This window comes from Alteriqipengyuania sp. (assembly GCF_964222115.1).
Classification (GTDB): domain Bacteria; phylum Pseudomonadota; class Alphaproteobacteria; order Sphingomonadales; family Sphingomonadaceae; genus Alteriqipengyuania.
Genome location: NZ_CAXQBM010000008.1, coordinates 1 through 55735, shown reverse-complemented (window position 1 = coordinate 55735; position 55735 = coordinate 1). Strand labels below are relative to the sequence as shown.

General features: G+C 62.9%; 57 protein-coding genes, 1 tRNA gene and 1 pseudogene. 17 read left to right on the top strand and 42 right to left on the bottom strand.

The features are described 5' to 3' along the window. Positions 1-1234 (bottom strand): serine hydroxymethyltransferase (gene glyA / locus ACEQXE_RS00910; RefSeq protein WP_370177006.1); only part of this gene is annotated, 1234 nt, incomplete at its 3' end. Positions 1235-1238: 4 nt separating this feature from the next. After that, on the bottom strand, positions 1239-1703 hold the full coding sequence (gene rpiB, locus ACEQXE_RS00905) for a ribose 5-phosphate isomerase B (RefSeq protein WP_370177011.1): 465 nt from the start codon (positions 1701-1703) through the stop codon (positions 1239-1241). A 114-nt stretch (positions 1704-1817) separates the two neighbouring features. On the opposite strand from rpiB, the gene ACEQXE_RS00900 reads away from it, so the two are divergent. Next, on the top strand, positions 1818-3059 hold the full coding sequence (locus ACEQXE_RS00900; RefSeq protein WP_370177005.1) for an EAL domain-containing protein: 1242 nt from the start codon (positions 1818-1820) through the stop codon (positions 3057-3059). A 24-nt stretch (positions 3060-3083) separates the two neighbouring features. Here the strand turns inward: ACEQXE_RS00900 and rpoD are convergent, their stop codons facing one another. The 5 genes from rpoD to ACEQXE_RS00875 all read right to left on the bottom strand — a co-directional run bounded on the left by rpoD (position 3084) and on the right by ACEQXE_RS00875 (position 8595). After that, the gene (gene rpoD, locus ACEQXE_RS00895; protein ID WP_370177004.1) at positions 3084-5093 is read right to left on the bottom strand and encodes an RNA polymerase sigma factor RpoD; all 2010 of its coding nucleotides are present in this window, start codon (positions 5091-5093) and stop codon (positions 3084-3086) included. A gap of 3 nt (positions 5094-5096) precedes the next feature. Then, positions 5097-7010 carry a DNA primase gene (gene dnaG, locus ACEQXE_RS00890; RefSeq protein WP_370177003.1) on the bottom strand — a complete coding sequence of 638 codons (1914 nt, stop codon included), beginning with the start codon at positions 7008-7010 and terminating at the stop codon, positions 5097-5099. Between the two features lie 12 nt (positions 7011-7022). Continuing rightward, the gene (locus ACEQXE_RS00885) at positions 7023-7319 is read right to left on the bottom strand and encodes a GIY-YIG nuclease family protein (protein ID WP_370177010.1); all 297 of its coding nucleotides are present in this window, start codon (positions 7317-7319) and stop codon (positions 7023-7025) included. A gap of 125 nt (positions 7320-7444) precedes the next feature. After that, positions 7445-8146, bottom strand: coding sequence for a hypothetical protein (locus ACEQXE_RS00880; RefSeq protein ID WP_370177002.1), 702 nt, complete (start codon positions 8144-8146; stop codon positions 7445-7447). Beyond that, the gene (locus ACEQXE_RS00875) at positions 8143-8595 is read right to left on the bottom strand and encodes a GatB/YqeY domain-containing protein (protein WP_370177001.1); all 453 of its coding nucleotides are present in this window, start codon (positions 8593-8595) and stop codon (positions 8143-8145) included. Before ACEQXE_RS00875 ends, ACEQXE_RS00880 begins: the two co-directional genes overlap by 4 nt. 160 nt (positions 8596-8755) lie before the next feature. Between ACEQXE_RS00875 and carA the strand changes: the two genes are divergently transcribed. From carA to greA, 5 genes are all read left to right on the top strand, one after another. Further along, complete coding sequence (gene carA, locus ACEQXE_RS00870) at positions 8756-9934, top strand: glutamine-hydrolyzing carbamoyl-phosphate synthase small subunit (protein WP_370177000.1); 1179 nt, start codon at positions 8756-8758, stop codon at positions 9932-9934. A 71-nt stretch (positions 9935-10005) separates the two neighbouring features. Further along, the gene (locus ACEQXE_RS00865) at positions 10006-10245 is read left to right on the top strand and encodes a hypothetical protein (protein ID WP_370176999.1); all 240 of its coding nucleotides are present in this window, start codon (positions 10006-10008) and stop codon (positions 10243-10245) included. Positions 10246-10601: 356 nt separating this feature from the next. Next, positions 10602-10841, top strand: a complete 240-nt coding sequence (locus ACEQXE_RS00860) for a hypothetical protein (RefSeq protein ID WP_370176998.1) — start codon at positions 10602-10604, stop codon at positions 10839-10841. Next, positions 10841-14161 carry a carbamoyl-phosphate synthase large subunit gene (gene carB, locus ACEQXE_RS00855; RefSeq protein WP_370176997.1) on the top strand — a complete coding sequence of 1107 codons (3321 nt, stop codon included), beginning with the start codon at positions 10841-10843 and terminating at the stop codon, positions 14159-14161. The genes ACEQXE_RS00860 and carB overlap by 1 nt, the downstream gene beginning before the upstream one ends. A 119-nt stretch (positions 14162-14280) precedes the next feature. Then, positions 14281-14748, top strand: a complete 468-nt coding sequence (greA, locus tag ACEQXE_RS00850) for a transcription elongation factor GreA (RefSeq protein WP_370176996.1) — start codon at positions 14281-14283, stop codon at positions 14746-14748. A gap of 145 nt (positions 14749-14893) precedes the next feature. Here greA and ACEQXE_RS00845 read toward each other — a convergent pair whose 3' ends face one another. The 6 genes from ACEQXE_RS00845 to ACEQXE_RS00820 all read right to left on the bottom strand — a co-directional run bounded on the left by ACEQXE_RS00845 (position 14894) and on the right by ACEQXE_RS00820 (position 17587). Further along, the gene (locus ACEQXE_RS00845; protein ID WP_370176995.1) at positions 14894-15373 is read right to left on the bottom strand and encodes a GNAT family N-acetyltransferase; all 480 of its coding nucleotides are present in this window, start codon (positions 15371-15373) and stop codon (positions 14894-14896) included. 7 nt (positions 15374-15380) lie between these two features. Continuing rightward, complete coding sequence (locus tag ACEQXE_RS00840) at positions 15381-15626, bottom strand: DUF4170 domain-containing protein (RefSeq protein WP_370176994.1); 246 nt, start codon at positions 15624-15626, stop codon at positions 15381-15383. 94 nt (positions 15627-15720) lie between these two features. Then, entirely contained in the window at positions 15721-16200 is a 480-nt protein-coding gene (locus ACEQXE_RS00835; RefSeq protein ID WP_370176993.1) for a hypothetical protein, read from the bottom strand. Positions 16201-16281: 81 nt separating this feature from the next. Continuing rightward, a complete protein-coding gene (locus tag ACEQXE_RS00830) occupies positions 16282-16593 on the bottom strand; it encodes a hypothetical protein (protein WP_370176992.1) in 312 nt (103 codons plus the stop codon). Next, positions 16590-16913 (bottom strand): phage holin family protein, encoded by a 324-nt coding sequence (locus ACEQXE_RS00825; RefSeq protein WP_370176991.1) that lies wholly within the window; start codon positions 16911-16913, stop codon positions 16590-16592. Before ACEQXE_RS00825 ends, ACEQXE_RS00830 begins: the two co-directional genes overlap by 4 nt. 125 nt (positions 16914-17038) lie before the next feature. Next, positions 17039-17587, bottom strand: a complete 549-nt coding sequence (locus ACEQXE_RS00820; RefSeq protein WP_370176990.1) for a hypothetical protein — start codon at positions 17585-17587, stop codon at positions 17039-17041. 165 nt (positions 17588-17752) lie between these two features. Here ACEQXE_RS00820 and eno point away from each other — a divergent pair, with 165 nt between their 5' ends. Then, positions 17753-19039 carry a phosphopyruvate hydratase gene (eno, locus tag ACEQXE_RS00815; protein WP_370176989.1) on the top strand — a complete coding sequence of 429 codons (1287 nt, stop codon included), beginning with the start codon at positions 17753-17755 and terminating at the stop codon, positions 19037-19039. An 83-nt stretch (positions 19040-19122) separates the two neighbouring features. Here eno and ACEQXE_RS00810 read toward each other — a convergent pair whose 3' ends face one another. The 9 genes from ACEQXE_RS00810 to ACEQXE_RS00770 form a co-directional block, all read right to left on the bottom strand. Further along, positions 19123-19389 (bottom strand): hypothetical protein, encoded by a 267-nt coding sequence (locus ACEQXE_RS00810; RefSeq protein WP_370176988.1) that lies wholly within the window; start codon positions 19387-19389, stop codon positions 19123-19125. Between the two features lie 54 nt (positions 19390-19443). Then, complete coding sequence (ribH, locus tag ACEQXE_RS00805) at positions 19444-19866, bottom strand: 6,7-dimethyl-8-ribityllumazine synthase (protein ID WP_370176987.1); 423 nt, start codon at positions 19864-19866, stop codon at positions 19444-19446. 6 nt (positions 19867-19872) lie between these two features. Beyond that, a complete protein-coding gene (gene ribB / locus ACEQXE_RS00800) occupies positions 19873-21072 on the bottom strand; it encodes a 3,4-dihydroxy-2-butanone-4-phosphate synthase (protein ID WP_370176986.1) in 1200 nt (399 codons plus the stop codon). A gap of 174 nt (positions 21073-21246) precedes the next feature. Next, positions 21247-21322 (bottom strand) — tRNA-Lys (locus ACEQXE_RS00795). Between the two features lie 119 nt (positions 21323-21441). Next, the gene (gene rodA / locus ACEQXE_RS00790; RefSeq protein ID WP_370176985.1) at positions 21442-22566 is read right to left on the bottom strand and encodes a rod shape-determining protein RodA; all 1125 of its coding nucleotides are present in this window, start codon (positions 22564-22566) and stop codon (positions 21442-21444) included. After that, positions 22563-24719, bottom strand: a complete 2157-nt coding sequence (gene mrdA / locus ACEQXE_RS00785) for a penicillin-binding protein 2 (RefSeq protein WP_370176984.1) — start codon at positions 24717-24719, stop codon at positions 22563-22565. The genes rodA and mrdA overlap by 4 nt, the downstream gene beginning before the upstream one ends. Next, positions 24719-25276 (bottom strand): rod shape-determining protein MreD, encoded by a 558-nt coding sequence (gene mreD, locus ACEQXE_RS00780; RefSeq protein ID WP_370176983.1) that lies wholly within the window; start codon positions 25274-25276, stop codon positions 24719-24721. Before mreD ends, mrdA begins: the two co-directional genes overlap by 1 nt. Beyond that, positions 25273-26238 (bottom strand): rod shape-determining protein MreC, encoded by a 966-nt coding sequence (gene mreC / locus ACEQXE_RS00775; protein ID WP_370177009.1) that lies wholly within the window; start codon positions 26236-26238, stop codon positions 25273-25275. Before mreC ends, mreD begins: the two co-directional genes overlap by 4 nt. A gap of 42 nt (positions 26239-26280) precedes the next feature. After that, positions 26281-27324, bottom strand: coding sequence for a rod shape-determining protein (locus ACEQXE_RS00770; RefSeq protein ID WP_010413645.1), 1044 nt, complete (start codon positions 27322-27324; stop codon positions 26281-26283). Positions 27325-27515: 191 nt separating this feature from the next. Here ACEQXE_RS00770 and mutL point away from each other — a divergent pair, with 191 nt between their 5' ends. Beyond that, positions 27516-29348: a DNA mismatch repair endonuclease MutL gene (gene mutL / locus ACEQXE_RS00765; RefSeq protein WP_370176982.1), complete on the top strand. Its 1833-nt coding sequence runs from the start codon at positions 27516-27518 to the stop codon at positions 29346-29348. Beyond that, positions 29348-29860: a hypothetical protein gene (locus ACEQXE_RS00760; RefSeq protein WP_370176981.1), complete on the top strand. Its 513-nt coding sequence runs from the start codon at positions 29348-29350 to the stop codon at positions 29858-29860. Before mutL ends, ACEQXE_RS00760 begins: the two co-directional genes overlap by 1 nt. A gap of 4 nt (positions 29861-29864) precedes the next feature. Here the strand turns inward: ACEQXE_RS00760 and ACEQXE_RS00755 are convergent, their stop codons facing one another. From ACEQXE_RS00755 to pth, 7 genes are all read right to left on the bottom strand, one after another. Continuing rightward, complete coding sequence (locus ACEQXE_RS00755) at positions 29865-30329, bottom strand: MaoC family dehydratase (protein WP_370176980.1); 465 nt, start codon at positions 30327-30329, stop codon at positions 29865-29867. 19 nt (positions 30330-30348) lie between these two features. After that, the gene (locus tag ACEQXE_RS00750; RefSeq protein WP_370176979.1) at positions 30349-31086 is read right to left on the bottom strand and encodes a MauE/DoxX family redox-associated membrane protein; all 738 of its coding nucleotides are present in this window, start codon (positions 31084-31086) and stop codon (positions 30349-30351) included. A gap of 31 nt (positions 31087-31117) precedes the next feature. Continuing rightward, on the bottom strand, positions 31118-31918 hold the full coding sequence (locus ACEQXE_RS00745; protein ID WP_370176978.1) for a DUF1206 domain-containing protein: 801 nt from the start codon (positions 31916-31918) through the stop codon (positions 31118-31120). 69 nt (positions 31919-31987) lie between these two features. Then, positions 31988-33088 carry a redox-regulated ATPase YchF gene (ychF, locus tag ACEQXE_RS00740; protein WP_370176977.1) on the bottom strand — a complete coding sequence of 367 codons (1101 nt, stop codon included), beginning with the start codon at positions 33086-33088 and terminating at the stop codon, positions 31988-31990. A gap of 28 nt (positions 33089-33116) precedes the next feature. Next, on the bottom strand, positions 33117-33479 hold the full coding sequence (locus ACEQXE_RS00735) for a DUF4087 domain-containing protein (RefSeq protein ID WP_370176976.1): 363 nt from the start codon (positions 33477-33479) through the stop codon (positions 33117-33119). Further along, entirely contained in the window at positions 33469-34467 is a 999-nt protein-coding gene (locus ACEQXE_RS00730) for an SDR family oxidoreductase (RefSeq protein WP_370176975.1), read from the bottom strand. The genes ACEQXE_RS00735 and ACEQXE_RS00730 overlap by 11 nt, the downstream gene beginning before the upstream one ends. 28 nt (positions 34468-34495) lie before the next feature. Then, positions 34496-35080, bottom strand: coding sequence for an aminoacyl-tRNA hydrolase (gene pth, locus ACEQXE_RS00725; protein ID WP_370176974.1), 585 nt, complete (start codon positions 35078-35080; stop codon positions 34496-34498). A gap of 100 nt (positions 35081-35180) precedes the next feature. Here pth and ACEQXE_RS00720 point away from each other — a divergent pair, with 100 nt between their 5' ends. Beyond that, positions 35181-35750 carry a ferric reductase-like transmembrane domain-containing protein gene (locus ACEQXE_RS00720; protein WP_370176973.1) on the top strand — a complete coding sequence of 190 codons (570 nt, stop codon included), beginning with the start codon at positions 35181-35183 and terminating at the stop codon, positions 35748-35750. Between the two features lie 61 nt (positions 35751-35811). Here ACEQXE_RS00720 and ACEQXE_RS00715 read toward each other — a convergent pair whose 3' ends face one another. The 6 genes from ACEQXE_RS00715 to ACEQXE_RS00690 form a co-directional block, all read right to left on the bottom strand. Then, positions 35812-36489: a 50S ribosomal protein L25/general stress protein Ctc gene (locus ACEQXE_RS00715; protein ID WP_370176972.1), complete on the bottom strand. Its 678-nt coding sequence runs from the start codon at positions 36487-36489 to the stop codon at positions 35812-35814. 125 nt (positions 36490-36614) lie between these two features. Beyond that, entirely contained in the window at positions 36615-37514 is a 900-nt protein-coding gene (locus ACEQXE_RS00710; RefSeq protein ID WP_370176971.1) for a TraB/GumN family protein, read from the bottom strand. A 10-nt stretch (positions 37515-37524) separates the two neighbouring features. Further along, the gene (locus ACEQXE_RS00705) at positions 37525-38367 is read right to left on the bottom strand and encodes a TraB/GumN family protein (RefSeq protein ID WP_370176970.1); all 843 of its coding nucleotides are present in this window, start codon (positions 38365-38367) and stop codon (positions 37525-37527) included. 161 nt (positions 38368-38528) lie between these two features. Beyond that, entirely contained in the window at positions 38529-38954 is a 426-nt protein-coding gene (locus tag ACEQXE_RS00700; protein ID WP_370176969.1) for a hypothetical protein, read from the bottom strand. Beyond that, complete coding sequence (locus tag ACEQXE_RS00695) at positions 38944-39135, bottom strand: helix-turn-helix transcriptional regulator (RefSeq protein WP_370176968.1); 192 nt, start codon at positions 39133-39135, stop codon at positions 38944-38946. The genes ACEQXE_RS00700 and ACEQXE_RS00695 overlap by 11 nt, the downstream gene beginning before the upstream one ends. Next, complete coding sequence (locus ACEQXE_RS00690; protein WP_370176967.1) at positions 39132-39254, bottom strand: hypothetical protein; 123 nt, start codon at positions 39252-39254, stop codon at positions 39132-39134. The genes ACEQXE_RS00695 and ACEQXE_RS00690 overlap by 4 nt, the downstream gene beginning before the upstream one ends. A 161-nt stretch (positions 39255-39415) precedes the next feature. Here ACEQXE_RS00690 and ACEQXE_RS00685 point away from each other — a divergent pair, with 161 nt between their 5' ends. The 3 genes from ACEQXE_RS00685 (at position 39416) to ppdK (ending at position 45529) form a co-directional block, all read left to right on the top strand. Beyond that, positions 39416-40315, top strand: coding sequence for a glycine--tRNA ligase subunit alpha (locus tag ACEQXE_RS00685; protein ID WP_370177008.1), 900 nt, complete (start codon positions 39416-39418; stop codon positions 40313-40315). A 71-nt stretch (positions 40316-40386) separates the two neighbouring features. Further along, positions 40387-42801, top strand: a complete 2415-nt coding sequence (gene glyS, locus ACEQXE_RS00680) for a glycine--tRNA ligase subunit beta (protein ID WP_370177007.1) — start codon at positions 40387-40389, stop codon at positions 42799-42801. 58 nt (positions 42802-42859) lie between these two features. Continuing rightward, positions 42860-45529 carry a pyruvate, phosphate dikinase gene (ppdK, locus tag ACEQXE_RS00675; RefSeq protein ID WP_370176966.1) on the top strand — a complete coding sequence of 890 codons (2670 nt, stop codon included), beginning with the start codon at positions 42860-42862 and terminating at the stop codon, positions 45527-45529. On the opposite strand, the gene ACEQXE_RS00670 is transcribed toward ppdK, so the two are convergent. Then, positions 45526-46290, bottom strand: a complete 765-nt coding sequence (locus tag ACEQXE_RS00670; RefSeq protein WP_370176965.1) for a methyltransferase domain-containing protein — start codon at positions 46288-46290, stop codon at positions 45526-45528. The genes ppdK and ACEQXE_RS00670 overlap by 4 nt on opposite strands. 42 nt (positions 46291-46332) lie before the next feature. On the opposite strand from ACEQXE_RS00670, the gene ACEQXE_RS00665 reads away from it, so the two are divergent. The 4 genes from ACEQXE_RS00665 to ACEQXE_RS00650 all read left to right on the top strand — a co-directional run bounded on the left by ACEQXE_RS00665 (position 46333) and on the right by ACEQXE_RS00650 (position 50120). Continuing rightward, positions 46333-47130, top strand: a complete 798-nt coding sequence (locus ACEQXE_RS00665) for a ComF family protein (RefSeq protein WP_370176964.1) — start codon at positions 46333-46335, stop codon at positions 47128-47130. A gap of 295 nt (positions 47131-47425) precedes the next feature. Then, on the top strand, positions 47426-47806 hold the full coding sequence (gene hisI, locus ACEQXE_RS00660; protein WP_370176963.1) for a phosphoribosyl-AMP cyclohydrolase: 381 nt from the start codon (positions 47426-47428) through the stop codon (positions 47804-47806). A gap of 30 nt (positions 47807-47836) precedes the next feature. Continuing rightward, on the top strand, positions 47837-48277 hold the full coding sequence (locus ACEQXE_RS00655) for a MerR family DNA-binding transcriptional regulator (RefSeq protein WP_370176962.1): 441 nt from the start codon (positions 47837-47839) through the stop codon (positions 48275-48277). Between the two features lie 37 nt (positions 48278-48314). Further along, the gene (locus tag ACEQXE_RS00650) at positions 48315-50120 is read left to right on the top strand and encodes an acyl-CoA dehydrogenase C-terminal domain-containing protein (protein ID WP_370176961.1); all 1806 of its coding nucleotides are present in this window, start codon (positions 48315-48317) and stop codon (positions 50118-50120) included. A gap of 44 nt (positions 50121-50164) precedes the next feature. Here ACEQXE_RS00650 and ACEQXE_RS00645 read toward each other — a convergent pair whose 3' ends face one another. From ACEQXE_RS00645 to ACEQXE_RS00620, 6 genes and pseudogenes are all read right to left on the bottom strand, one after another. Next, positions 50165-51481, bottom strand: a complete 1317-nt coding sequence (locus ACEQXE_RS00645) for an OmpA family protein (RefSeq protein ID WP_370183175.1) — start codon at positions 51479-51481, stop codon at positions 50165-50167. A gap of 111 nt (positions 51482-51592) precedes the next feature. Then, positions 51593-52414 carry an aspartyl/asparaginyl beta-hydroxylase domain-containing protein gene (locus tag ACEQXE_RS00640; RefSeq protein WP_370176959.1) on the bottom strand — a complete coding sequence of 274 codons (822 nt, stop codon included), beginning with the start codon at positions 52412-52414 and terminating at the stop codon, positions 51593-51595. Between the two features lie 71 nt (positions 52415-52485). After that, positions 52486-53406, bottom strand: a complete 921-nt coding sequence (gene cysK / locus ACEQXE_RS00635; protein WP_370176958.1) for a cysteine synthase A — start codon at positions 53404-53406, stop codon at positions 52486-52488. Next, positions 53403-54722: an MFS transporter gene (locus ACEQXE_RS00630; RefSeq protein ID WP_370176957.1), complete on the bottom strand. Its 1320-nt coding sequence runs from the start codon at positions 54720-54722 to the stop codon at positions 53403-53405. Before ACEQXE_RS00630 ends, cysK begins: the two co-directional genes overlap by 4 nt. A gap of 68 nt (positions 54723-54790) precedes the next feature. Beyond that, the gene (locus ACEQXE_RS00625; RefSeq protein ID WP_370176956.1) at positions 54791-55123 is read right to left on the bottom strand and encodes a PilZ domain-containing protein; all 333 of its coding nucleotides are present in this window, start codon (positions 55121-55123) and stop codon (positions 54791-54793) included. A 135-nt stretch (positions 55124-55258) separates the two neighbouring features. Beyond that, positions 55259-55735, bottom strand: a pseudogene (locus ACEQXE_RS00620) (tyrosine--tRNA ligase); the annotation flags it as partial.

The window sequence follows — 55735 nt, the reverse complement described above, 5'->3', positions numbered from 1 at the left end:
GCCCGTTCTTGGCAAGCCCTTCGACCACGCGGGCGATCAGTTCGCCGATCTTGGTGAACTCCGCCGTACCGAACCCGCGCGTGGTGCCCGCCGGACTCCCGAGACGCAGTCCACTGGTAACGAAGGGGCTGCGCGTGTCGAACGGAATGCCGTTTTTGTTGCAGGTGAGGTAGGCGCGATCGAGGCCCTTTTCCGCATCCTTGCCGGTCACGTCCTTCCCAGACAGGTCAACCAGCATCGAATGATTGTCCGTCCCGCCCGAAACGATCCGCAGGCCGTTGTCATCGAGGCTGGCGGCGAGGGCACGCGCATTCTCGACCACGCGGGTGGCGTAGTCGGCAAAGTCGGGACGCAGTGCCTCGCGGAAGGCAACCGCCTTCGCCGCGACGATGTGCATCAGCGGGCCGCCCTGAAGGCCGGGAAACACCGCCATGTTGAGCGGCTTGGTGTACTTCTCGTCATTCCACAGGATCACGCCGGAACGCGGCCCTCTCAACGACTTATGCGTTGTAGTTGTCACGATGTCGCAATGCGGGAAGGGCGAGGGGTGGGCACCGCCTGCCACCAAGCCAGAGATATGGCTCATGTCGCACAGCAGGATCGCGCCCACTTCGTCGGCAATCTTGCGGAATGCCGCAAAGTCCCACACGCGCGAATAGGCGGTGCCGCCGCAGATAATCAGCTTGGGCTTGTGTTCGCGCGCCGTGGCCGCGACCGCGTCCATGTCGATCAGCTCATCATTCTGTCGGACACCATAGGCGACCGGATTGAACCACTTGCCGCTCATGTTGACCGGCGATCCGTGGGTGAGGTGCCCGCCCGAATTGAGATCGAGCCCCATGAAGGTGTCGCCCGGCTGCAGCAACGCAAGGAACACAGCCTGGTTCATCTGCGATCCGCTGTTGGGCTGCACATTGGCGAATTCGCAGCCGAACAGCTCCTTCGCGCGGTCGATAGCCAGCGTCTCGATCACGTCGGCATATTCGCAGCCGCCATAGTAGCGTTTGCCGGGATAGCCCTCTGCATACTTGTTGGTGAAGACGCTGCCCGCAGCCTCCAGCACTGCGCTCGACGCGATATTCTCGGACGCGATCAGCTCGATCTTGTTGCGCTGGCGGCCCAGTTCGCTGTCGATTGCGGCGGCGATTTCGGGGTCCGCATCGGCCAGGCTGTCGTGCCAGAAGCGGGCCATCGGGTCGCGAGTCTGTGCTTCGGGTGCAGTCATCGTTGCCATCGGTCTATGCGCTTTCGGTGACGGGTGGGTGAGAGAGCTTGTCGATACGGCGCTGGTGGCGTGACTGTGAGTCATTGGCGCCCGCGAAGTCGGTATCGAGAAAGGCGGTGACGCAGGCCCTTGCCTGCTCAATCCCGATCAGGCGCGCGCCCATGGCAATGACATTCGCATCATTATGTTCGCGGCTCAGCTGTGCGGAAAGCACTTCGGAAACCAGTGCGCAGCGCACATCGGGGTGTCGGTTGGCCGAGATCGAGATGCCGATCCCGCTGCCGCACAGCGCGATCCCGCGCTCTGCCGTGCCATCGGCGACCACAGCCGCCAGTTTGTACCCGTAATCGGGGTAATCCACGCTGTCGGGCGAGTTCGGGCCGAGGTCCGCGACCTCGTGCCCAAGCTCGACGAGCCACTCGTGCAGCGCCGCCTTCATCTCGAGCGCGGCATGGTCTGAAGCTATCGCGATACGCATGGGCGGGGCATAGTCGACGTGCAGCCGGATCGCCAGCCGCAATCCCCAGTTCTAGTCGACCGAAATGGTACGTGCTTTACCAGATGTTGAAACGTCCACCTCTAGGCTCTTGTGATGCATCAAGAACTTGCCCTCGCCGTGCCGCTCAGCCCGGAATCTCCGATCCAATTCGAAGCCATCGAAAACGACAGCATTACGCGCATCTTGCGGGCGACGCGCAAGCACCTGGGTACCGAGATTGCCTTCGTCGGGCGGTATGTCGAAGGCGATCAGCGCGAACTGATGCATGTCGATACCGATCTAGATCTGCCGATGGGCGCAGGATTTCGTGAGCCGAAAGAGAACAGCTTCTGCTGGCACATTCTCGAAGGCCGCTTGCCCAGCCTCATTCAGGATGCGGCCGATTACCCCTTGGCCAAGACCCTGCCGGTCACCAACATGCTGCCGGTCGGCTGCCACCTTAACGTGCCCCTGCGGCTATCCGACGGCAGTGTTTTTGGCAGTTTCTGCTGCGTAAGTCGTCAGCCAAACCGCACGATTACCGAGCGCGACATTGATGTACTCAAGGCCTTCGGTCAGTTGGCGGCAGAGTTGATCGAAGGTTCGCTGGCACAGGACGAGGAAAACAGCTCGATCTCGAAATCGATCGATGACGTGATCAGTGCCAACGCGGTTTCCGTCGTCATGCAGCCGATTCACCATATCGAGAATGGCGCGGTTGCGGGCTTCGAGTGTCTCACCCGCTTTGCCGATACAAAGGCGCGCGGGCCGGATGTATGGTTCAACAATGCGCGGAGCGTGGGCAAGGGCGTCATGCTGGAAACGCTTGCCGTTGCGCGCGCGCTGGAGGCCGCGAGAAGGCTTCCTGAAGAGGTCTACATTTCGGTCAATGCGTCGCCCGAGACTATCCTGTCCGGATCGCTTGAGGAATTGCTCGCATCATTCGTGGGTCCGCGGATCGTGCTCGAGGTCACCGAACACGAGCGGGTCATCGATTACGCAGCGCTTGGTGCCGCACTGCGAAAAATCTCGCCTTATGCAAGGATTGCCATCGATGATGTAGGCGCCGGCTATGCGGGCTTGCGCCATCTCGTCGATCTCGCTCCTGACATCCTCAAGCTCGACATAAGTCTGACGACAAATATAGACACCGATATTGCCCGTCAGGCGATGGCCACGGCCATTGTCCACTTCGCCGACGCAATTGGCAGCGAGGTGGTGGCGGAAGGAATAGAAACCGAAGACCAGCTCCGCACGCTGCGTTCGTTAGGCGTGGGCTACGGGCAGGGCTATCACTATGCCAAGCCGATGCCCCTCATCGCCGCGAGCCAGTACCTGCTCAAATCCCGGTTCTGAGCGCAGGGCTCAGCCCACGAATATCTACTGATCCAGGAAACTACGCATCTTCCGCGAGCGGCTCGGGTGCTTGAGCTTGCGCAGCGCCTTTGCTTCGATCTGCCGGATACGTTCGCGCGTCACGCTGAACTGCTGGCCGACTTCCTCCAGCGTGTGATCGGTGTTCATCCCGATGCCGAAGCGCATGCGCAGCACGCGTTCCTCGCGCGGAGTAAGTGACGCCAGCACGCGCGTGACGGTTTCCTTGAGGTTGCTCTGGATCGCGGCATCCACCGGGATGATCGCGTTCTTGTCCTCGATGAAGTCGCCCAGGTGCGAATCTTCCTCGTCGCCAATCGGCGTTTCGAGACTGATCGGCTCCTTGGCGATCTTCATCACCTTGCGCACCTTTTCGAGCGGCATCGAAAGCCGCTCGGCCATTTCCTCGGGCGTCGGCTCGCGGCCCTGCTCGTGCAGGAACTGGCGCGAAGTGCGGACCAGCTTGTTGATCGTCTCGATCATGTGGACCGGGATGCGAATCGTGCGGGCCTGGTCGGCGATCGAGCGGGTGATCGCCTGCCGGATCCACCACGTCGCGTAGGTGGAGAACTTGTAGCCGCGGCGATACTCGAACTTGTCGACCGCCTTCATCAGGCCGATGTTCCCTTCCTGGATTAGGTCGAGGAACTGCAGGCCGCGGTTGGTGTATTTCTTGGCAATGGAAATCACGAGGCGCAGGTTCGCCTCCACCATTTCCTTCTTGGCAATGCGCGCCTCGCGCTCGGCCTTCTGGACCATGTTCACGATGCGGCGGAATTCGGGCAGCGCCATGCCGGTCTGGCTGGCAATATCGCCGATTTCCTGACGGATACGCTCGATCGAGTCGGCTTCCTTCTCGGCGAAGGCGGCCCACTTCTTGTCCTTCGTCCGGCTCGACAGCCAGTCATCGTCCAACTCGTTGCCGATATAGGCATCGAGGAAGTCGATCCGCTTGATCTTGTGACGTTCGGCAAGCCGCAGCATCTGGCCACCGAGCGCAGTCAGGCGACGGTTGAAGGCGTAGAGGTTGTCGACCAGGAATTCGATCTTGGTCGCGTGGAACTGCACGCTTTCGACTTCCGCCGTCAGCTGTTCGCGCAAGCCCTCGTATTTCTTTTCCTTGGCGGGGGGAAAGGCCTCGCCGCGGCCGAGCACGTCGACGCGTTCGGCCTGCAGTTTCTCGAACTTGCCGAACAGGTCGGTAATCCGCGCGAACCGTTCCAGCGCATCGGGCTTGAGCGCGGCTTCCATCTGCGCGAGAGACATGGTGTTGTCGTCGTCGTCGTCATCGTCGCGGCGCTTGGTTTCGCCGTCACCGTCTTCGTCGCCGTCCTCATCCGAATTCTCGTCGTCATCGACATCGTCGTCGTCGCGGATGGTCGGTCCGGCGGTTTCTTCGGAAATCTCGCCGCTATCGTCCTCGTTCTCCTCCTCCATCTTGTCGACGGGAGGTTCCTTGGAAAGCATCGCATCGAGATCGAGGATCTCGCGCAGCTGCATCTCGCCTTCGTTCAGCGCGTCGGACCACTGGATGATGGCATGGAAGGTGATCGGGCTCTCGCACAGCCCGATGATCATCGTGTCGCGACCGGCCTCGATGCGTTTCGCGATGGCGATTTCGCCCTCGCGGCTGAGCAGCTCCACCGCGCCCATTTCGCGCAGGTACATGCGCACAGGATCGTCGGTCCGGTCGCCCACGGGCTTCTTGGCCGCAGCCGCAGCGGGCTTGGCGTCCTTCTTGTTGCCCGAATCGGCGGAGATCTCCTCCACCTCGTCCTTCTCAGCCTCGACCTCGTCGTCCGATTCGACGATCTGGACACCCATTTCCGAAATCGCGGACTGGATATCCTCGATCTGGTCGGAACTCATCTCGCCTTGCGGCAGCGCCTCGTTCAGCTCGTCATACGTGACATAGCCGCGCTTCTTCGCCTTGGTGATGAGCTTCTTGATCGATGCCTCGTTGAGGTCGATCAGGGGAGCATCGTCGGTGTCTTTGGTCTTTGCGTCGGACGCCATGGGCTAATGAAAATCCGTTTCCTGGCCGATACGTTCCCCACTTTCCCGCGTGGACGCATCGAAATCTGTGTTTCGAACCGGTTTCGCTCGCGCAATCCGGTCCTTCGCAATTTCCGAAATGTGGTCGTCGAGCCGCTTGATACGCTTCAACAAGCGCTGCTGCTCGGCAATGGCACCTTCGGGGTCAATCTGAAAACGCTCGGTAGCCGCTTTGAGCGCAGCCGCAAGTGCCGGTCTTTCAACCAGCATACCAAGTGCATCGGCCAGATCCTCGCGCGCGGTCGCTGCATCGGTGGCTTCTCCAAGGAAGCCGAGAGCAGAGTGTTCAGCGGACCGGGAGCCCCAGCGCCGGTCGAATATGGCGCTTTCGCTCCGGACTTCAAGCGTTTCGGACCATTCGAGGAAAGGTTCGATCAACAACTGGCTTTCGCGATCGGCCTGGCCCAGTTCGTGGAGCGCCGGTTTGTGGTCTGCAATCAGCTGAGGAAAGGCCACCAGGTGGCGAATGATTTCCGCGAGCAGGGCGGGGCGCGATCCACCGTTGGAGAAGGTTTCCAGGCGCTGGACCAGTGCCCGCGGGACCGGCTCGATCCGCTCCCGGCGCCAATCCTTGCGGGGCTGGAACGGCGCGCTTTCGCGGCTTCTCTCGCGTGGGGGAAAGGCAAAGGCGGAAAACCTGTCGAGCAGGTCGCGCCGGTAGAGCGAGCGGACGTCGGGCTCCTCGATCGTCTCGACATGCGCCAGCAATCGCGCCTTGAGCCCCGCCTTGGCCTCGGGTGTATCGAGCGGGGCGGCACGCGCCTCAAGCGACCACAGCGCTTCCATCAAAGGCTGCGCTTTTTCCAGCACCTGTTCGAAAGCGGCAACACCTTGGGCCTTGATGAGATCGTCCGGGTCGAGCCCGGCGGGCAGCCAAGCGATTTTAAGCGAGTGGCCGGGCCGCAGCAGCGGCAGGGCGCGTTCGATCGCGCGGCGCACGGCGCGCTGGCCAGCGGCATCGCCGTCGAAGCACAGCGTGGGGCAGGGCACGTGGCGCCACAGCTCGGCAATGTGGTTCTCGGTCAGTGCAGTTCCGAGCGGGGCCACGCCTTCTGCGATCCCCGCATTGGCGAGCGCAATCACGTCCATGTAGCCTTCGACGACTACGATCCGCTCGCTCTTGCGTGCCGCCGGGCCCGCGCGGTGGACATTGTAGAGCGTGCGCCCCTTGTCGAACAAAGGCGTCTCGGGCGAGTTGAGGTACTTGGGTGCGCCTTCCTTCGGCGTCAGGATGCGCCCGCCGAACGCGATCACCCGGCCACGCACGTCGTGGATCGGCAGCATCAGCCGGTCGCGGAAGCGGTCGTACGGGTCCTTCCCGTCGATCGCGATGCGAAGCCCACCCTCGACCAGAAATTGCGGCGGCAACGATGCAAGCGCCTTTGGGATGGCCTGCCTCTCGTCGGGCGCGTAGCCGAAGCCGAATTCGCGCATGATTGCTGATGAAAAGCCGCGCTTGGCGAGGTAGTCGCGCGCCACCTGTCCGCGCTGGCTCGCCAGTTCGGACACGAAGAATTCCTGCGCCGCGCCCATCGCATCGTGAAGGCCGGCGCGTTTCTGTGCCCGTTGCGCCTCGCGCGGATCGGGTGCGGGCATGTCCATCCCGGCCTCGGCTGCCAGCTCCTTCACCGCGTCCATGAACTGGAGACCCCGCTGGTCGGTCATCCAGCGGATCACATCGCCATGCGCACCGCACCCAAAGCAGTGGTAGAAGCCCTTCGCATCGTTGACTGTGAAGCTGGGCGTCTTTTCGTCATGGAACGGGCAACACGCCTTCCACTCGTGCCCCGCGCGCTGCAGCTTGGTCGTGCGCATGATGACGCTGGAAAGCGTCACGCGGGTGCGCAGCTGATCGAGCCATTGTGGGGAAAGCGCCATGGTGAGCCCACACTAGCCGTTCGTATCGTGCGAAGTCGAGACACGCTCGTGCGGAGGGCGGGCATAATGGGAAAGGCGGTTCCAATCGCCCGCAATCAAGGCAAGCTTCTTGGCACGCGACCACTTCTTGATCCGCAATTCCGCTTCCAACGCTTCTGAGCGACTCGGAAAATCTTGTGACCACTCGAGTGTGACTGGCTGCCTGCGGCTGGTGAATTCGCAATATCCGCCTGCATGATGCTCGGCCATGCGGCGCTCAAGATCGTCGGTATGGCCGGTATAGAATTTTCCGTCAGCGCAGCTGAGAATATAGCACCAGAAGGCCGTTCACCCACCTATCCGTTCGTGTCGAGCGAAGTCGAGACACTCTGCGCCACCGCCTCTCGACTTCGCTCGAGGCGAACGGGTTTCTATTCGGCATGCCTGCCCGTGATCTAACTCCCGTCATCCTGCTTTGGCGGGAAGGGGCCGGTCGCCATTGCGATCTTTTCGTCGGCGCGCAGCGAATAAGCTTCCGCCGGGCCTTCGGGGGGGAGCGTGCTCTGCCAGAACACCGTGATCGGCTCGCCGGTTTCCCAGCCATCGCCGCCGATCACGCGCCAAGCGAGCGTGCCGTTATCGTCCTGCACCCGGATCTCTCCGTCCGGCCCCAGGGCAGCGGTGGCCTGATCGCGGTCATACCCGATTGCGCCGTTGAAGCCCGATGCGGTGCGTGTGGTGCTGAAGAGGGTGGCCGCCAGCACCTCGTCGAGCCCTACGGGCCGCGTAAACGGCGGATCATTGGGCGCATCGACCCCCGGCCGGATCGTGTGCACATAGGTGTAGACGGTGCCTTCGGGCAGATCCTCGGGATCGCACTCGTCGTACTCGGCCGGACAGGCAACATAGCTGACGATGTCGCCGATGGACCGGCCATCCACCACGATGGAAGCCTCCACTTCGGGGCCCACCGGTCCTTCGATCCTTGCCCCCAGTTCGAGCTCGCCGAAGTCTGCCGCGACGAGCGTGCGCGGCTCGGATGGCGCGTCCGCTTCTGCCTGCGCATCGGGATCGGGCGCGGTATCGGCCTCGGTCGGCTCGGTCGAGCATGCAGCGAGGGATACCGCACACAGACCAAGGGCGATGGCAAATTTCACTGCAACGCCTCTTTCACCCAGCCACTGGTGCGCGTCATGTCCAGCGTGGCGCCATGCCGGCTTTTCAGCTCCGCCATCACCTTGCCCATATCCTTGATGCTGGCGGCGCCGGTATCGGCCTTCGCCTGCTCGATGGCGGCCTTCGTTTCGGCCTCGTCCATCTGCTTGGGCAGGAATTCCTCGATCACGGCCAGCTCGGCCTCTTCCTGCGCGGCCAGCTCGTCGCGCCCGCCATCGCGGTACATCGCAATCGATTCCTTGCGCTGCTTGGCCATCTTCAGCAGCACATCGGTGACGATCTCGTCATCTTCGCCCTTCTTCTCCGAAGTGCGCAGCTCGATATCCCGGTCCTTGATCTTGGCCTGGATCAGGCGGAGCGCGGCCGTACGCTCCTTGTTGCCGCCTTTCATCGCGGCGATGACTTCCTTCTGGATCGTCTCGCGTATCATGGTTTCCGTTATGTCCTTGCGTCTTATTCAAGAGACGTGCGGCTATAACAAATGTTCCTGTGGGCGGGAGGGGGTTCTGCCGCTTGACGGTCGGGAACCACACGCCTAGCCCGATGGCTTAGCGCACATCGCCGGAAACACTTTAGGAACGGACAGGCCCATGGCTTCAGCCGAGATTACCCCTGCGCAACCCGATGGCGCGACCGGACTGCTCCTGCTGGCCGATGGCACTGCCCTGTGGGGGATCGGCTGCGGGGCGGAAGGCAGCGCGGTGGGCGAGGTGTGCTTCAACACTTCGATGACCGGGTATCAGGAAGTGATGACCGACCCGAGCTATGCCGGGCAGATCGTCACCTTCACATTCCCGCATATCGGCAATGTCGGCGCGAACCCGGAAGATATCGAGAGCAAGGTGGAAAGCGCGCTCGGCTGCATCATGCGCGAGGTGCCTACGGGGCCGAGCAATTTTCGCTCTACCCACGATCTCGATGGCTGGCTGAAGGATCAGGGCAAGATCGGGCTGGCGGGCGTGGATACCCGCGCACTGACGCGGCTGATCCGCCTGAACGGCGCGCCCAATGCAGTGATTGCGCATGCGGCGGATGGCGTGTTCGACCTCGACGCGCTGCTGGCCAAGGCGCGAGACTGGGCCGGGCTAGAGGGCATGGACCTCGCCCGCCGGGTGAGCCGCAAGGCGCACGAGGGCTGGCGCGGCGGCCACTGGGAGCTGGGCAAGGGCTATGGCGAGGGCGGGGCGGAGAAGCCCCACGTCGTCGCGATCGATTACGGCGCGAAGGACAACATTTTCCGCCAGCTGGTCCGCGCAGGCGCGCGGGTGACGGTGGTGCCGGCGGAGACTTCGCTGGAGGATGTGCTGGCGCTTTCGCCCGATGGCGTGTTCCTCTCCAACGGTCCGGGCGATCCGGCCGCGACCGGAGCCTATGCGGTGCCGGTAATCCAGGGCCTGCTGGAGCGCGACGTGCCGATCTTCGGCATCTGCCTCGGCCACCAGCTCCTAGGCCTCGCGGCGGGCGCGAAGACGAGCAAGATGTTCCAGGGCCACCGCGGCGCGAACCATCCCGTCCAGCGTGTCGGCGAAGCATGGGGCGAGGCGACCGGGCTGGTCGAGATCACCAGCATGAACCACGGCTTCGCGGTCGACGGCGACTCGCTGCCCGCAGGCGTCGAGCAGACGCACGTCTCGCTGTTCGACGGCACCAATTGCGGGATCGCGATTACGGGGAAGCGGGCGTTCGGGGTGCAGTATCATCCGGAGGCGAGCCCCGGCCCGCAGGACAGCTTCTACCTGTTCGAGAAATTCGTGGGGATGCTGGGGTGACTTACGCTTTTCGAATTCTAGTTTCAGCCTCGCTACTGACGATGATTCCTGCATGCTCAAACGAAAAATCCATGGCCGATCCGGCAAAAGAAGCCACCCATTCTCCTGATTTGAAGCTTAGTAACGAGGTTTTACAATCGTTGGCTACGTGCGGCATTGACGCGCAGAAAATCCGCTGGTGTGAAGAATGCGGCTATTTAACGCTTCATGGAATTCCCGAGGAAAAAGCAGGTCCCATACAATCTTGCCTTTCCGAAGAAAGAACGCGCCGACGGATTCCACTCATCTATATTCGGACCAATGACGCTTAAATGTCTAAACGCACTGACACTTCCTCCATCATCGCCAACGGTGTGGGGCCGCTGAGCGGCTTCACCCTATTTGAGAAATTCGTGGGGATGCAGGGATGAGAAATCTCTTACAAGTTCTGATCGGTGGCTTCGTACTTCTGTGGACCCAAGCCCCGGCTGCAGCGCAAACTGACGAATGGTTTGTGGGCTCACACCCCGAATATCATGCAGCAATGGTGCGAGACCTCGATGGAATTTTCGTAGCCATCTATGTCGCTAGGGAGCCATCGATTTATGCATCACCCTTGCTTATGGAAACGATAGCTCCAGCGTGCGGCACGGAGCGGCCAGTCGAGCTCCACAGCACAGGAGCCGTCATGGCGTTCGGTGAGACCGCTGCGGACAGACTCACCGAGGTCCGGCAGGCGGTCCGATCTTTCTTTGATCGACACGTCGAAGATTGCCCAGCCGCCGCAGATTTAGAATCCCGGTTCTTTTATCGCTTTGACGATGCCTACCTCGCAACCGACGCACTCCTTTTGGAAGCTGGCGTGTTTCCTCTCAGCAACCCATTTGAAGACAGCGCCGAGCAGGCAAGCGAACCAGAAGGCCAATAATGCCCAAACGTACCGACATTTCCTCCATCCTCGTCATCGGCGCAGGCCCCATTATCATCGGGCAGGCGTGCGAGTTCGATTACTCGGGCACGCAGGCGATCAAGGCGCTGAAGGAGGAGGGCTACCGTGTCATCCTCGTCAATTCGAACCCGGCGACGATTATGACCGATCCCGAGTTCGCCGACGCGACCTATATCGAGCCGATCACGCCCGAGGTGGTCGAGAAGATCATCGCCAAGGAAAAGCCCGACGCGCTGCTGCCGACAATGGGCGGGCAGACCGCGCTCAACTGCGCGCTCAAGCTGTTCGAAAGCGGCGCACTGGAGAAGCACGGCGTGCAGATGATCGGCGCAGATGCCGACGCGATCGACAAGGCGGAGAACCGCCAGCGCTTCCGCGAGGCGATGGACAAGATCGGCCTCGAATCCGCGCGCAGCGGAGTTGCCAAGACGGTCGACGAGGCTTTTGCCGTGCTCGAACGCACCGGGCTCCCCTCGATCATCCGCCCCAGCTTTACCCTGGGCGGGACGGGCGGCGGGATCGCCTACAACAAGTCCGAGTTCGAGCGGATCGTGCGCGAAGGGCTCGACGCCTCGCCCACCACCGAGGTGCTGATCGAGGAATCGCTGCTCGGGTGGAAAGAATACGAGATGGAGGTTGTCCGCGATCGCAAGGACAACTGCATCATCATCTGCTCGATCGAAAACGTCGATCCGATGGGCGTGCACACAGGCGATTCCATCACCGTCGCGCCCGCGCTGACGCTTACCGACAAGGAATACCAGATCATGCGCTCCGCCAGCATCGCGGTGCTGCGCGAGATCGGGGTCGAGACGGGCGGGTCGAACGTGCAGTTCGCGGTCAATCCGGCGGACGGCCGCCTGATCGTGATCGAGATGAACCCGCGTGTCTCGCGCTCCTCGGCATTGGCGTCGAAGGCCACAGGCTTCCCCATCGCGCGCGTAGCGGCAAAGCTGGCGGTGGGCTACACGCTCGACGAGATCACCAACGAGATCACCGGCGCGACCCCGGCCAGCTTCGAACCGACCATCGACTACGTCGTCACCAAGATCCCGCGCTTCGCATTCGAGAAGTTCAAGGGTGCAGAACCCGTCCTCTCCACCGCGATGAAGTCGGTCGGAGAGGTGATGGCCATTGGCCGCAACTTTGCCGAAAGCCTGCAGAAGGCCTTGCGCGGGCTTGAGACCGGTCTGGACGGGCTAGACCCCGTTGAAGAACTGCTCGATGCGTCTGAAGACCAGGTCATCGCTGCGATCAGCCGCCGGACTCCGTCCCGCCTGCTCGGCATCGGGCAGGCGTTCCGTGCCGGTATCCCGTTCGAAACGATCCGCGAGACTACCACCTACGATCCGTGGTTCCTGCGCCAGATCGAAGCGATTATCGCTGCCGAAAAGCAGGTTGCCGAGGACGGACTGCCGCGCGAAGCTGCGGACCTCCGCAAGCTGAAATCGCTCGGTTTTTCCGATGCGCAACTCGCGCGGTTGGCGGTGCAATCGGTCGGCGCGGCACGCGGTGCCGAGGCCGCGCGCTCGGGCCTGTTGCATGATGCGATGCAGGCGATGGCGGGCGCGACCAGCGCCACCGAGGTGCGCAAGTTGCGCCACAAGCTGGGCGTGCTCCCGGTCTACAAGCGGATCGACTCCTGCGCCGCCGAGTTCGAGGCGGTGACGCCCTACATGTACTCGACCTACGAGGCGCCTGCCTTCGGCGCTCCGGCAGACGAAGCCGACCCTTCCGACCGCAAGAAAATCGTGATCCTGGGCGGCGGGCCCAATCGGATCGGGCAGGGCATCGAATTCGACTATTGCTGCGTCCACGCCTGCTTCGCGCTGAGCGAGGCCGGGTTCGAGACGATCATGGTCAACTGCAACCCGGAGACGGTCTCCACCGATTACGACACGTCCGACCGGCTCTATTTCGAGCCGCTGACCGCCGAAGACGTGCTCGAGATCCTCGGCCGCGAAATGGTCAAAGGCGAGTTGGTCGGCGTGATCGTCCAGTTCGGCGGACAGACCCCGCTCAAGCTGGCGCAGGCGCTGGAGGACGAGGGGATCCCGATCCTCGGCACTTCGCCCGACGCCATCGACCTGGCCGAAGACCGCGAGCGGTTTGCCAAGCTGGTCAACAAGCTGAAACTCAAGCAGCCGGACAACGGCATCGCCAAGAGCCGCGACGAAGCCGCCGCTGCCGCGCGCACCATCGGCTATCCGGTGCTGCTGCGCCCCTCCTACGTGCTCGGTGGCAGCGCGATGCAGGTGGTCGATTCCGAAGCCCAGCTGGACGACTACATCGCCAGCGCGGTGAAGGTGTCGGGCGAGAGCCCGGTGCTGATCGACCAGTACCTGCGCGATGCGATCGAATGCGATGTCGACGTGTTGTGCGACGGCACCGACATCGTGGTCGCGGGCGTGATGCAGCACGTGGAGGAAGCGGGCGTGCACTCGGGCGACAGCGCCTGCACGCTGCCGCCATACTCGCTGTCCGCCGAAGTGGTCGAAGAGATCGAGCGTCAGTCCGAAGCGCTGGCGCGCGAGCTCAAGGTCGTCGGCCTCATGAACGCCCAGTTCGCGGTGAAGGACGACGAGATATACCTGATCGAGGTCAACCCGCGCGCAAGCCGTACGGTGCCCTTCGTCGCCAAGACCATCGGCCAGCCCATCGCCAAGTTCGCATCGCGGATCATGGCGGGCGAGAAGCTGGCCGACCTGCCGGAAATCACGCGCGAGCTTGACTATGTCGCGGTGAAGGAAGCGGTCTTCCCGTGGGGGCGCTTCCCCGGAGTAGACCCGGTCCTCAGCCCCGAAATGAAATCGACCGGCGAGGTGATGGGGCTGGACCAGGATTTCGCGATGGCTTTCGCCAAGGCGCAGCTGGGTGCCGGCATGATGCTGCCGAGCGAGGGCAGGGCCTTCGTTTCGGTGAAAGACAGCGACAAGGCGAAGATCGTCGATGCGGTTCGCGGATTGGTGGATCTGGGGTTCGAAATCATCGCGACCGGCGGCACGCACGACTATATCGTCGACCAGGGCCTTCCCGTGACGCAGGTTAACAAGGTCGCGCAGGGACGCCCGCATATTGTGGACCGGATCATCGATGGCGATATCGACCTGATCCTCAATACGACCGAGGGTTGGCAGTCGCTGCGGGATAGCCAGTCGATCCGCGCCAGCGCGCTGGAACACAAGGTGCCATACTTCACCACGGCCTCTGCCGGGCGCGCGGCTGTGGAAGCGATGAGTGCGCTCAAATCGCACACGCTTGAAGTTCGCTCGCTCCAGTCCTATTATTCTGCGACCTGACGACAGTACTTTTCCCGAAAATCCACTTCGTCCCATCCGCCCCGCAAGGGCGCGGCGAAGATCGGACTTTCGGACAAGGCGCTGCCGGGCAGGGCAAACAGGATAGATCGGGGGTACCCATGGAAAAAGTTCCGATGCTGGCAGAAGGTTACGAGCGGCTGACGGCCGACCTCAAAGCCCTGCGCGCGGAACGTCCGAAAATCGTCGACGCGATCGAAGAAGCGCGCGCACATGGCGATCTTTCGGAGAATGCCGAATATCACGCCGCCAAGGAACGGCAGGGCCAGGTCGAGGCGCAGATTGCCGAGATCGAGGACCGCGTGACGCGTGCGCAGATCATCGATCCGCAGACGCTGAGTGGCGACAAGGTGGTGTTCGGTGCAACCGTTACCTTGCTCGACGAGGACGACAAGCCGGTGAAGTACCAGATCGTCGGCCAGACCGAGGCGGACGCGAAATCGGGCCGCATCTCTTACAATTCTCCGCTGGGCCGCGCGCTGATCGGCAAGAAGGTTGGCGAAGAGATCGAGGTGACCGTACCGTCGGGCGACAAGTTCTACCTGCTCGACAAGATCGAATTCGTGTGAGGCCTACCTCCCCCTCCTTTTCAAAGGAGGGGGGTTGGGGGTGGTTGCGCGACCGCCGGGTCGCATTTCGTCTCGGCACCACCCCACTGCGCGTAAGGCAGCAAGCTGCCAACGCTCGTTGCCCCTCCTCTGAAGAGGAGGGGTGTTATACGGCCAGCGCCTTCTCCATCGCGAAATTGTGGATCGCAACACCGTCGATCTCAAAATCGCGGCGCTGCGAGACGCGGTAGCCTGCGCGCTCGAAAGCGGGGCGGGCCAGCTCGCTCGCCTCAGTGTAGAGCCGCGCCGCGCCTGAATTTCGCGCGGCAATCTCGGCTTCGGCGAGCAGGGTTTCGGCCAGACCCTTCCGGGTATGATCCGGATCGCAATAGAGGTGGTCCAGATGCCCGTCGCGTTCGAGCAGGGCATAGGCGCAGGGGCGGTCTGCATCGTCGACGCAGACCAAGATCAGCTGGCCTGCTTCCGCACTTTCCAGATAACGCTCCGCATCGCCGTGCCGGGCGCGCCAGGCCGCAACTTGCTCTGCGGAATAGGCGCACGGACCGATTATCTCGATGGCCCGCACAGCCAATTTGGCCAGCGCATCCGCATCCTCGTTGCGAAACGGGCGGATGCGATAACGCATTGTCCGCTCAGACCGCAGGCTCGAGCAGCTTGTGGATATGGACGATCACATATTTCATCTCGGCATCGTCGACTGTGCGCTGCGCGTTGGACCGCCAGGCATCCTCGGCCTGTTCGTAGCTGCTGAACACACCGACGACATGAATGCTCTCCGGGTCCTGAAATTCGACCGAGCGTGGATCCTTGACGCGGCCTCCCATGACGAGATGGAGCCGTTGTTGGGTGGTGGTTTCCTGTACCTGATTGTCGGACATCGGGGGAATCTCCGTTGAACATGAAAAAGCCCGCACGCATTAGCGCGAGCGGGCTTTCTTACAAGGGCCGGGACCCTTTAAACGGGTCTGGCGATCAGAAAGGCAGCGCGGAGCGCAGGTCGCGGTAACCGCGGCCCGTCTTGCGTGCTGCACGGCGACCGGCATGGCGAGCCGCATCCTTCTGCCGTTCCGCAAAATAGTGCGCGTTACGGCGCGCGGCACGGCCGCCGAATGCAATATCATCGCCAAAATCGACCAGGCGATCCCCGCCGTGGCGGGTCGCATCGCCGACACGGGTGGCCATGCCACCAGCATAAGCCATGCCGAGATCGAGCAGGTGATCGGCGAAGCCGACCGCGCGACCGGTCAGTTCGCGTCCACGCGTGGTGCGCGAGCCGATGGCGAGCCCGACCAGCGCGACGACGCTGACGGTCAGGATCGGGTGTGTCTTGACGAACTGCGTCGCATTGTCGGTCGCCTCACGGGCGATATCGGCAATCCCGCGTTCCTCATTGCGGCGCTCGCTCTCTTCGATCTTGCGGCGTAGCTCGTCGCGTTGTTCCTGGGTGCTCATGGTGGTTCTCCAAACCTCGAAAATTATGCCTCTTCTATGTAGCGCCCGGATCGCCCGAGAGTTCCGGCGTACGGGCGCCTGTCAGTCGATTTCGTCCCAGGCATAGTCGTCTTCGTCGTCCCGTGCGCCTGAGCCGCCGCCCAGCGCCCACCAGCCGACGATCATCGCCAGGATTGCGCCGATGCCGTAGGATGCCGGCTTGTGCTTCTCGGCCAGCTCCATGCCTTCCTCGACGATGTCGGCGGTGCCCAGCGCCGCCGAGCTGGCAATCCGGGCGACAATGCCCTTCTCGCGCAAGTCGCCGCGCAGGTGGGCGATATCGTCTTTGACGAGGGCAAGTGCAGCATCGCGCAGCGCACGATCCTCTGCCAGCTGCCGGGCCCTGCGGCTCATTCCCTGTCTCCGTCGAATACCTTGGTAATCCGCTTGAACCTTCCGCGGGCCATCAGTGCGAGAAGAATGCCAAGAACGGTCAATGCACCGACCACCAGGCCCATCGCGCCGAAAGCGCCCAGAAAAGGTTCCAACGCGATGATCAGGCCGACGACGAGGCCGAGCAGCGCGAGGTGGAGCAGGCCCATCGCCGCCATTGCAAACACGATACCGGACTTGCTCTCATGCGCGGCAAAGGTTGCGCGCGATTTCTGGAAGGCGACCTCCGCCTCCAGATAGGTCCGCCCGTCCTCGTACAGCGCGTAAGCATCGTCAAACAAAGAGCCCAAAGGCTCTTCGTCGGCCCGTGTGGACTCCGAATGAGGCGAGCCTGCCGGGTCGTGGGACGCGGCAGGCTCCTGATTTTCATGGTGTTCCGGCACAGACCCTCCTTAGCCGGATCGCCTTAGCGACGGAACAGACGGGCGAGGATATATCCGCCGACCGCCGCGATACCGACCGACAGGCCGGGGTTCTTGCGGACGAAATCGCGGGCCTCGTCGCCCAGTTCCTCGTAAGACTTGGTATCGATGTGGGTAGCGGCATCTTGCAGACCACGAGCCGCGTTGCGGGCATGGTCGCCGTATTTGGGGCCGAAATTGTCGTCGATCTTGGCCGCATTCTCGGCCACGACCTTGCTGAGCGAGGTCAGGGCTTCGCTGGCCTTGTGCTTGCCCTCGACGGCAAGTTCGCCGCCTTTGGCCTTCGCCTGCTCGGCATATTCGCTGCCCTTGACCTTGGCCTGTTCCTTGTAGGCTTCGGCTCGCTGGCCAGCCTCGCCGCGCAAGGCCTGGGCGCCGGCCTTGGCTTCGTCGAGCGCGGAATTGAAGCGCGACTTCGCCTCATCCACACCGGCGGCACTTTCTGCACTTGCGGAACCCGTTGCAGCGCCTGCAGCATCGGTTTTGAGCGGAACGGCGCTGGTGGTCTCGTTGGTCTTGTCGTCAATAGCCATGGGTTTTCCCTCTTTTCGCAATAGATTTCGACAGGCCAAAGCTGGCGCCGTCCTCAATTGTGCAACGCACCTTGCAAGGGTTCGTTCCACCGCATAAGCCGCCCAGCAGCTGGGGCCGGGGGCATGTTTCCGAGCCCGAAATAGCACGTTCCGACCGGAGGTTCCATGACTGCCATAATCGATCTGCATGCGCGCGAAATTCTCGACAGCCGGGGGAATCCAACCGTCGAAGTGGATTGCCTGCTCGAAGATGGCAGCTTCGGCCGTGCTGCAGTGCCCTCTGGTGCCTCGACCGGGGCGCATGAGGCGGTGGAGCTGCGCGATGGCGATGGCGACCGTTACCTGGGCAAGGGTGTGCAGCAGGCCATAGGGGCGGTGAACGGCGAGATCGCCGATGCGCTGCTGGGCATCGACGCCGAGGACCAGCGCGATGTCGATACGATGCTGATCGCCCTCGATGGCACGGCGAACAAGGCGCGACTGGGAGCGAATGCGCTGCTGGGCACCAGCCTTGCCATCGCCAAGGCCGGAGCGAATGCCCGTGGACTGCCCCTGTGGAGCTATGTCGGCGGAGTATCCGCACACGTTCTTCCGGTGCCGATGATGAACATCATCAATGGCGGCGAACATGCGGACAACCCGATCGACATCCAGGAATTCATGATCATGCCGGTCGGCGCGGAGAGCCTGGCCGAAGCGGTGCGGTGGGGCGCGGAAGTGTTCCACACGCTGAAGAAGGAATTGTCGGCGCGCGGCCTTTCCACCTCGGTCGGTGACGAGGGTGGCTTTGCGCCTGACATCGCCAGCACGCGCGCAGCGCTCGACCTGATCATGCAGTCGATAGAAAAGGCCGGGTTCGCCCCGGGCACCGACATCGTACTCGCGCTCGATTGCGCATCGACCGAGTTCTTCAAGGACGGCAAGTATGTGCTGTCCGGCGAAGATGCGACCTTGGGCGGAGCCGGGATGGCGGACTACCTCGCCGCGCTATGCGCCGATTACCCGATCCGTTCGATCGAAGACGGGATGGCGGAAGACGATTTCGAAGGCTGGAAGGCGCTGACCGACAAGGTCGGTGACATGGTCCAGCTGGTGGGTGACGACCTGTTCGTGACGAACCCTGCGCGCCTGCGCGACGGGATCGCCCAGGGGCTCGCCAATTCGCTGCTGGTGAAGGTCAACCAGATCGGCACGCTTTCGGAGACGCTGGACGCGGTCGATATCGCACACCGTGCCGGTTACACGGCGGTGATGAGCCACCGTTCGGGCGAAACGGAAGATGCGACCATCGCCGATCTCGCGGTTGCGACCAATTGCGGGCAGATCAAGACCGGCAGCCTCGCCCGGTCGGACCGGCTGGCCAAGTACAACCAGCTGATCCGGATCGAGGAAGAGCTGGGCGACAGCGCGCACTATGCGGGCCACGCCTGCTTCGGGCGCCTGTCTCGCTAAGATGCAGTGTGAGTCCCGGCGAAAGCTGGGACCTCAAACGGAGTAGCGCTTCGATTGTTGGAAATTCCAGCGTCCGCTGGGATTCACGAATGCGGCTCCGCACCATCACTGCGGTTCTTCGGGTGGAACCAGTATTGCCACACACCCCAGGCGTTGATGCACAGTAGCACGCCGTTCATCGCCGCCAGGGGGATCGCGTTGGACGTCAGCCCGATATAGACCCACAGCGCCGCGACCACACAAAACAGGACGAAGCCATAGGCGCTTGCCCGTCTCCCCAGATCGAAGGCGAGGAGCGATGCGGCGATGATCGTGCCAATCGAGGCAATCCATTCGAGCGGGCCATTCATGACCACCTAATCCATTAGGGTGCGATCCGTTTCGCAACTACGCAAAGGTTAGCCTTACCGAGCGAACTTGCCCGCAATATCGAGCAACGCCATCGCTGCCTGCGCCGCCTCGCCGCCCTTGTTCTTCTGCGCGGGATCGGCCCGGACCTGCGCTTGGATTTCGTTCTCGACCGTCAGGATGCCGTTGCCGATGGCGATCCCGTCCATCGTCAGCGCCATAATTGCGCGTGCGCTTTCGCCCGCGACAATCTCAAAGTGATAGGTCTCGCCCCGGATCACGACGCCGATGGCAACGAAACCGTCATACTGGCCGCTCTCTGCCGCGAGCGCGATGGCGCCGGGGATTTCGAGCGCGCCTGGCACGGTCAGGACATCCACCTCGTGCCCCGCACCGGTCAGGGCGGCGCGCGCACCCACGATCAGCTTGTCATTCAGCTCTGCGTAGAAACGCGCCTCGACGATAAGGAAACGGGTCATGCTGGGTTACTCCGGGATGGGCATGTGACCGACAATGTTCAGGCCATAGCCTTCGATCGCCACGACATTGGGTTGCGAATTGCTGAGCAGGATCATGTCCTCGATCCCGAGGTCGGCAAGGATCTGAGAGCCGATGCCGACATTTCGCTGCGCGTCGTTCTCGCTGTAGCTCGCGTTCGCGGCCGGTCGACCGGTGATCAGCACGATCACGCCCGATCCATGCTCGCCCACGGCCTGCATCGCACGCTGCAATGTGCGCTTGCGCGGGCCGGGCTTGCCCAGCACGTCGTCGAAGATCGAGATCGGGTGGACGCGGGCGAGGGTGGGCTCGCCTTCCACGACGTGGCCCTTCTGCAAGACGTAGCTTTCGCTGCCATCCACCGTGTTGCGATAGGTCAGCAGGCGCCAGTCGCCACCATAATCGGATTCGAAGGCATCCTCGCCCACACGTTCGACAAGATGATCGTGACGCATGCGATATTCGATGAGGTCGCGGATCGTGCCGATTTTCATGTCGTGCTTGCGTGCAAACCCGATCAGGTCGTCGAGCCGCGCCATCGTGCCATCCTCGTTCATGATCTCGCAGATCACGCCCGATGGATTGAGCCCGGCAAGGCGCGAGATGTCTACCGCTGCTTCGGTATGGCCGGCACGTACCAGCACACCGCCATCACGCGCTGCAAGCGGGAAGACATGGCCCGGCGAAACAATATCGTCGGGGCCTTTGGCCGAGTCGATGGCCACCGTCACCGGGCGCGCACGGTCGGCTGCGCTGATGCCGGTAGTCACGCCTTCCTTCGCCTCAATCGAGGTGGTGAAGGCGGTCTGCATGCTTTCGCGATTGTCGCGGCTCATCGGCTGGAGGCCGAGCGCCTCGACCCGCTTCCTATCGAGCGACAGGCAGATCAGCCCACGCCCATGCGTGGCCATGAAGTTGCTCGCGCTAGGCGTCGCCATCTGCGCGGGAATGATGAGATCGCCCTCGTTTTCGCGGTCCTCGTCGTCGACCAGGATGTACATGCGCCCGTTGCGCGCTTCGTCGATGATCTCTTCCGCACCGACAATCACCGGGGTCTCGTCATTGGCTTCGAGGAAGGCATCGAGTTTGGCGAGGGTGTCGGCGGTGGGGTTCCAGCCTTCCTCGCCGCAATCCCGCAGCGTGTTGGCGTGGAGCCCGGCTGCGCGCGCCAGGCCTGCCCGGGTCATGAGGCCTTGGGAAACAAGCGTTCGGACTTTTTCGATCGTGTGCATGCAGACCCAGTATCACATCGTAATGTGATTGCAAGGTGTAGGCATCACATCGCAATATTGCGAGTGTGCGCGCACGTCAGCTTAGCAGTCGTGTATCCGGGCTGGGGGCATCGCTTAGGGGAGGGGGAGTGGTGGACGCACTAGGGCTCGAACCTAGGACCCGCTGATTAAGAGTCAGCTGCTCTACCAACTGAGCTATGCGTCCACACTGGCCTGCATCTGGGAGAGGCCACGCCTGCGATTCGTGAAGCGATTCGCCAGCGGGAGGCGTGCACATAGGGCTTTGCGCGAAAGGTGCAAGCCCCTGCGTATCGGGATCGGTATTCAGGTGGAGAGCAAGCCGCCGCCGCGCCCCTGCGTGTTCCAGCGGTAGATCATCATCAGCGCGCCCAGGCACAGCATATTGGTCATCATGGAAGATCCGCCATGGCTCATGAAAGGCAGGGGAATACCCACCACCGGCGCCATGCCCATGACCATCAGCAGGTTGATCGCGATGTAGAAAAACATCGTCGCGACCATCCCTGCGGCAAGCAGCCTGTCGAACCGTGTCTGGGCGTTGCGCGCAACCGAAAGGCCCCAGCGCAGGATCAGGCCGAAGGCAATCAGCACGAACAATCCGCCCAGGAAGCCCCATTCTTCGGCCATCGTGGCGAAGACGAAGTCGGTATGCGGTTCGGGCAGGTATTGCAGGTGGCTTTGCGACCCCTCGTTAAAACCCTTGCCCGAAAATCCGCCCGATCCGATCGCAATCTTGGACTGCGTGATGTGATACCCGCTCCCCAGCGGATCGCTTTCCGGGTCGAGGAAGGTGGTGACGCGCCGCTGCTGGTAGGGCTTGAGGGCGAAGCTGTAGGCCAGCGGAACCGCGACCGCGGCCGCTGCGCCCGCACTCAGGAACCAGCTCATCGGCAGGCCGGCAAGGAACATCACCACCGCACCCGAGAACAGGATGGCGAGTGCAGTCCCGAGATCGGGCTGGGCGAGCACGAGGATGACCGGCAGCGAGATGATGACCACGGCGGGCAGCAATGCGCGCCATGAAGAGAACATCCCCGTGGGGAGTGTGTCGTAAAATCGTGCGAGGGCCAGCGCCACCGCAGGTTTCATCAGTTCCGAAGGCTGGATGCGGATCGGGCCGACTTCCAGCCAGCGTTGACTGCCACCACCCAGCGTGCCGGCAGCCTCCACCGCGACGAGCAACAGCAAGATCGCGACATAGGACGGGTAGGCCGCGAACTTGGCAAATTCGCGCGGAAGGGTCGAAATGACGAGCGCCACGACCATGAAGATCGCAAAGCGGATAAGGTGGGACGAGGCGAACGGAGAGAAGCTGCCGCCGGCGGCGGAATAGAGCACGGCCGCGCCGAAGAACGTCAGCAGGATCAACGGCACAAGCATCGCCCAAGGCTGGCGTGCTATGGGTTCCGGGATGATGATCGTGTTCATTGGGCGTCTCCCAGCGATGACGTTTCGCTGGCGGCGGATGCAGGCGCCGGGGCAGCGGCAGGCTCAGCCGGTGTCGTGGCCGGAGCGGCCTCGGTCTGTGCGGGCTGGGGTGCCGGAGCGGACTGGATCGGGGCATCGTTTTCCCGCCGCCGCGAGGGGCGCGGGTTCTCGCGTGCAAATGCTTCGGTGCGGCGTGCCTGCGAACGGGCCTCGGCATCGACCCTTGCCTGGATATCGCGATCGGCAGGCGGGCTGGCCGGAATGCTCTCGCCAGCAGCGCGGGCATATTCGGCGTAGCGACGCTGCAAGCGTTCCTGTGCCGTGCCGCCCCAATCCTGTTCCAGCGCGCGAAGGGCGTCGAGCCCCTTTTGCGGGTCGAACATGAATGTCATCACATCGCGCGCGATAGGGTAAGCCGCGCCCGAGCCGCCGCCGTGCTCGATCACCACGGCGCCTGCGTAGCGCGGGTTGTCGAACGGCGCGAAGAACACGAACAGGCCGTGGTCGCGATACTTCCAGGGGCCGCTCTTGCCGTCCGACTTGCTCAACGAAACGACCTGCGCGGTACCCGTTTTCCCTGCCATCAGGACATCGTCGATAGGCAGGCGCGCACGCCCCGCCGTGCCCGGGCCGTTGACGACATCGCTCATCGCCTGGCGGATATATGCGATCTGCTCCCGGTTGAAATCGAGCGATCCGAACTGCTTGCGCTCGGTGGTCTTGAGCAGCGATGGCTGCACCATCCGCCCCGTTGCAAGGCGCGTCGCCATGACCGCCAGCTGCAGCGGGCTGGTAAGGTAGTATCCCTGACCGATCGAGGCATTGACCGTGTCGTAAGGCTGCCACTGCTGCCCGTATTTCTTCAGCTTCCACGCGGGATCGGGCACGGTGCCGTAAAACTGGCTCGCCACTGGCAGGTCGAACTCCTGCCCGAGGCCGAACTGGCGGGCATAGGCGGCGACCTTGTCGAACCCGATTTTCTGGGCGAAGTGGTAATAGTAGCTGTCGCAAGACTGGTAGACGGCCTTGGCCATGTCGACCCGGCCATGGTTGCTCCAGCAATTGAAGAAGCGATTGCCGATCCGCCGGCCGCCACCGCAGATGATCGACTCGTCCGGGTCGACACCTTCGTGCAGGAACGCCATCGAGTGCATCGGCTTAACAGTCGAACCCGGCGGGTAGAGCCCTTTCAGCACCTTGTTGCGCAGTGGCACCCGCTCATTCTCGCTCAGCATCGCGTATTCGACGCTGCCGATCCCGTCGGAGAAGGAATTGGGGTCGAAGCTGGGCATTGAGGCCATGCACAGCAGATCGCCGGTGAGGCAATCCATCACCACCACCGATCCGCTTTCGAGGCCAAGGCGGCGCGCTGCGTAATCCTGCAGCGGGCCATCGATCGCGAGCTGGATCGGATTGCCCTGTACGTCGGGCCGGGTGCTCAGATCGCGCACGATCCGCCCCGATGCGGTGACTTCCACACGCCGCGCGCCGGGCTTGCCGCGCAGGGTCTGCTCAAACTGCTTTTCGATCCCGTCCTTGCCGATCTTGTAGCCCGGCGTGATAAGTAACGGATTGCGGTCTGCCTCGAACTCTTCACGGCTCGCGGCGCCGACATAACCGATCAGGTGACCGACCGAAGGACCGGTGGGGTAATAGCGCGAGAAACCGCGCTGCGGAACGACGCCAGGCAATTCGGGCAGGCGGATGCTGACGGCCGCGAAATCGTCGTAGTCGAGCCCGCTGGCGACCTCGATCGGTGCGTAGCCGGCAGAATCGTCGATCTTCTTGCGAAGGTCGCGCATCTTCGCATCGTCGAGCTTGAGCAGGGTCGCAAGCGTTTGCAGCTCCCTGTCGCTGTCCTGCAGGCGCTCGGGGATGATATCGACGCGAAAATCCGCTTCGTTGGAGGCGAGGGGGGCACCATTGCGATCTAGGATCCAGCCCCTGCGCGGCGGGATCAGCGTAAGATTGACCCGGTTGCTCTCGCTTTCAACCGCGTACTTGTCGTTCTCCGCAATGGCCAGATAGCCCATCCGCCCGGCCAGCAGCATCCCGACCGACAGACCGCCCACGCCCAGCGCGAAGCTGCGCCGGTCGAAGCTGTCCGACAGCACGCTTTCGTTGAGGATCCTTTTCGTCAGGCCGATGGGCATCAGGCGACAGTCCGGAAACGCATCAGGCGCATCTTGTCGAGGCGCGAGACGATGAAGGCGATGAACGGGTAGGCGATGATCGAAAACAGCAATTGGGGCACGATACCGGCGAACAGGGGCAGGGTGAGGCGACTGCCCGAAACCAGCGTGGTGGAGAGAATGTAGACTACCGCGATGGCCGCGGCGATCAGCCAGTCCTGTGCAAAACCGCGCCAGGGAAAGCGGATGTCGATGATCTCGATTGCCAGCATCGTCGCAGAGAACAGCAGGATAGCGGAACCGAATGGCTGGCCACTGAACAGATCATCCCAGATGCCGAAAATCAGGCCCGACCAGATCGGCAGGACGCCGGGCCGCAGCAATCGCCATGCCAGCAGGAAGAGGAACCCTATCGGGGGCAGCAGCGGGCCCGCGACCGCGATGGGCATGCTCTGGAAGAAGGACGCAAGCAGAATCGTCGCCCACGGGATGAACACCAGCAGGAACGGGGAATGATCGCGGTTGATCTGGCGCCCGAAGCTGTCGCGCCGGGTCGAATAGGCGCGGCGCTGGTTCATTCGTCGTCAGGCTCGGCGGGAGCGGGGGCGGGGGTGGCGGGCTCGGCAGCGGAGCCGCCGGACACCGTCTCGTTGGAGCCGATGGCTTCCTCGATCGGAGTTTCCGCGCCGCGCAGCGCCTCCGGCTGCCAGACCGGCTCCACTGCAACGAAATCGGTCGCCGCAGGGTTGCTGATGATGCGGGCAACCGCGCCATCATCCGTCAGCCGGGTCACGATAGCGACTGCGATTCCGGGCCGGTAGAGACCGCCTGCACCACTGGTCACGAACACGTCGCCCCGCTTGAGCGGATTGATGCCCAGGTTGATGAGGCGGATGTTGATCAGCCCATCACCGCGCCCTTCGGCAAAGGCGACCGTATTGTCGCCCGCACGGCGGACCGGCAGTACGCTCTCGCTATCGGTGATGAGCAGCACGCGAGAGGAATGGCGCGCCGATTCCAGCACCCGGCCTACGATGCCACGTTCGCTCCGCACCGGCATACCCGGTCGCACGCCGTCCGAACGCCCGGCACCCAGATAGGCAAAGCGGCGCGTGCTCGAACTGCTGGAGCCGACGAGCCGCGCCACCGCGACAGGCTTTACGCCCAGTTCCTGCAGGCCCAGCAGCGCTTTTAGCCGCCGGTTTTCCTCTTCGATGGAGCGCGCTTCGGCGAGCCGGATCCGCGCAATCTCGACCTGCTTCTTGAGCTCGGCATTCTGCTGTCCGGCTTCGAGATAGCCCTGCACCGATTCGAAGAAGCCACGGCCTGTGCTGCGCGTGCCTGCCGAAACCTGGGCGGCGGGGGAGGTTGCGTCGCTGAAAAGTCCGCGCAGCCCGCTGAAGGCGGCCGGCTGGAGGAGCGAGACGACCAGCAGCACGATGCCCAGCAGCATTGCCAGCACAATCACGACATATCCCGTGAAGGCACTGTACTGGGCCTTCCTGGAATGCCCCGATATTCGCTGCTTGGACCCCGACAGGGCCATATTTCCTCCGTCCGGTCTGGCCCGGTTGCCCTTGGCTTAGGCCGTCATCAACACGCCGCGGAACACCGGGTCTTCCATTGCCCGGCCGGTGCCGACCGCGACGCATGAAAGCGGGTCTTCCGCAATGCTGACCGGCAGCCCCGTTTCCTCGCGCAGGTGATCGTCCAGCCCGGTGATCAATGCCCCGCCACCGGTCAAGACAATGCCCTGATCCACAATGTCGGCAGCGAGTTCGGGCGCGGTATTTTCCAAAGCGATCCGCACGCCTTCGACGATGGCACCAATAGGCTCGCTCAGCGCTTCGGCGATATGCGACTGATTGATGGTGATCTCTTTCGGAACACCATTTACGAGATCCCTACCCTTGATGGTGATCGTTTCGCCAACGCCATCGGCCGGGGCCACGGCCACGCCGTAATCCTTCTTGATGCGCTCTGCGGTGGATTCACCGATCAGCAGGTTGTGGTGTCGGCGGACGTAGGAAACGATCGCTTCGTCCATCTTGTCGCCGCCGGTGCGGACCGAGGTGGTGTAGGCTAGGCCGCGCAGCGAGAGCACGGCGACTTCGGTCGTACCGCCGCCGATATCGACGACCATCGAACCGACCGGCTCGGTCACCGGCATGTCGGCACCGATTGCGGCGGCCATAGGCTCCAGGATCAGGTACACCGCACTCGCGCCCGCATTGCTGGCGGCATCGCGGATCGCGCGCCGTTCGACCGAGGTGGAGCCCGAAGGGACGCAGATCGTGATTTCGGGGTAGCGGAACAGGCTCTTCTTGCCGTGCACCTTGCGGATGAAGTGCTTGATCATTTCTTCCGCGATTTCGATGTCCGCAATCACCCCGTCGCGCAGCGGGCGGATCGCCTCGATGGAATCGGGCGTCTTGCCCATCATCATCTTCGCATCGTCGCCCACGGCCTTGACGCGCTTGATCCCGTTCAGCGTCTCGATTGCGACCACGGAAGGCTCGTTGAGGATGATTCCCTGATCGGGCACGTAAACCAGCGTGTTCGCGGTGCCCAGATCGATCGCCATGTTCTGCGTGCCGAACTTCAGAAGATTCGAGAAGAAACCCATAGGTCTATGTATTCCGTGCCGAATGATGATCGGCTTTGTCAGGGGTTAAAGGGGCGGACCGGTTGTGCCGATCTTGGAAAGACCGGCATCTAGCGCCCCCTAGCGAAAAACGCGATGCCTTTAAGCAGAAAATGGGCGTAAGTGCGCGGGGCCCGTCGAATTTTTCCACCGTCCCGACTACAAGCGGGCAAATGCCTACCATCAGACGACTGCCAGAAGCGCTGATCAACCGTATCGCCGCAGGTGAGGTGATCGAGCGTCCGGCTGCCGCGCTCAAGGAATTGATGGAAAACGCGATAGACGCGGGGGCAACCCGGATCGCGGTGTCGCTTGAGGAAGGCGGGATCGGCGCCATCGAAGTTGTCGACGATGGCTGCGGTATGGATGCAGCATCGATGGCACTCGCACTCGAACGTCATGCCACGTCCAAGCTGCCCGAAGACCTCGTGGGCGATGGGCACGCGCTGGAGCATGTCGCGACGCTCGGTTTCAGGGGCGAAGCGCTGCCGAGCATTGCCAGCGTAGCGCGGTTCACTCTCGAGAGTAGGCCACACGATGCAGAGAGCGGTTGGCGCCGGGTGGTCGATCATGGCCGCGTGCTGGAGGATAAGCCCACTGCCGTGCCCGCAGGCACGCGCGCGCGGATCGAGGATTTCTTCCGCGAAGTGCCTGCGCGGCGTAAATTCCTGCGCACGCCGCGCAGCGAATATGCCGCCTGCCAGGATATCGTCCGCCGCCTCGCGATGGCACGGCCCGAGATCGGCTTCACCTTCGCCAACAACGGCCGCCGCATCTTCCAGCTCCAGCGGGGCGAGAGCCTGCCCGAACGTGTCGTGCAGCTGGTCGCACGCGAGCTGAAAGACAATTCGGTCGCCATCGACCTTGCGCGGGGCGAGATGACCCTCGGCGGGATTGCGGGACTGCCGACCTATAATCGCGGCGTGGCCGATCATCAGTACCTGTTCGTCAACGGGCGCCCGGTGAAGGACCGCCTGCTGGTCGGCGCAGTGCGCGGTGCCTATGCAGAAATGCTCGCGCGGGATCGGCATGCCGTGCTCGCGCTGTTCCTCGACCTGCCGCCCGAGGATGTCGACGTGAACGTCCATCCGGCGAAGAGCGAGGTGCGCTTTCGCGATCCGCAGGGTGTGCGCGGGATGATCGTGGGTGGATTGCGTGCTGCACTGGCCACGGGTGACAAGCGAAGCGCGCAGGCACCCGATGCAAGGGCGATGGCGAAGTGGCAGGCTGAGCCTGTCGCGGAGCCTGCGCCCGCCTCAGGTTCCATCTTCGATCGGTTCGCGGGGCAGAGCGGCGCACCCTCCGTTCTCAATGAACCGCGTATGGACTGGGGCAGCCCGTCGCCCGACGCACTTCCGTCGGGCCGCGCGGTCGAGGCGGATGAGCCGGCCGAGAACACGCCCGACTATCCGCTAGGCATTGCGCGCGGGCAGATCGCCAACACCTATATCGTCGCCGAAGCGGCAGACGGACTGGTACTGGTCGACCAGCACGCCGCGCACGAACGGCTGACGCTGGAGCGGCTGCGCTCCGCGAATGCCAGCGGTTCCGTCGCGCGCAGTCAGGCCCTACTCATGCCCGAGGTGGTCGAACTCTCCGAAGCCGAGTGCGACCGGATCGAAAGCATCTTGGAAGATCTCGACAAGCTGGGGCTCGCGGTCGAACGCTTCGGGCCTGCAGCCATGCTGGTGCGCAGCCTGCCGCATGCACTGCCCAAGGCCGACCCGCACGCCCTGCTGCGCGATATTGCCGACGATCTGGCGACCAATGGTGTCGACGCAGGGGGCGGTGGCTCGCTGCTGCTCACCGAGAAGATCGAATACGTGCTGGCAACAATGGCGTGTCACGGTTCGGTCAGGGCAGGGCGCACCCTGCGGGTCGAGGAAATGAACGCGCTGCTGCGCGAGATGGAGCGCACTCCGCGATCGGGCCAGTGCAACCACGGTCGGCCGACCTGGGTGAAGCTGTCGATGGATGAGGTCGAAAAACTGTTCGGGAGACACTGATGCGTTTGGGTATTGCGATTTTGGCTGCCGCTTCGGTTCTGGCGAGTGCCTGTAACAACGAGACTGCGGAAAGTTCGGCTGCGCAGGAAAAGGCCGATGCAGAGGATGTTGCCGCGGTAGAGACAGCCAATATGCCGCCACCCGCGGAAGTCGACTTGCAGCCGATCGGATACGACGACATCATGCAGAACCCCCAGATGGAGGGGACAGGCTGCTCTTTCTTTGCATCCGACGAAGATCCTATCGCGATCCTCGGCAGCGATATCGGTTTCGTGAAGGCCGACGGAGACGTCCAGCGCATGTCCCCCGACGCCGGTAGTGCAGAGGGGCCGGCGGGCACGCGGGCAACCTATGACGGGCGAGAATTCTCGCTTCGTCTCGCGGTCAACGAAGCCGAGAAGGAAGACGGTGAGGGCGAGGGCTATTTCACGGCCCCCGCATCACTCGTAGTGGTCGACGGATACGACCGCGAATTGACGAGCAGCGAGGGCCGCGTCGGCTGCGGCGGTTAACCGCCTACCCGGCCTCTACCTGTGAAGGGTCGCGTACCTGGATGATGCCCTTGGCAATCATCTTCAGCACAGGCTCGCCATGCTGGTTGAAAGTGGTCTGCCGCGTCCGGGTGAAGCCCATGTGCGGTTTCGACTTGCTCTGCCGCTTCTCGATCAGTTCGGCTTCCACGCGTAGCGTGTCGCCCGGATAGACCGGCTTCACCCAGCTCAGTTCGTCGATCCCCGGCGATCCGAGCGATGCGCTCTTCTCGCCCGTGAAATGCTCCACCATCATGCGCATGGTCATGGCACAAGTATGCCATCCGCTGGCGGATAAGCGCCCGAAATAGGTTTTCGCCGCTGCTTCATCGTCGAGGTGGAAGGGTTGCGGATCGTACTTGCTTGCGAATTCGATCACTTCTTCGCGGGTGACCTTGTAATTCCCGAAAGACGCCTTGGTCCCGACTTCCAGATCCTCGTAATATTTCATGAATGCAAACTCTCTCTGATCAGAGCGCAGCGCGTAGCAGCATCCAGATTCCCATGGCAATCATCGCGAGGTTCTCGGTCAGCGAAACGAAGCCCAGCGGCACGTTGCTACCCCCGCCGACACAGGCGCATTTGATCTCGCGCTTCTGCACATAGACCGCGTAGAACACGCTGACCGCGCCAACTGTGCCGATGAACAGGGCAATCGGGATCGAGAGCCAAGGAAACAGTCGCCCCGCCATCAGCACCGCGGCCAGTGCTTCGAGGTAGGGGTAGGCATAGGCGTAGGGAACGAAGCGCCGCCCGAGCAGGTCGTACCCGACGAACATGGTCGAAAACTGCTCGACATCCTGCAGTTTCAGCATGGCCAGCATCGCCATCGAAAAGGCGACGAACCACTCCACGGTGCGTATCGTGAGCCCGTCCAGCAGGCCGATGCTCAACGATACTGCCAGCGCAGCAGCCACGGCGAACACCGCCAGAACTGGCCGGTAACTGGTCGCGTCGGGGTCCTTGACGGACTTGCCAAACTTTTCACGCAGGGCATCGTACCCGCCGATGCGCTCGCCATCGATGAAGGTCTGCGGCGTGGTTTCGACGCTGTGTTCGGCCTTGAACGCATCGGTCTGTTCACGCGTTGTGAGGTGGTGGTCCTCGACTTCGAACCCCTCGCTCTCGAGCAGCGATTTCGACTTGATGCCATAGGGACAGACGTGCGTGTCCATCACCATACGGTAGAGCTTAGCGGTTTTGGCCATTGTCAGAACGTGAGGAGCGCGGCGGCATTCTTCAAGTTGCGCGGAATTTCGGGACTTTTCCTTCCGCACCCAGATCGGGGATGATCCGGTAGCGCGCCAGAACCAGACTGAAGAGGCCGAACAGCAGCAGGCCGATCGCCACCAGAGTGAACCAGATGCCATCGTCCGCCAGGCTGGCGACCGCATCGCCGATGGTCTTGACCTGGTCGCTGCCGCCGCCGAACCAACCCGCGTTCAGCAGGCTCACTCCGATCACACCGAACACGACTGCCCGCGCAAGATAGCCCGCACCGCCCAGCCACCGTGTTGGATCGGGTGCCGCCGAGCTGATCCGGTTCATGAATTCACCCGTTATGCCTTTTTTCGCCTGCGCTGCGGCAGCGGCAAAGAAGGCAAGGCCGAGCAGGCCGAGCAGCAGCCCGCCGAATTCTACGCCGAGGACGCCGGATGCCGCTTCCTGCGCACCGCCGCCCGACGAACCGCTATCGGTCGCAAACTTGAACGCGGACCCTGACAAGGCGATGTGACCGATTGCGCTGCCGGCATGGCCGATCCGCTTGCCCCAGCCTTTCGCGTCCGAACCTTCGTTCTCGATATCGAACAACGGCGAGCAGAAGCGAAACAGGGCATAGCCGAACAGGCCCAGCACCATAGTCCACAGGATCGCGGTGCCGGCCGGAAAATCCTCGATTGCCTGGAATACGCCTGCCGTTCCCTCGGCAACCCTCGATGCGCTGGTCAGCGCGACCAGGCCGGTGACGGTGTAAAGAATTGCGCGGCTGAAATAGCCGACGCGCACGAGCCAGCTGAACTTTTCCGACTTGTCGACCATGTCTTCGCGCCCGTGTCTTGATTGGTATTTGCAACCAAACGGAGCAGGGCGCTGATGGTGCCGAAGTGATTAGACGTTAAACTTGAACATCATGACGTCGCCATCCTGTACGAGGTATTCCTTGCCCTCCTGCCGCAGCTTGCCCGCATCCTTTGCGCCGCTTTCTCCACCCAGCGCGATGTAATCGTCATAGGCGATGGTTTCGGCACGGATGAAGCCGCGTTCGAAATCGGTGTGGATTTCGCCCGCCGCCTGCGGAGCCTTGGCGCCTGCGGGGAAGGTCCACGCGCGCGCTTCCTTGGGGCCGCAGGTAAAGAACGTCTGCAGGCCCAGCAGCTTGTATCCGGCGCGGATGATCTTCGCGAGGCCGCTTTCGGTGAGGCCGAGTTCGCCCAAGTATTCGGCGCGGTCTTCGGCCTCCATCTCGACCAGTTCGGCCTCGATTGCGGCAGAGACGACGACGCTCTGCGCACCTTCGGCTTCGGCCTTCTGCGCTACCAGTTCTGACAGGGCATTACCCTGGGCCGCGTCTTCCTCGGCCACGTTGCACACATAAAGTACGGGCTTGGCGGGCAGCAGCGGCGCCTGTTCGAACAGGCGGGCTTCTTCGTCATCGCCGGGCTCGACCAGACGGGCGGGCTTCCCGTCCTTGAGGAATTCGAGCGCCTGCCCGAGTACGCTCGCCAGCGCCTTGGCTTCCTTGTCGCCCCCGGTGGCGCGGCGCTTCGCGTTCTCGACCCGCTTCTCGACGCTTTCGAGGTCGGCCAGCATCAACTCTGTCTCGACCACTTCGGCGTCGGCAATTGGATCGACCTTGTTGGAGACGTGCTGGATATCGTCATCCTCGAAGCAGCGCAGCACGTGGACGATCGCGTCCACCTCGCGAATATTGGCGAGGAACTGGTTGCCCAGGCCTTCGCCCTTGCTCGCACCTTTCACCAGCCCCGCGATATCCACGAAGGCGAGCTGTGTGTGGATGACCTTCGCGCTGCCCGCGATCTCCGCCAGCTTGTCGAGCCGCTCGTCCGGTACCGCGACTTGGCCGACATTGGGCTCGATGGTGCAAAACGGATAATTCGCGGCCTGCGCGGCCTGCGTCTGTGTAAGTGCATTGAACAGCGTCGACTTGCCGACATTGGGCAGGCCGACGATACCGCATTTGAAACCCATGATTGTCCTTCAGGTCAGGCTGGGCGCGTCAGCTCTCCATGCTCGGGAGCTTCGGATCGTCCTCGCATGCCTTCAACGGCTTCGAGCGAACCGAGATGACGCGCGTGATGGTCATCGTGTCGGCGTCGCTGGTAACCGCCATGCACGCGCATTCATAGCCGTAATATCCATTCACCGGCACCTGTTCGCGCGTGCCAGTCCACGGGGCGTCGTCAAACCCAGGCGCCTGGTAGCCACCCTGTTCGCCAATGGTCCACTCGCCATCGGCGTCGATCAGCCACCAGTTGGCGGGTGTCGGGTTCATGAGCCACCCGCAGCGCGTTTCGGCAAGGGCCGGGGTTGTGGCAAGGGCGGCAAGCGCCAGCGCCAGAAGTTGTTGCTTACCCGACATTGTGCACCGCCTTTATCAGCGGCCCGTAGCCTGAATTGCCAAGCCAGTTCAGCTGGGTCTCGGCGGTGACGGCGTTGATTGCGGTCTGCGGCACATTTCCTCCGCTCACCGCGCTTCGCAAGGGGCGCGTGCCCGCAGGCATGGCGATGATCCGGGCAATCGCGGCCGGGATGTCGAGCGGATTGGCAGTGCGGCCCGACCCGTCTTCTTCGCCCATCGAAGCGACCACGCGCGGATAGCCAGTTGTATGAATCTCCGCGGCCCGATCCTTCAACGCTTTGGTATAGATATTGCGGTTGACCCAGACTTGCGTCGGATAGCCACCGGGTTCAATGATCGACACCTCGATCCCGTGCGGCACAAGTTCGTAGGCCAGCTGTTCGGACATTGCCTCCAGCGCGAACTTGGTCGCCGAATAATGCCCTGCATAAGGCACGATCACTCGGCCTAGCTGGCTCGAGATGGGTACGACCAATCCGCTACCCTGCTTGCGCATTCCGGGCAGTACGGCGCGAGCCATGCGGTGTGCCCCGAGCACGTTGGTACCGAAGATAAGGTCGGTCGCCTCCATGTCCTGCACCTCGACCGGGCCGGAGATGCCGATCCCTGCATTATTGACCAGCACATCGATCGGGCCGCCGTTGATCCGCTCTGCCTCGGCCACGCCTTTCGTAACCTGCTCATCAGACAGCACGTCGATTTCGATCACATGAATGTCGAGATCGTCGTCGCTCGCCAGTTGGCGCAGCTCATCCGCCTCCGGGCGGGGCAGGTTGCGCATGGTCGCGAAGACCTTCGCACCCAGACGTGCGTAATGCTCTGCCCCCAGCCTGCCAAAACCCGACGAGCAGCCGGTGATGAGAATGCTCTTGCCCGACAGGTCAGGCTTGCTGACGACCGCATCGCCCTGCGCCCGGGTTGTCGTGGCAGCGAGCACTCCGGTGACGGCAGCGCCTGCCATCAGGCTGCGGCGGGTGAGGGTAGGCATGGTTCTCTCTCTCCTTCGAAAAGGGAGACTACCCGTCCTGCATCCTCAGCGCCACGTCGTTCATAAAGCGAACGTCGTCGCCTTCTGCCAGCCACTGTGATTCCGCCGCCATTGCGCCGAGCATCTGCACGAGATCGTCCATCTCCGCTTTGGCGTAGTTGCCGAGCACATGGCCGCTGACACGGTCTTTGTGACCGGGATGGCCGATGCCGATCCGCACGCGGCGGAAGTCCGGCCCGCCGAGATTGGCAAGGTGCTGGTTGATGGAGCGTAACCCATTATGCCCGGCGAGCCCGCCGCCGACGCGCACCTTCACCTTGAACGGGGCAAGGTCCAGCTCATCGTGGAAGACCGTGAGCGCCTGCGCATCGAGCTTGTAGAACCGCAGCGCCTCGGCAACGGAACGTCCGCTTTCGTTCATGAACGTGCCCGGCTTCAGCAGCAGGACTTTCTCTCGCCCGATCCGGCCTTCCTGCACCCAGCCCTGGAACTTCTTCTGCACGGGGCCGAAATGGTGCATCTCCGCGATGACGTCGCACGCCATGAAGCCGACATTGTGCCGGTGAAGCGCGTAGCGCGGTCCAGGATTGCCGAGGCCGGTCCAGATTTGCATGGCGCCGAACTAGTGCGTGATCCCGCAAATGCCAAACCCGCAAGTGCACGCATGGTACTCGGCGCTTTACCACTGCGTAGAACTACGTCATGCAATCCCGATGCAGGCCATCCGCACAGTATGGAACGCCAAGCCTTTCTTCTGGCTGCTGCTGACGATCCCGGCAATCGCGCCGCTGATAGGCTATTTCGGTGGATCGCTCAGCGCGCACGATGTGGTCTACCCTTTGGGCGAGTGGGGCGCGCGCTGGCTGATCCTTGCGTTGATCGTAGGGCCTCTGGCGACGATCTTCCGCAGACTGGGCTGGGCCAAATGGCTGGTCCAGCGCCGCCGCGCACTGGGTGTGATGGCCTTCGTCTACGGCCTCGTCCACCTGGTCTTCTATGCGATCGACAAGGGCACGCTGGATACAATTCTGGCCGAGTTGCCCGAGATCGGCATCTGGACCGGATGGGTTGCCGTGCTGCTAATGCTGCCACTTGCGCTCACCAGCAATGATACTTCGGTGCGCGTGATGAGGGCGGCATGGAAGAAGCTGCACCTGCTCGCGTATCCCGCCTTCGTATTCGTGATGGCCCATTGGGCGCTTATCGGCGATTTTGGCGCGCTCGTATGGGCGGTGCCGGTCATCGCCCTACAGGCCTGGGGCTTCCTGATCCGCAAGCGATAGAATCGAAAACGCCGGACCTCCCGTGGGAAGCCCGGCGTTCCGGTTACCCTGATAATCAGGCTTATTCGCCGTCGACGACCTGGTCGTCTTCGCCTTCCACGGTTTCGGCCTTCTGCTCGATAACCTCGGTTTCAGGCGTCTCGTCGGATTCTTCGCTCTCGCTCTTCTTCAGAGCCGACGGAGCGACGAAGGTAGCAATCGTGAAGTCGCGATCGGTGATCGCCGAGGCGCTGCCTTCGGGCAGGTCGACTTCGCTGATGTGGATCGAATCGCCCACTTCCTTGCCCTTGACGGAAATGGTGATTTCCGACGGGATCTTGTCCGCCTCGCAAACCAGTTCCAGCTCGTGGCGAACGATGTTGAGCACGCCGCCCTTCTTGAGGCCGGGCGATTCTTCTTCGTCGACGAACACGACGGGGACGCTCACATCCACCTTCGCGCCCTTGGCAAGGCGCAGGAAGTCCACGTGCTCGGGACGGTCGGTTACCGGGTGCAGCGCCACGTCCTTGGGCAGGGTGCGCACCTTCTTGCCGCCGACTTCGATCTCGATGATCGAGTTCATGAAGTGGCCGGTATCCAGCTGGCGGACCAGCAGGCGTTCCTCGATGTGGATCGGGGTGGGTTCTTCCTTGCCGCCGTAAATCACGGCGGGGACACGGCCTTCGCGACGCAGTGCCCGGGAGGCTCCCTTGCCAGCCCGGTCGCGCGTCTCGGCCGGCAGGGTCAGAGCGTCGCTCATCGTATGCTACCTTTCGAAATGCGGGTATAGTTTGTCTTCGGTCCGCCACGCCTCCAGGGATGCACATGGCGCCGAAGCGCGCCGCTGTTAGGGGCAAGCGTCAGGGAAAGCAAGGGCAAAACGGCTCAATCGAGCCGACGGACGGTGTATCCCTTCGCCCGGAGGAGGGCGACCAGCCCGTCTTCCCCCACCATGTGCGCCGCGCCGACCGCGATCAGCGGCTGAGGTTCGCCGGCCAGCAGCTTTTCGATAGGCGCTACCCAACTGGCGTTCCGGCGCGCGAGCAAGGCATCGCGGATCTCTGCATTCTCCAGCATGCCATCATGGGTCAGGCGCTCCAGCCCGTCGGCATCGCCCGCCAGATAGAGTGTGACGGGCCGCATGCGGTAGGCAGGATCGGCCTGCGATTCATCGACGATCGCGGCCAGCATCGTGCGCTGCGCCTCTTCGGAAAGACTGTCGAATGCCAGGAATTGCGCGCGCGCCCCTTCGAGTTCCACGATCTGGCGCCGACCGAAATCCTCGATCAGCGCACGGTCGACGCCGTTCTTGATATCGGTATCGGTTCGGACGGTCTGGGCCAGGATCAGCGCGGCTCCCCAACTCTCGATCCGCGAGAAATCCTCCAGACGGTAGCTCGATTGCTCGACCAGCTCGGTCAGCCGCTCTCGCTGGGCGAGCGGCACGCGCGTGGTGAGCGGAGGCTGGCCTGCGGAGAATGCGAGCGGCAGGAACGCGCTGGCCATCGCGCGTCCATCGCCCAGGTCGGCAACCTCTACCGCAAGGATGTCTGCATCGGCGATAACCCGGTCGACGCTCCAGCTGCGCCACTCCGCATTGTCCGGCAAGGCATGGATGGTGCCGAGCAGCCAGCCCTCGACCTTGCCGGCATCGGGGCCATCGGCCCGCGCGATTTCCCACAGCAGCGGATTGGTGGTGTCCGAAGACCCGTCCTCGTGATCCTCCGGCTGGCCGCAGGCAACGGTCAGGCATGCGAGGAAAGCGAGGAGTAGAGTTCTTATCATCGGGAGAAGCTTACTGGATGCGGGTTATTTGTATACCGCGCTCGGCCAGCTTTTCCTGCAGGTTTTCCTTGCCTGCCAGATGGCCCGCGCCGACCGCCATGAAGATCGTGCCGGGCTGGTCGAGCCGCTCGTCGATCCACACCGCCCAGTTGGCATTGCGCGTATAGAGCAGGCGGTTGGCGAGCACGGGGTCGCTTTCGAGCGCTTCATTCAACAGATCGCCCAGGCCCTCGACATCGCCGACCGCCCATTCGTCGACCAGCTCAACTAGGATCGGGCCGATATTGTCCACCTCCTCGGCCGTCTGCACCAGGTACTCGACCTGTGCGTCCTGTGGCAGGCCGTCGAAGATCGACAGCTGGAACTGGATGGTTTCGAGGCTGTCGCGGCCCTTGGTGTCACCGATTATGCTTTCCAGCACGTTTTCGGTGCCGTTCTCTTCCTTGAAGCCTGCGTTCTGGTAGGCGATCTGCGAGATCGTCAGCGCTGCGTACCATGGTTCCAACTGGTCCAGCGCGTTGACCGGCAGGTTGAGCTTGGTAAGCGCGCCTTCGTAGGTCTCGCGCTCGTTCTCATCCATCAGGCTGCGCACAGTGATACCCTGCGGCAGTATCGCCGTCGCCTGGACGATAGAGGGCATCTGCGCCATGGCCGCAGGCGTCATATCGATTTCGGTGACCAGCGTATCGCTTGCATCGAGCGCGCTCTTTACCGTTCCGCTGTACCAGTCGATGTCGTCGGGCAAGGTGTGAACCGTACCGAAGATATAGATCGTGGTGTCCTTGTCGCCGACCATCCACAATGCCGGCACATTCATCCCGACTTCGCTGGCAGGCACCTGCGTGCTCGCCACGGGAGTGGGCTTCGATTGATATTGCGCGCAACCCGCTGCACCGAAAGCGAGCGAAAGGGTGGCACATGCGCCGGCCAGAAGGGAAATTTTGCGAGAGGGCATGGGGCTTCTCCTTGGAAGGGATTGAATGGGTCGTAATTTGTGCGGGGTCTTGGGCTGGGTCAGCGCAGGCCCAGTTTGCGCAGGCCGTAACTTGCGCCTGTGATCAGCATCATCGCCACTATGATGGCAAACGCGCTCGGTTCGCCGCTATATTCGAGCTGTGCGAGAAAGTACCACACAGCGAAAACGATGAGGCCGCCGTACAGGCCGGTGAGATGGGCCCACAGGTTGTCCATAAGGTCCAGTTCGTCGATGCGCCGGAAATAGTCGCGGGTGAAGTAAGCAAAGCCCACCGCCACCACTGCGACGGCAATCAGCGCAGCCCACCGGGGCAAGAAGTCGTTTTCCGCAAGACTGGTCATCGTTCCGCTCACCAGACCGGCCAGGATTGCGCCCACCATCGCTATTCCGAGGTAGCGCCAGAAGCGCTTCCGGCGTGATTTCAGGCGTTCTTCGCCCGATGTCTCCACAGATTCACTCGTCATGGAAAATCTCCTCAACGGGCATGTCGAACAGGCGCCCGATCTTGAAGGCGAGGCCCAGCGAGGGGTCGTGCTTACCGGTTTCGATAGCGTTGATCGCCTGCCGGCTAACGTCGAGCCTCCCGGCCAGCTCAGCCTGGCTCCAGTCTCGCTCGGCGCGCAAAACCTTGAGGCGGTTCTTCACCCGACCGCCTGCACGAGCTTGGCGGCAATATTTCCCGCGCCATACCCGGCAAGGAAAAGGAACAGCAGCGCGCCAAGCATGACGAGGTAGGTTTTCGGCTTCTTGAGTTCGATATTCATAGTGCGATCTCTTTGGTGTGTCAGGTTATGCTGACTTTATGTCGCGATTCGTTGCTCATGTCAACACAACCTGACAAACAGACCTGCATGCCTGACATTGGTGCATCGCGGTACAGTCGGCGTTGACGCTGTCGCGCGGCTTCGCCATGGCGCTTGGCCTGATGAACCGCGATCCGAAAACATCTTTCCAGGACATGATCCTCGCGCTGCACGACTTCTGGGCGGGGCAGGGCTGCGTGATCCTGCAACCCTACGACATGCGGATGGGGGCTGGCACATTCCACACGGCGACCACCTTGCGCGCGCTGGGGCCCGAGCCGTGGAACGCCGCCTTCGTGCAGCCATGCCGCCGCCCGACCGATGGCCGCTATGGCGAGAACCCGAACCGGTTGCAGCACTATTACCAGTACCAGGTCATCCTGAAGCCGAGCCCGCCGGACATCCAGGATCTTTATCTGGAAAGCCTGCGCGTGATCGGGATCGATCCCCTGAAGCACGATATCCGCTTCGTTGAGGATGACTGGGAAAGCCCGACGCTCGGCGCATGGGGACTGGGCTGGGAAGTCTGGTGCGACGGGATGGAGGTGACCCAGTTCACCTATTTCCAGCAGATGGGCGGGTTCGACTGCAAGCCGGTCGCGGGCGAGCTGACCTACGGGCTGGAACGCCTCGCGATGTATATCCAGGGCGTCGACAATGTGTACGACCTGAATTTCAATGGGCAGGGTGTGAGCTACGGCGAAGTCTTCCTCGAAAACGAAAAGCAGATGTCGAAATGGAACTTCGAGGTCGCCGAAACCGACGCGTTGTTCGACCTGTTCGCCAAGGCCGAGAAGGAGTGCGAGAACGCGCTCGCAAATGATGTCCCCATCGCCGCCTACGAGCAGGCGGTGGAGGCCAGCCATATCTTCAACCTGCTGCAGGCGCGCGGCGTGATCAGCGTGCAGGAACGCGCTTCGTATATGGGCCGCGTGCGCGACCTCGCGCGCGGGTCCTGCGAGAAATACGCGCAACTGATGGCGCCCAAGTGGGCCGAAAAATATCCGGAGTGGTCCCTGTGAACGAACGTTCACCCGACAAGAACGCGAGTGAGTTCCTCCTCGAACTGCGCTCCGAAGAAATTCCCGCACGAATGCAGGCGGGCGCGCGCGGTGAACTGGAAAAGCTGTTCCGGCGCGCGATGGACGCTGCGGGCGTTGCAATGGGCGAGGTCACCGTCTACTCGACCCCGCGTCGCCTCGCGCTGATCGCGCGCGACCTGCCGACCGAGACGCAGGCCGTCAGCGAAGAAGCCAAGGGCCCGCCCGTGGGCGCGCCCGACCAGGCGGTCGACGGCTTCTGCCGAAAGAACAACGTGACGCGAGACCAGCTGGAAGTGCGCGAGGTAAAGGGCCGCGAGACGTACTTCGCGGTGATCGACACGCCGGGCAGGGCGGTGCGCGACGTGCTTGCCGAAGCGATCCCGGCAATCATCCGCGACTTCGCCTGGCCCAAGTCGATGCGCTGGGGCGCGGCGTCGATCAGCACCGAGAGCATGCGCTGGGTGAGACCCCTCAGCGGCATCGTCGCGCTGCTGGGCGACGAGGTGGTCGAGTGCGAGGTGCATGGCGTTACTTCGGGCGCGGTCACATTGGGCCACCGGTTCCACCACTCGGGCGACATCACCATCGGCAACGCGGACGACTATGCCGTGAAGCTGCGCGCTGCGCATGTGATCGTGGACCATGAAGAGCGCGCCGCGCTGATCCGCGATGGCGCAGCGAAGGTTGCCTCGGAAGCCGGGTTAAAGCTCGTCGAGGACGAGGGTCTGGTGGTCGAGAATGCCGGGCTGACCGAGTGGCCGATCCCGCTGCTGGGTCGGTTCGAAGAAGATTTCCTCGAAGTCCCGCCCGAGACGATCCAACTCACCGCCCGCGTGAACCAGAAGTATTTCGTGTGCGAAAGCGCGGACGGCAAGCTGGCCAACGCGTTCATCTGCACCGCCAATATCGAGGCGGAGGATGGCGGCGCGGCCATCGTGGACGGCAACCGCAAGGTGCTCGCGGCACGGCTTTCCGATGCGCGGTTCTTCTGGGACGTGGACCGCAAGAAGACGCTCGCCGAACACGCCGAGGGGCTGAAGCGAATCACCTTCCACGAGAAGCTGGGCACGGTCGCCGACAAAGTCGAGCGGGTCGCCAAGCTCGCCCGCTGGCTGGTGGAGGAGGGGATTGTTACTGCTCAACCCCGTCATTCCCGCGCAGGCGGGAATCCCGCTTCTTCAGGTGCGGGCGCGGAAGGAAGCGGGACCCCCGCCTCCGCGGGGGTGACGAAAGAGGATTTGGCCGAAATGGCCGAGCAGGCCGCGCGGCTGTGCAAGGCCGATCTGGTCACCGAGATGGTCGGCGAGTTCCCCGAGTTGCAGGGCTTGATGGGCGGCTACTACGCCCGCGCCGAGGGGCTGCCCGATGCGGTCGCCGACGCGATCCGCGATCACTACAAGCCGGTCGGGCAGGGCGACGATGTGCCGACTGCTCCGGTGACGATGGCGGTGAGCCTGGCGGACAAGCTGGATACGATTGTGGCATTTTTTGCTGTCGGGGAAACGCCAACCGGATCGAAAGACCCGTTTGCCCTTCGACGCGCGGCTCTCGGCATCATCCGCATTTTGTCTGAGCGTGGCTTGCGATTGTCGATGGATCGAGTGACGATGCCCATTGCGAAGCTCCTCGCTATGCATATCGCGATTGGTGAGTATCGGCGCTTGGGTGAGGCCGACGTTTCATTGATCGAAACATGGTATGACGCGGCAGTCTCTGATCGTCCGTTTCAGTTTTCCGACAATGGTGCTGCTTGGCGATACCAAGAGAATCTCGCTGGTAAGCAACACATGGCAAATGAACTGAGCAAGCCCATTCACTGGGTTGAATCAATTTACCTTGCTCTCTTGGATGGTGTCGAGAACCTCCTCGACTTCTTCGCCGACCGCCTGAAGGTCCAACAGCGCGAAGCCGGTGTCCGCCACGACCTGATCGACGCGGTGTTCGCGCTCGGCGGGGAGGACGATCTCGTCCGCCTGCTCGCCCGCGTTCGCGCGCTCCAGAGTTTCATGGAAACAGAGGACGGCACCAACCTGCTCGCCGGGTACAAGCGCGCGGCGAATATCCTCAAGAAGGAAGACTGGCGGGGCGCCGAGCAGGAAACCCCCCAGAACGGCGAAGAAGACCCGCTGGTGCTGGTCGACGATCCGGACATGAGAGATATTGTCGCGGCTCAGGTGGCAGAGCAGGGCAAAAAAGCGCTGTCCTACACGCCCGAACCGGCCGAGAAGGACCTGATCGATGCGCTCGACGCGGCGGGGCCCAAGGCTGCGACCGCGATCGGGGCGGAGGATTTCGAAGGCGCAATGTCCGCCCTCGCATCGCTGCGTGCACCGATCGACGCGTTCTTTGACAATGTGACCGTGAACGATCCCGACCAGGCAAAGCGCGCCGCGCGCCTCGCTTTGCTTGCCCGCTTCCGTGCCGCAGTGCACAATGTGGCAGATTTCTCGAAAATCGAGGGATGAGAATTTGGGCCTATAACACTGTGTCAGGTGTGTCAGGCGACCCGGAAGGCATGATGTAATGAGCCAGACAGTCTACCCCTTCGGCGGCAATGCCGATCACTCCGATCCACGCCAGAAGGACAAGACCATTACCGGCGGCAAGGGCGCGAACCTTGCCGAAATGGCGAGCATCGGCCTGCCGGTGCCCCCCGGTTTCACCATCACGACCGAGGAATGCTTGCGCTACCTCGACGGCGCGCACGAATTCACCGATGCGCTGAAGGCCGCGGTTGCCGATGGCGTCGGCCATGTCGAGCAGACCGTGGGCAAGAAGCTGGGCGATGCGAGCGATCCGTTGCTCGTCTCGGTCCGCTCCGGCGCGGCGATCTCCATGCCCGGCATGATGGACACCGTGCTGAACCTGGGCCTCAACGACGAGACGGTGAAGGGCCTCGCAGCGACAAGCGGCGATGCGCGGTTTGCGTGGGACAGCTACCGCCGGTTCATCCAGATGTACTCGGACGTGGTGCTCGGCCTCGATCACGGATTGTTCGAGGAAGCGCTGGAGATCATGCGCGAGGATAACGGCTTCTACTCGGATACCGAGATGCAGGCCGAGCATTGGGAAGCACTGGTTGGCGAATACCTGGAAATCGTCGCGAACGAGCAGGACGAGCCTTTCCCGCAGGATGTGAATACTCAGTTGTGGGGTGCGATCCGCGCAGTGTTCGACAGCTGGGATAGCGAACGGGCGAAAATCTACCGCCGGTTGAACGACATCCCGCACGATCTGGGCACGGCGGTGAACGTGCAGGCGATGGTGTTCGGCAATATGGGCGATACCTCGGCGACGGGTGTGGCCTTCACGCGCGATCCCTCGACCGGGGAGAACGTGTTCTACGGCGAATGGCTGGTGAACGCGCAGGGCGAGGATGTGGTGGCGGGCATTCGCACGCCGCAATACCTCACCAAGGCGCGGCGCGAGGAAGCGGGTGCCGACAAGCCGAGCATGGAAGAGGCCATGCCCGAGGCTTACGGCGAACTGGCGCGCGTGTTCGACCTGCTCGAAAAGCACTACAAGGACATGCAGGACATCGAGTTCACGGTGCAGGACGGCCAGCTGTTCCTGCTCCAGACCCGCAATGGCAAGCGCACCGCCAAGGCCGCGCTCAAGATGGCGGTGGACATGGAGGGCGAGGGGCTGATCGACCAGCGGACCGCGATCCTGCGGATCGACCCGATGGCGCTCGACCAGCTGCTGCACCCCACGCTCGACCCCGATGCGCCGCGCGACGTGCTGACCAGCGGCCTGCCTGCCTCGCCCGGCGCGGCTTCGGGCAAGATCGCGCTCGACGCCGATACGGCCGAGCTGTGGGCCAATCGCGGCGATGCGGTGATCCTGGTGCGGGTCGAGACTTCACCCGAGGACATCCACGGCATGCACGCGGCGAAGGGCATCCTGACCGCGCGCGGCGGGATGACCAGCCACGCGGCGGTGGTGGCGCGCGGCATGGGTCGGCCCTGTGTGTCGGGCGCCAGCGGCGTGTCGATCGACAAGGCCGCGCGCACGGTCAGGATCGGCTCTGCCGAATTGGCCGAAGGCGATGTCATCACGCTCGACGGCGGCAACGGGCAGGTCATGCGCGGGCTGGTCCCGACGATCGAGCCGGAGCTGGCGGGCGATTTCGCGAAGGTCATGAAATGGGCCGACGAGGCGCGCCGCATGGGCGTGCGGACCAATGCCGAAACGCCCGAAGACTGCAAGACCGCGCGCAGCTTCGGAGCGGAAGGCATCGGCTTGTGCCGGACCGAACACATGTTCTTCGATGCGGACCGGATCATGGCGGTGCGCGAGATGATCCTCGCCGAACGCGAGGAAGGGCGCCGCGCCGCCCTCGCCAAGCTGCTGCCCGAACAGCGCAGCGATTTCGAAGCCATCTTCGAAGTGATGGCGGGCTTGCCATGCACGATCCGCCTGCTCGATCCGCCGCTGCACGAGTTCCTGCCCGCCAGCGACGGCGATTTTGCCGACCTGGTGGAGGCTACGGGACTTCCGGCAGAGCGGCTAAAGCAGCGGGTGGCCGAGTTGCACGAGTTCAACCCGATGCTGGGCCACCGCGGCTGCCGCCTCGGGATCACCTACCCCGAAATCTACGAGATGCAGGCGCGTGCGATCTTCGAGGCAGCATGCGCGGTACAGAAGCGCTCCGGCGAGGCGCCGCTGCCCGAAGTGATGATCCCGCTGGTCGCGACGGCTCGTGAGTTGCAGATCCTGCGAGCGCTGGTCGACCGGGTGGCGGAAGAGGTGTTCGGCGAGACAGGCACGCGCGTCGAATACCTCGTCGGCACGATGATCGAGCTGCCGCGCGCGGCTCTGATGGCGGGCGAAATCGCCGAGGAAGCGCGCTTCTTCAGCTTCGGCACCAACGACCTTACGCAAACCACGCTGGGGCTGAGCCGCGACGATGCGGGACGGTTCCTGGGCGCCTATGTCGACCGCGGCATCTTCGCGCGCGATCCGTTCGTCAGCCTCGACGTGGATGGCGTGGGCCAACTGGTTGAGCTTGCAGCCGAGCGGGGGCGCAAGACGCGCGGCGACATCAAGCTGGGGATCTGCGGCGAGCATGGTGGCGACCCGGCGAGCATCGGGTTCTGCGAGAAAGTGGGGCTCGACTATGTCAGCGCCTCGCCCTTCCGCGTGCCGATTGCGCGGCTGGCAGCGGCGCAAGCGGCTCTGCGGAAAACCTAGCTCCAGCCCGTGAGGGAGAGGATTTCGAAAGTCTCGCTCACCTTGCCATCCGGCTCCTTGAGCGACTCGAAACCGGCCTGCGCACGCGCCCAGCTGGAGCGGGTGAAGGCCGGCGGAGCATCGGCGAGGATGCCGCCCAGCCCCTGATCGCGCAGGTCCGCGACAAGCCGGTTGAAGTCGCCGTAGCGCGCCCGAAGGGTGCGGCTGTCGACCACCTGCTTGGTAAAGCCTGCGCGACTCATCAGCCCGCTCGCCGCCGGACGGTCGATCTGCGGGTGGATGCGTGCATGGGTCCGCTCACCATCAGCAACCTGTACAGCCTCACGCATCGCGGGGAGTGTGCCTGCGCCTAGGCACTGGGCGATCATCATGCCGCCCGGTTCCAGGGCATGGCGGACATGCATCAGCGCGCCGGGCAGGTCGTTGAGCGTGTCGAGAAGACCAAGGCTCAGCACATAACGATAGGTGCGGGGGTAGGGCTGCTCCTCATCGAAGTCGTGCGGCCCCACGCTCTCGACATCGAACCCACGCGAGCGGAGTGCGGGGGCAAGCTGCCCAGTCATGTCGCCCATCAGGAGCGCAGAGCCCGGGTCGGCGCGGGTAAAATCCAACCGCTCGACAATATCCTCGACCATGTCGTCGAACACGAAGGTCGCCGGATCGCTCGATTGCTGCCGGCCCAGCGCACGGAGGAAGCGCGCCTGCCTGCGGGTGTGCGAGAATATCCGGGGCACGCTTCGTTGGTTGGGGCGATCGGTCATGCCGCTTGCCTACATGGGGGCGGGGGGGCAGCTTAGTGCGCGATGCCCGCCATCCCATTCTCCTCCGCTCTGAAACCGCTGGTCGATTTCATCTACCCGCCGCGATGCCCGCTGTGCGGGGAGGGGACCGCAGCGGGCCCGGGCCTGTGCGGTGCGTGCTGGGACACGCTCGACTTTCCCGGAGAGCCTGCCTGCACGCAGTGCCAGACACCGCTCGAAACCGCCGCAATGGGCAGCATTTGCACCGCCTGTCACCTGCACCGGCCCGAGCATGCAGGAATCGCAGCGGCCATGCTTTACAATGATCCGGCACGCCAACTGGTGCTCAGATTCAAGCATGGAGGCAGGATCGGCCTCGCCAAGCTGATGGGCCGACTGATCGCCGCGCGCCTTGTCAACGCACCCGCTGATGCGGTGCTGATAGCGGTGCCGCTCCATCGCGTGCGGTTATGGATGCGCGGGTATAACCAGGCAGCGCTGCTTGCCCGGGCTATCTCCACGCATACCGGAATGGCGGTGATGGTGGACGGACTCAAACGCACACGCGCAACGCCGAAGCTTGGCGGGCTCGGACGCAAGCAAAGAGCAAAGGTCTTGCGCGGTGCCATTCGTGTGAACGAGGCGCGCGCAGCCTCCATCCGGGGCCGCCATGTGGTTTTGGTCGACGATGTGCTGACCAGCGGCGCGACGAGTTCGGCCTGCGTTCGGGCCTTGCTGGTCGCGGGTGCGAAAAGCGTTCGCATCGCATGCTTCGCGCGGGTAGCCGATCAGTCGACGTCGGATATCGCAACACCGAAACACGAAACGCCCGAGACCGCAAAGGTCCCGGGCGCCGCGTGACGAAATTTTCAAGGAGTGCCCGGCCGTTCCCCCGAAAGGCCGTATGGCAATCCAAAACCCTCGTCTGCACAACGCCGGAAAAACCCCCATCCGGCGATGCGTCCCCCTGAACCCGGCGCGTCTGTGCGGCGCCTCGGCCTGAAGGGTGACCGTCTCCGATCACGCAAAGCAGTTTTTCCAATATGCCCCTCTCTTGCAACGACGTCGTTGTGTTGGCGAAAGGATTCGCCCACCAGTGTTGTGCGGAGGCAACAATCGGGTCACTCAATACCCACACGAAGACAGGAAGTTTTTCATGCAAGGTTGTGATCCAGATGATCGCGAAGATGGCACGCGTTTCATGCCCAAATTCGGTGCCGACCGGCTGGTCACCGGAGTGGTCGTGGATGCGAACACGCGCGAGGTGTTGATGGTCGCCCATCTGGATCAGGAAGCGATCGATGCGACCCGTGAGACGGGGCTGGCGCATTTCCACTCGCGATCACGCGGCAAGCTCTGGTGCAAAGGGGAGACCAGCGGAAATGTGCTGCGCGTGCAGGAGATACACGTCGATTGCGATCAGGATGCGTTGGTGATCGTTGCCGAACCCGCAGGGCCTGCCTGCCACACTGGTGCACGCAGCTGCTTCTACCGCAAGCTCGACTCTGATGACCGGTTGATCCGGCTCGATAGTTGACCTTTACGTAAAGGGGATTATACGGCCCCTATGACCCAAGCCGCAGCCAAGACCGCCTATTCCGGTGCCGGAGCTCATCTTGACCGGCCGGACGAGCACGAACGCGAGACTTACGCGATTTCGGATCTGACCGCCGAGTTCGACTGTACGGCCCGCGCGCTCCGCTTCTACGAAGATGAAGGGCTGATCGCCCCGACCCGCAACGGGCTATCGCGCATCTATTCGCAGCGCGACCGCGCGCGCCTCGCGTGGATCATGCGCGCCAAAAACGTCGGTTTCAGCCTGGCCGAGATCAAGGAAATGATCGACCTGTACGACTTGGGCGATGGCCGGGTCGAACAGCGCCGCGTCACGATCGAGCGGTGTCGCGCGCATGTCGCCAAGCTGAAACAGCAGCGCGACGACATCGATTCCTCGATCAGCGAACTCACCGCTTTCATCGCTCACGTCGAGCAAGTCGACCAGGACTGAACCCCTACTAAACCCCTCTGCCGCAAAGGACCCTCCGATGCCCAGCTATACCGCCCCGACCCGCGACTTCCGCTTCATCATCAACGAAATGCTCGAGCTGGAAAGCTACGGCAACCTGCCGGGCTTCGAGAATGCGAGCACCGATATGGTGAACACCATTCTCGACGAAGCGGGCAAGTTCACCGCCGAGGTCCTGCAGCCGCTGAACCAGGTGGGCGACCAGGAGGGGTGCACCCGGCACGAAGATGGCTCGGTGACCACGCCGACCGGGTTCAAGGATGCGTTCGACCAGTTCCGCGAGGCGGGTTGGGGCACGCTTTCGATGCCCGAGGAGTTCGGCGGACAGGGCCTGCCGCATGTCGTCGCCTTCGCGATGGAAGAGATGATCTCTTCGGCCAACCAGTCCTTCGGCATGTATCCCGGCCTCACCAACGGGGCGATCTCCGCCCTCATTGCCAAGGGCAGCCAGGAGCAGAAGGAAAAGTACCTGCCCAAGATGGTCAACTGCGAATGGACCGGCACCATGAACCTGACCGAGCCGCATTGCGGCACGGACCTGGGCCTGATCCGCACCAAGGCCGAACCGCAGGCCGATGGCAGCTACGCGATCACCGGCACCAAGATCTTCATCTCCGCCGGCGAGCATGACATGTCGGAGAATATCATCCACCTCGTGCTGGCCAAGACGCCGGGCGCACCCGACAGCTCCAAGGGTATCTCGCTGTTCGTCGTGCCCAAATTCCTCGTGAACGAGGATGGCTCTGTGGGTGAACGCAACGGCGTGATGTGCGGTTCGATCGAGCACAAGATGGGCATCCACGGCAACTCGACCTGCGTCATGAATTATGACGAGGCGAAGGGCTGGATGGTCGGCGAGGAGAACAAGGGCCTCGCCGCGATGTTCATCATGATGAATGCTGCGCGCCTCGGGGTTGGCGTTCAGGGCCTTTCGCAGGCCGAAGTTTCGTACCAGAACGCGGTGACCTATGCGCTGGATCGCCGCCAGGGACGTGCGCTGACCGGCCCCGCCGAACCGAACGAGAAAGCCGATCCGATCTTCGTCCACGCCGATGTGCGCCGCATGCTGATGGACGCGAAAGCCTTCAACGAAGGCATGCGCGCCTTCGCATTGTGGACGGCCCTGCAGCAGGATCTTAGCCATGCGCTGCAGGACGAGGACGAGAAGCAGCTGGCGGACGACCTCGTCGGGCTGATGACCCCGGTCATCAAGGGCTACGGCACCGACAAGGGCTACGACGTCGCCACCAACATGCAGCAGGTTTATGGCGGGCACGGCTATATTGCCGAATGGGGCATGGAGCAGTTCGTTCGCGATGCCCGGATCGCGCAGATCTACGAAGGCACCAACGGTGTGCAGGCGATGGACCTGTGCGGGCGCAAGCTCGCCCAGCACGGCGGACGCGCGGTGCAGGCGTTCTTCAAGCTGGTCGACGATACGGTCGCCGAAGCCAAGGGTGAGGAAGACCTCGCCGAACTCGCCACCGCGCTGGAAAAGGCGGTCGGCGAGCAGAAGGCCGCGACCATGTGGTTCATGCAGAACGCGATGGCCAATCCCAACCACCTCGGCTCGGGAGCGCATCACTACATGCACATCATGGGCATCACCTGCCTGATGCTGATGTGGGTGAAGATGGCGCGCGTCGCCAAGGCTGCGCTGGCCGATGGGACAGGCGACGCAGCGTTCTACGAGGCCAAGCTGGCCACCGCGCGCTACTTCGCGGATCGCTATGTCCCAGATTGCGGTGCCCTGCGTCGCAAGATCGAGGCGGGCAGCGACTCGCTGATGGCGCTGGGCGAAGAGGCGTTTGCGACCGCCGCCTGAATATGGGTCGAGGTGCTAGCGAGCTGCAACACCCGCTGTAGCGCCTAACAGCTCGGCTGCACCTCGACACGCCTGTTGGAGGCCTTGCCTGCCGATGTCTCGTTATCAGCGACAGGCTCGGCTTCTCCCTTGCCGGCAGCAGTGACATTGGCTGCATCCACACCCTTGTCGATCAGCCATTCCACCACCGCTTCTGCGCGTCTTGAGGACAGGTCGAGATTATACTTGTCGGAGCCATCGGAATCGGTGTGGCCTTCGATCACCACCTTCAGCTTCGACCGGTCGGTCAATGCCGCAAGGATCTGTTTCAGCGCAGGCTCCGCGTCCGGCCGGATGGCACTGGAATCCACGTCGAAATTGATGCCGTAGACGATTGCGGCGCGGCACTGGTCAAGCGCCGTCCCAACGGGGTTGGGCGGCGGTTCCTTGCCCGGTGTGCAGCTGGTCGGCGCACCGCCGGGTTCGCCGATGATCCTGCCGAAGGAGCGTCCGATCATCGCGCCGGAGAGCTGGTCTTCCGAATTGATCACCGCGACATTGGGCACGGTATCGCTGCCTACGACATATTTGAGCAGGCCGTTTTCGATCCCGCCCGAGACGGTGTAGCTGGATCCCCCGCTCGTGCCGCACCCGGTAACAAGCGCGCCGTCCTGGATCAGTTCGATCCGGTTGGCGGTCGCGCCGCTGCCGCCGCCGCCTGTCAGCCAGCGACCGGTAAAGTGGTCGTCGGTGGTCTCAACCGGTTCCTGCCTGCCATACCCGAACAGCTCCGTAAAAGCCGTGCCGTGATAATCTTCCGGGTCGACAACCTCGCGCCCCTCAAGCGTAACCCGGATCCACCGCACCGCCTGCTTGCGATCCACCGAGAAGAGCTGCTTGTCGTCATATTGCTCAGCTTCGACATCGAATTTCGCGAGCGTTACAAATCCCTCATCCGGCGATTTTGCCGAGCCTTTTACCGTGACCGTGCGGATATGCGTGCCCTTGCAGCAGCCAAAGCTGGACTGCGGGGGAATGCCGAACTGCGCGAAGGTGGTCGCCGCCGGGAGTTCGATTGTTACAACGATCGGTTCTTCCGGCCCGGTCGGGTTTCGCGACAGGGCGACATAGCCCAACCTGCCGTCCAGAACTGCCCCTGCTGCGAGCCGCTGCGTCTTGGGGTCGTAGCGGATCGGGAAGGCCCCTGCGCCATATGTCAAAAAATCGATTGGCTCGCCTTCGCTATCGACAGCGATATCAGTATCCGAGCTGGAGCGTCCGCCCTTGGCGATGGCAGTTTCGTCAGCCGGATCGGCGGTCGCAGCGGACGTTTCGTCTGCACCCCCGCCGCAGGCAACGAGCCCCAAGCCAACTACGGCCAATAGAAAATCGGACTTGAGACCTCGCATGGAATTCCCCCCCGAAGACTTCGCTCGTTGTTCCACCGTCCAGCCTGCCCTCTGACCGGCGGGATTACTCAGGACCGCGACCTTTCACTCGCCCCGCTCGGCGCGCGCGAAAGCCGTTTCCCAATCGACGAGGTTATCTTTTGCCTCACGTACGAAGGGGCTGGCGCGGACATAGCGCATCAGTGCCCATGCCAGAGCGGAGCCAGGGAAACGAAGCGGGCGGGCAAACTGGCACAGCAGCACGATCCGATGCTGGTCGGTCCGGTTCCACACCTCGTGTTCGTAAGTATCGTCGAACACGAGCCATTCGCCTTCGCGCCAATTGAGGTCCTGATCCTCTACCTGCATCGTGCAGTCGTGCCATTTGGTGGGCACGACCACGCCGAGATGAGCAGTGATGAACGCCTTGGTCACACCGCGGTGACGGCTGATATGCGCACCGGGCGCAAGGATGGAAAAGAAGGCCGAGTTGAGCCCCGGTATGGCGGAAACCAGCTCTGCCGTGCGCGGTGCGCGCGCGATGTTTTCCTCGATCCGGTTGCCGTAACCAATCAGGAAGAAGCTGCGCCAGCTGTCGTCTTCGATGATCCCGCGATGATCGGCCGAGATATCGCGCAGCGGAGGGATCGCATCGACATGGCCGTAAATTTCCTGCGCTTCGCGCTGGATTTCCTGCCAGTGCTTCGCAATCCCCGCCATCCAAGGGAAGTTGCGCGCATCGAACACGGGATCGTTGGAAATCCGTGACGATCTCGCAATAGCGCGATTGATGCCGTGCCGTCGCTTGCGCAGGAAATGGAACAGCGCAGAACGTGCACCATCGGGGGAGGCTTGCCCTCCCGATCCCTGCGCAGAGGGCGGTGGAGCCCCTGTGCCCGACCCCGCTGTTGCGTCGTCCCTGGCCATAGTCGGCCCACTATAGGCCCGGCTTTCCCCCGCTCAAGGGCGTGAAAACAAGTCTTTCAGATAGAACACTTTCACGCCTCGGGCAGGAAATCGGGCACCGACAGATAGCGTTCACCGGTATCGTAGTTGAAGCCGAGCACGCGCGAATCGGCGGCCAGATCGGGCAGCTTCTTCGCAATCGCGGCGAGTGTCGCCCCGCTCGAGATGCCAACCAGCACACCCTCTTCGCGCGCGGCCCGTCGCGCCCACTCCTTTGCCTCGTCCGCAGACACGGGGATTGCGCCGTCGATGGCCGGGGTATGCAGGTTGTCGGGCACGAAGCCCGCGCCAATGCCCTGGATCGGGTGCGGGCCGGGGTCGCCACCGGAGATGACCGGCGACAGTTCGGGCTCGACAGCGAAGGCTTTCATGCCCGACCAGTGCCGCTTCAGTTCTTCGGCACAGCCGGTCAGGTGACCGCCTGTACCTACACCAGTGATTAGTGCGTCTATCGGCGTATCGGTAAAGTCCTCAAGGATTTCCTTGGCGGTCGTGCGCGCGTGAACCTGCCAGTTGCTCTCGTTATCGAACTGGCTTGGCATCCACGCGCCATGGGTTTGCTCGATCAGTTCCTTGGCACGCTCGATTGCGCCCTTCATACCCTTTTCCTTCGGCGTCAGGTCGAAGGTTGCCCCATAGGCGAGCATCAGGCGGCGCCGTTCGAGGCTCATGCTTTCGGGCATGACGAGAACCAGCTTGTAGCCTTTGACCGCGGCGACCATCGCCAAGCCGATACCGGTGTTGCCGCTGGTCGGTTCGATGATCGTACCACCGGGCGCCAGCTTGCCAGCCTTCTCTGCGTCTTCGACCATCGCCAGCGCAATCCGGTCCTTGATGGAACCGCCAGGATTGGCGCGCTCGCTCTTCACCCACACCTCGTGGTCGGGGAACAGCTTCGCGAGGCGGATGTGCGGCGTGTTGCCGATGGTTTCCAGGATGTTGGAGGCTTTCATGGAATCTTCTCCTGCAAGGTCTGTTCGGGGGTTTCCTCTTCCAACGAGGGAGGCGGGTCGAAGGTCCGGGTGTGGCGCAAGACCGGGAAGATCCGGCTCCACATTCCGACGGTGACGATGGCTCCGATCCCGCCGAAGATCACCGCACCGGCGGGGCCGATGATGCTGGCGAGGAAGCCCGAGAATGCGTCTCCACCTTCGTTGGATGCGCTAATGGTGAGCAGGCTGGCGGAGGAAACGCGCCCGCGCTTGTCGTCGGGGGTATGCAACTGGATCAGCGACTGGCGGATGTAGACGCTGAACATGTCCGCCGCGCCCACGATTACCAGCATCGCGAGGCTGAGGGGCATGTTGCGCGAAAGGCCGAACATGATGGTCGCCAGTCCGAACGCAGCCACAGCCCACAGCATCTTGGGCCCGACATTGGTCTTCAAAGGGCGGAAACTGAACCACAGCGCGGTGACCGCTGCGCCGATGGCAGGCGCGGCGGCGAGCTGGGCGAGCCCCGTCTCACCCACCTTCAGGATGTCGTATGCGAAAGGCGGAAACAGCGCGGTCGCCCCGGCAAGGAACACGGCCATCAGGTCGAGCGTGATCGCGCCGAGCACCATCTTGTTCCGGAAGACATAGCGCCAACCATCGATGATCTGGCCGATGGGACGCTGCGCGCCGGTGATCGCCGATCGCGGCACCTTGCCGATCGTACTGATCGCAATGATCGCAACGATGAACAGGCAACTGGCGATGGCATAAGGCAGGGCAGGCGCCGCGTCATAAGCATATCCGCCGATGGCGGGCCCGACGATCATGCCGGTTTGCCAGGCGATCGATGAGAGCGCGATGGCATTGGGCAGGATCGCCTTGGGTACAAGATTTGGCGCAAGCGCGGACAGGGCAGGGCCGTTGAATGCCCGCACGATGCCCAGCAGGACTGCGACGGAGAACAGCGCAGGCAATCCGATCCTGTCGGTATAAGTCATCCACGCGAGGAAACCTGCACCGATCAATTGAAGCAGGATTGTCAGTCGCGCGACCGTCTTGCGGTTGAAGCGGTCCGCAGCCAGCCCGGAGAATGGCGCGAGTACGAACAGCGGCAGGAACTGCAGCAGGCCGATCAGCGCCAACTGTCCCGAGGCGGCAAAGGCATCGAGCCCGTTTTCGCGCGCGATTGTATAAGTTTGCCACCCGATGATCAGCATCATCGCGTACTGGCCGACGATCATGGTGAAGCGGGCGAGCAGGTAGGCGCGGAAATTGTGAATCCGCAGCGGCGTGGTGTCAGGAATGGGTTGGTCAGCCGTCACCCGGCGCCACATGGCACCGCGAAAGCGACGGACAAAGGAAATTTTCCAACTGGGCGTGCAAGCCCAGCTTCTCTCTCGGCCTAGCGGCTACGGCGCAGGCGGGGATTGGGCTGGAGTTCGTCAATCATCATGAGGAAATCGTCGACCCGGATTATCCGTTCGAACTGGAAGCCGGCGCGATTATCCTTGGCCCAGATCAAATAGCCCTCGATCCGGCCGATCACTGGGAAGCTGACGATCACGCGGTCGCCGCGTTCGCCGCCAGTGGCGTTGTCGATCATGAAACCGTTGGCCGACACGTTACTGACATGGAAGGGAACGTCGCCGCGACCGAAATAGTCCGCAATCACTTTATAATCGACCGGGTGGCGGATCGCCGCCCGCTGGTCGGTCACACTGAGATGCGATGCCACAATCAAATCCCCTCGAGGCCCCCATGGCCTCTTCCAGTCCGCCGCTTATGACGGGCAATCGCTGATTTTGCGTTAAACCGCGATGTCCTGAATTGGGACAAAAACCTAGGATTTAAGCGGCTTAGGGGAATATCCTTAGGGCAGCAGGATGCCGTGCTTCTTGCGTCCCAGGGAGAGGCGGCGCTGTGCACCACCGGTAACCGTTACCTGTAGGCCGGGATCGCCCATGACCTCGTCGTCAAGCCGCACCGCCCCTTCCGCAATCTTGCGTTTGGCTTCCTTGTTCGAAGCGGTGAACCCGATCGCGGTAAGGGCGGCAGGCAGGGACATGCCATCGCCCACGCTCAGCGTCGGAAGATCGTCGCCCGCGCCGCCAGCAAATGTCTCGCGCGCAGTCGCTTCGGCCTTGCTCGCCGCATCCTCGCCGCGCACCATCGCAGTTATCGCATTGGCGAGCGCGACCTTTGCATCGTTGATCTCCGCCCCTTCGAGGCGTACGAGCCGTGCGATCTCGTCCAGCGGGATATCGGTGAAGAGCCGCAGGAAACGACCCACGTCACGATCATCCAGATCGGAAGAGCGTCGTGTAGGGAAAGAGTGTGAGATCGCGTG

Excerpts from the sequence above, each read along its gene's own strand:
- rpiB (WP_370177011.1), bottom strand. The coding sequence starts at position 1,703 with ATGCGTATCGCGATAGCTTCAGACCATGCCGCGCTCGAGATGAAGGCG.
- ACEQXE_RS00900 (WP_370177005.1), top strand. The coding sequence starts at position 1,818 with ATGCATCAAGAACTTGCCCTCGCCGTGCCGCTCAGCCCGGAATCTCCG.
- rpoD (WP_370177004.1), bottom strand. The coding sequence starts at position 5,093 with ATGGCGTCCGACGCAAAGACCAAAGACACCGACGATGCTCCCCTGATC.
- dnaG (WP_370177003.1), bottom strand. The coding sequence starts at position 7,010 with ATGGCGCTTTCCCCACAATGGCTCGATCAGCTGCGCACCCGCGTGACG.
- ACEQXE_RS00875 (WP_370177001.1), bottom strand. The coding sequence starts at position 8,595 with ATGATACGCGAGACGATCCAGAAGGAAGTCATCGCCGCGATGAAAGGC.
- carA (WP_370177000.1), top strand. The coding sequence starts at position 8,756 with ATGGCTTCAGCCGAGATTACCCCTGCGCAACCCGATGGCGCGACCGGA.
- ACEQXE_RS00865 (WP_370176999.1), top strand. The coding sequence starts at position 10,006 with ATGGCCGATCCGGCAAAAGAAGCCACCCATTCTCCTGATTTGAAGCTT.
- ACEQXE_RS00860 (WP_370176998.1), top strand. The coding sequence starts at position 10,602 with ATGGCGTTCGGTGAGACCGCTGCGGACAGACTCACCGAGGTCCGGCAG.
- carB (WP_370176997.1), top strand. The coding sequence starts at position 10,841 with ATGCCCAAACGTACCGACATTTCCTCCATCCTCGTCATCGGCGCAGGC.
- greA (WP_370176996.1), top strand. The coding sequence starts at position 14,281 with ATGGAAAAAGTTCCGATGCTGGCAGAAGGTTACGAGCGGCTGACGGCC.
- ACEQXE_RS00845 (WP_370176995.1), bottom strand. The coding sequence starts at position 15,373 with ATGCGTTATCGCATCCGCCCGTTTCGCAACGAGGATGCGGATGCGCTG.
- ACEQXE_RS00840 (WP_370176994.1), bottom strand. The coding sequence starts at position 15,626 with ATGTCCGACAATCAGGTACAGGAAACCACCACCCAACAACGGCTCCAT.
- ACEQXE_RS00835 (WP_370176993.1), bottom strand. The coding sequence starts at position 16,200 with ATGAGCACCCAGGAACAACGCGACGAGCTACGCCGCAAGATCGAAGAG.
- ACEQXE_RS00830 (WP_370176992.1), bottom strand. The coding sequence starts at position 16,593 with ATGAGCCGCAGGGCCCGGCAGCTGGCAGAGGATCGTGCGCTGCGCGAT.
- ACEQXE_RS00820 (WP_370176990.1), bottom strand. The coding sequence starts at position 17,587 with ATGGCTATTGACGACAAGACCAACGAGACCACCAGCGCCGTTCCGCTC.
- eno (WP_370176989.1), top strand. The coding sequence starts at position 17,753 with ATGACTGCCATAATCGATCTGCATGCGCGCGAAATTCTCGACAGCCGG.
- ACEQXE_RS00810 (WP_370176988.1), bottom strand. The coding sequence starts at position 19,389 with ATGAATGGCCCGCTCGAATGGATTGCCTCGATTGGCACGATCATCGCC.
- ribH (WP_370176987.1), bottom strand. The coding sequence starts at position 19,866 with ATGACCCGTTTCCTTATCGTCGAGGCGCGTTTCTACGCAGAGCTGAAT.
- ribB (WP_370176986.1), bottom strand. The coding sequence starts at position 21,072 with ATGACCCGGGCAGGCCTGGCGCGCGCAGCCGGGCTCCACGCCAACACG.
- rodA (WP_370176985.1), bottom strand. The coding sequence starts at position 22,566 with ATGAACACGATCATCATCCCGGAACCCATAGCACGCCAGCCTTGGGCG.
- mrdA (WP_370176984.1), bottom strand. The coding sequence starts at position 24,719 with ATGCCCATCGGCCTGACGAAAAGGATCCTCAACGAAAGCGTGCTGTCG.
- mreD (WP_370176983.1), bottom strand. The coding sequence starts at position 25,276 with ATGAACCAGCGCCGCGCCTATTCGACCCGGCGCGACAGCTTCGGGCGC.
- ACEQXE_RS00770 (WP_010413645.1), bottom strand. The coding sequence starts at position 27,324 with ATGGGTTTCTTCTCGAATCTTCTGAAGTTCGGCACGCAGAACATGGCG.
- mutL (WP_370176982.1), top strand. The coding sequence starts at position 27,516 with ATGCCTACCATCAGACGACTGCCAGAAGCGCTGATCAACCGTATCGCC.
- ACEQXE_RS00760 (WP_370176981.1), top strand. The coding sequence starts at position 29,348 with ATGCGTTTGGGTATTGCGATTTTGGCTGCCGCTTCGGTTCTGGCGAGT.
- ACEQXE_RS00755 (WP_370176980.1), bottom strand. The coding sequence starts at position 30,329 with ATGAAATATTACGAGGATCTGGAAGTCGGGACCAAGGCGTCTTTCGGG.
- ACEQXE_RS00750 (WP_370176979.1), bottom strand. The coding sequence starts at position 31,086 with ATGGCCAAAACCGCTAAGCTCTACCGTATGGTGATGGACACGCACGTC.
- ACEQXE_RS00745 (WP_370176978.1), bottom strand. The coding sequence starts at position 31,918 with ATGGTCGACAAGTCGGAAAAGTTCAGCTGGCTCGTGCGCGTCGGCTAT.
- ychF (WP_370176977.1), bottom strand. The coding sequence starts at position 33,088 with ATGGGTTTCAAATGCGGTATCGTCGGCCTGCCCAATGTCGGCAAGTCG.
- ACEQXE_RS00735 (WP_370176976.1), bottom strand. The coding sequence starts at position 33,479 with ATGTCGGGTAAGCAACAACTTCTGGCGCTGGCGCTTGCCGCCCTTGCC.
- ACEQXE_RS00730 (WP_370176975.1), bottom strand. The coding sequence starts at position 34,467 with ATGCCTACCCTCACCCGCCGCAGCCTGATGGCAGGCGCTGCCGTCACC.
- pth (WP_370176974.1), bottom strand. The coding sequence starts at position 35,080 with ATGCAAATCTGGACCGGCCTCGGCAATCCTGGACCGCGCTACGCGCTT.
- ACEQXE_RS00720 (WP_370176973.1), top strand. The coding sequence starts at position 35,181 with ATGCAGGCCATCCGCACAGTATGGAACGCCAAGCCTTTCTTCTGGCTG.
- ACEQXE_RS00715 (WP_370176972.1), bottom strand. The coding sequence starts at position 36,489 with ATGAGCGACGCTCTGACCCTGCCGGCCGAGACGCGCGACCGGGCTGGC.
- ACEQXE_RS00710 (WP_370176971.1), bottom strand. The coding sequence starts at position 37,514 with ATGATAAGAACTCTACTCCTCGCTTTCCTCGCATGCCTGACCGTTGCC.
- ACEQXE_RS00700 (WP_370176969.1), bottom strand. The coding sequence starts at position 38,954 with ATGACGAGTGAATCTGTGGAGACATCGGGCGAAGAACGCCTGAAATCA.
- ACEQXE_RS00690 (WP_370176967.1), bottom strand. The coding sequence starts at position 39,254 with ATGAATATCGAACTCAAGAAGCCGAAAACCTACCTCGTCATGCTTGGC.
- ACEQXE_RS00685 (WP_370177008.1), top strand. The coding sequence starts at position 39,416 with ATGAACCGCGATCCGAAAACATCTTTCCAGGACATGATCCTCGCGCTG.
- glyS (WP_370177007.1), top strand. The coding sequence starts at position 40,387 with ATGCAGGCGGGCGCGCGCGGTGAACTGGAAAAGCTGTTCCGGCGCGCG.
- ppdK (WP_370176966.1), top strand. The coding sequence starts at position 42,860 with ATGAGCCAGACAGTCTACCCCTTCGGCGGCAATGCCGATCACTCCGAT.
- ACEQXE_RS00670 (WP_370176965.1), bottom strand. The coding sequence starts at position 46,290 with ATGACCGATCGCCCCAACCAACGAAGCGTGCCCCGGATATTCTCGCAC.
- ACEQXE_RS00665 (WP_370176964.1), top strand. The coding sequence starts at position 46,333 with ATGCCCGCCATCCCATTCTCCTCCGCTCTGAAACCGCTGGTCGATTTC.
- hisI (WP_370176963.1), top strand. The coding sequence starts at position 47,426 with ATGCAAGGTTGTGATCCAGATGATCGCGAAGATGGCACGCGTTTCATG.
- ACEQXE_RS00655 (WP_370176962.1), top strand. The coding sequence starts at position 47,837 with ATGACCCAAGCCGCAGCCAAGACCGCCTATTCCGGTGCCGGAGCTCAT.
- ACEQXE_RS00650 (WP_370176961.1), top strand. The coding sequence starts at position 48,315 with ATGCCCAGCTATACCGCCCCGACCCGCGACTTCCGCTTCATCATCAAC.
- ACEQXE_RS00640 (WP_370176959.1), bottom strand. The coding sequence starts at position 52,414 with ATGGCCAGGGACGACGCAACAGCGGGGTCGGGCACAGGGGCTCCACCG.
- cysK (WP_370176958.1), bottom strand. The coding sequence starts at position 53,406 with ATGAAAGCCTCCAACATCCTGGAAACCATCGGCAACACGCCGCACATC.
- ACEQXE_RS00630 (WP_370176957.1), bottom strand. The coding sequence starts at position 54,722 with ATGTGGCGCCGGGTGACGGCTGACCAACCCATTCCTGACACCACGCCG.